Source organism: Massilia sp. IC2-278 (assembly GCF_020708045.1).
GTDB lineage: Bacteria > Pseudomonadota > Gammaproteobacteria > Burkholderiales > Burkholderiaceae_D > Telluria.
The window spans coordinates 57,672-114,150 of record NZ_JAJFES010000015.1 but is presented as its reverse complement, the minus strand read 5'-3'; the positions used below and the strand labels follow the sequence as shown (position 1 = coordinate 114,150).

General features: G+C 66.5%; 51 protein-coding genes (2 of these 51 only partly in view). 24 read left to right on the top strand and 27 right to left on the bottom strand.

What is annotated here, in order from left to right:
- Window positions 1-781, top strand: the 3' portion of a protein-coding gene (locus LK540_RS21235; RefSeq protein ID WP_229439318.1) for a hypothetical protein. Its footprint begins 182 nt before the window's first position; only the last 781 of its 963 coding nucleotides appear in the window; its start codon lies beyond the left edge, outside the window; its stop codon occupies window positions 779-781.
- A 24-nt stretch (window positions 782-805) separates the two neighbouring features.
- Here the strand turns inward: LK540_RS21235 and LK540_RS21230 are convergent, their stop codons facing one another.
- A complete protein-coding gene (locus LK540_RS21230; RefSeq protein WP_229439317.1) occupies window positions 806-1,198 on the bottom strand; it encodes a hypothetical protein in 393 nt (130 codons plus the stop codon).
- 133 nt (window positions 1,199-1,331) lie between these two features.
- Here LK540_RS21230 and LK540_RS21225 point away from each other — a divergent pair, with 133 nt between their 5' ends.
- A complete protein-coding gene (locus tag LK540_RS21225) occupies window positions 1,332-1,652 on the top strand; it encodes a Dabb family protein (RefSeq protein WP_229439316.1) in 321 nt (106 codons plus the stop codon).
- A gap of 12 nt (window positions 1,653-1,664) precedes the next feature.
- Here LK540_RS21225 and LK540_RS21220 read toward each other — a convergent pair whose 3' ends face one another.
- From LK540_RS21220 to LK540_RS21200, 5 genes are all read right to left on the bottom strand, one after another.
- Entirely contained in the window at window positions 1,665-2,039 is a 375-nt protein-coding gene (locus tag LK540_RS21220; RefSeq protein ID WP_229439315.1) for a hypothetical protein, read from the bottom strand.
- Window positions 2,040-2,200: 161 nt separating this feature from the next.
- A complete protein-coding gene (locus tag LK540_RS21215) occupies window positions 2,201-4,684 on the bottom strand; it encodes a DUF262 domain-containing protein (RefSeq protein WP_229439314.1) in 2,484 nt (827 codons plus the stop codon).
- 189 nt (window positions 4,685-4,873) lie between these two features.
- A complete protein-coding gene (locus LK540_RS21210) occupies window positions 4,874-6,166 on the bottom strand; it encodes a sorbosone dehydrogenase family protein (RefSeq protein WP_229439313.1) in 1,293 nt (430 codons plus the stop codon).
- Window positions 6,163-6,594, bottom strand: coding sequence for a DUF2231 domain-containing protein (locus LK540_RS21205; protein ID WP_229439312.1), 432 nt, complete (start codon window positions 6,592-6,594; stop codon window positions 6,163-6,165). The genes LK540_RS21210 and LK540_RS21205 overlap by 4 nt, the downstream gene beginning before the upstream one ends.
- A 127-nt stretch (window positions 6,595-6,721) precedes the next feature.
- Window positions 6,722-7,645 (bottom strand): LysR family transcriptional regulator, encoded by a 924-nt coding sequence (locus LK540_RS21200; RefSeq protein ID WP_229439311.1) that lies wholly within the window; start codon window positions 7,643-7,645, stop codon window positions 6,722-6,724.
- 131 nt (window positions 7,646-7,776) lie between these two features.
- On the opposite strand from LK540_RS21200, the gene LK540_RS21195 reads away from it, so the two are divergent.
- Window positions 7,777-8,187 (top strand): RidA family protein, encoded by a 411-nt coding sequence (locus LK540_RS21195; protein ID WP_229439310.1) that lies wholly within the window; start codon window positions 7,777-7,779, stop codon window positions 8,185-8,187.
- Here the strand turns inward: LK540_RS21195 and LK540_RS21190 are convergent.
- Window positions 8,178-9,203, bottom strand: a complete 1,026-nt coding sequence (locus LK540_RS21190; protein WP_229439309.1) for an EthD domain-containing protein — start codon at window positions 9,201-9,203, stop codon at window positions 8,178-8,180. The two genes, LK540_RS21195 and LK540_RS21190, sit on opposite strands and share 10 nt — an antisense overlap.
- A 91-nt stretch (window positions 9,204-9,294) precedes the next feature.
- On the bottom strand, window positions 9,295-10,974 hold the full coding sequence (locus tag LK540_RS21185; protein WP_229439308.1) for a hypothetical protein: 1,680 nt from the start codon (window positions 10,972-10,974) through the stop codon (window positions 9,295-9,297).
- A gap of 111 nt (window positions 10,975-11,085) precedes the next feature.
- Here LK540_RS21185 and LK540_RS21180 point away from each other — a divergent pair, with 111 nt between their 5' ends.
- Together LK540_RS21180 and LK540_RS21175 are read left to right on the top strand one after the other, a co-directional pair.
- Entirely contained in the window at window positions 11,086-12,288 is a 1,203-nt protein-coding gene (locus LK540_RS21180) for a hypothetical protein (protein ID WP_229439307.1), read from the top strand.
- A 6-nt stretch (window positions 12,289-12,294) separates the two neighbouring features.
- Entirely contained in the window at window positions 12,295-12,864 is a 570-nt protein-coding gene (locus tag LK540_RS21175) for a hypothetical protein (protein ID WP_229439306.1), read from the top strand.
- Window positions 12,865-12,909: 45 nt separating this feature from the next.
- Here the strand turns inward: LK540_RS21175 and LK540_RS21170 are convergent, their stop codons facing one another.
- Entirely contained in the window at window positions 12,910-16,086 is a 3,177-nt protein-coding gene (locus LK540_RS21170; RefSeq protein WP_229439305.1) for an error-prone DNA polymerase, read from the bottom strand.
- Between the two features lie 114 nt (window positions 16,087-16,200).
- Here LK540_RS21170 and LK540_RS21165 point away from each other — a divergent pair, with 114 nt between their 5' ends.
- Window positions 16,201-16,992, top strand: coding sequence for a PhzF family phenazine biosynthesis protein (locus LK540_RS21165; protein WP_229439304.1), 792 nt, complete (start codon window positions 16,201-16,203; stop codon window positions 16,990-16,992).
- 200 nt (window positions 16,993-17,192) lie between these two features.
- Here LK540_RS21165 and LK540_RS21160 read toward each other — a convergent pair whose 3' ends face one another.
- Window positions 17,193-18,119: a LysR family transcriptional regulator gene (locus LK540_RS21160; RefSeq protein ID WP_229439303.1), complete on the bottom strand. Its 927-nt coding sequence runs from the start codon at window positions 18,117-18,119 to the stop codon at window positions 17,193-17,195.
- Window positions 18,120-18,214: 95 nt separating this feature from the next.
- Here LK540_RS21160 and metE point away from each other — a divergent pair, with 95 nt between their 5' ends.
- The 3 genes from metE (at window position 18,215) to LK540_RS21145 (ending at window position 26,184) form a co-directional block, all read left to right on the top strand.
- Window positions 18,215-20,563: a 5-methyltetrahydropteroyltriglutamate--homocysteine S-methyltransferase gene (gene metE, locus LK540_RS21155; RefSeq protein ID WP_229439302.1), complete on the top strand. Its 2,349-nt coding sequence runs from the start codon at window positions 18,215-18,217 to the stop codon at window positions 20,561-20,563.
- A gap of 330 nt (window positions 20,564-20,893) precedes the next feature.
- A complete protein-coding gene (locus LK540_RS21150; protein ID WP_229439301.1) occupies window positions 20,894-23,290 on the top strand; it encodes a TonB-dependent receptor domain-containing protein in 2,397 nt (798 codons plus the stop codon).
- Between the two features lie 50 nt (window positions 23,291-23,340).
- Entirely contained in the window at window positions 23,341-26,184 is a 2,844-nt protein-coding gene (locus LK540_RS21145) for a PAS domain-containing protein (RefSeq protein WP_229439300.1), read from the top strand.
- Window positions 26,185-26,226: 42 nt separating this feature from the next.
- Here the strand turns inward: LK540_RS21145 and LK540_RS21140 are convergent, their stop codons facing one another.
- Window positions 26,227-27,702, bottom strand: coding sequence for a sodium:alanine symporter family protein (locus LK540_RS21140; protein ID WP_229439299.1), 1,476 nt, complete (start codon window positions 27,700-27,702; stop codon window positions 26,227-26,229).
- A gap of 197 nt (window positions 27,703-27,899) precedes the next feature.
- Here LK540_RS21140 and LK540_RS21135 point away from each other — a divergent pair, with 197 nt between their 5' ends.
- On the top strand, window positions 27,900-28,850 hold the full coding sequence (locus LK540_RS21135) for an MYG1 family protein (RefSeq protein WP_229439298.1): 951 nt from the start codon (window positions 27,900-27,902) through the stop codon (window positions 28,848-28,850).
- A 151-nt stretch (window positions 28,851-29,001) separates the two neighbouring features.
- Here the strand turns inward: LK540_RS21135 and LK540_RS21130 are convergent, their stop codons facing one another.
- Window positions 29,002-29,847 carry an oxygenase MpaB family protein gene (locus LK540_RS21130; RefSeq protein ID WP_229439297.1) on the bottom strand — a complete coding sequence of 282 codons (846 nt, stop codon included), beginning with the start codon at window positions 29,845-29,847 and terminating at the stop codon, window positions 29,002-29,004.
- Window positions 29,848-30,039: 192 nt separating this feature from the next.
- Window positions 30,040-30,447 (bottom strand): hypothetical protein, encoded by a 408-nt coding sequence (locus LK540_RS21125; RefSeq protein ID WP_229439296.1) that lies wholly within the window; start codon window positions 30,445-30,447, stop codon window positions 30,040-30,042.
- 148 nt (window positions 30,448-30,595) lie between these two features.
- Here LK540_RS21125 and LK540_RS21120 point away from each other — a divergent pair, with 148 nt between their 5' ends.
- Window positions 30,596-30,820 carry a hypothetical protein gene (locus tag LK540_RS21120; protein WP_229439295.1) on the top strand — a complete coding sequence of 75 codons (225 nt, stop codon included), beginning with the start codon at window positions 30,596-30,598 and terminating at the stop codon, window positions 30,818-30,820.
- A gap of 1 nt (window position 30,821) precedes the next feature.
- Here the strand turns inward: LK540_RS21120 and LK540_RS21115 are convergent, their stop codons facing one another.
- The 4 genes from LK540_RS21115 to LK540_RS21100 form a co-directional block, all read right to left on the bottom strand.
- Window positions 30,822-32,153: an ATP-binding protein gene (locus LK540_RS21115; RefSeq protein WP_229439294.1), complete on the bottom strand. Its 1,332-nt coding sequence runs from the start codon at window positions 32,151-32,153 to the stop codon at window positions 30,822-30,824.
- Window positions 32,150-32,812, bottom strand: coding sequence for a response regulator transcription factor (locus LK540_RS21110; protein WP_229439293.1), 663 nt, complete (start codon window positions 32,810-32,812; stop codon window positions 32,150-32,152). Before LK540_RS21110 ends, LK540_RS21115 begins: the two co-directional genes overlap by 4 nt.
- 44 nt (window positions 32,813-32,856) lie before the next feature.
- Window positions 32,857-34,377 (bottom strand): Do family serine endopeptidase, encoded by a 1,521-nt coding sequence (locus tag LK540_RS21105; RefSeq protein WP_229439292.1) that lies wholly within the window; start codon window positions 34,375-34,377, stop codon window positions 32,857-32,859.
- Window positions 34,378-34,578: 201 nt separating this feature from the next.
- A complete protein-coding gene (locus LK540_RS21100; protein WP_229439291.1) occupies window positions 34,579-35,043 on the bottom strand; it encodes an Hsp20 family protein in 465 nt (154 codons plus the stop codon).
- A gap of 227 nt (window positions 35,044-35,270) precedes the next feature.
- Here LK540_RS21100 and LK540_RS21095 point away from each other — a divergent pair, with 227 nt between their 5' ends.
- Window positions 35,271-37,184 (top strand): M61 family metallopeptidase, encoded by a 1,914-nt coding sequence (locus LK540_RS21095; RefSeq protein ID WP_229439290.1) that lies wholly within the window; start codon window positions 35,271-35,273, stop codon window positions 37,182-37,184.
- A 26-nt stretch (window positions 37,185-37,210) separates the two neighbouring features.
- Window positions 37,211-37,561, top strand: a complete 351-nt coding sequence (locus tag LK540_RS21090) for a hypothetical protein (RefSeq protein WP_229439289.1) — start codon at window positions 37,211-37,213, stop codon at window positions 37,559-37,561.
- A gap of 406 nt (window positions 37,562-37,967) precedes the next feature.
- Here the strand turns inward: LK540_RS21090 and LK540_RS21085 are convergent, their stop codons facing one another.
- Together LK540_RS21085 and LK540_RS21080 are read right to left on the bottom strand one after the other, a co-directional pair.
- Window positions 37,968-38,369, bottom strand: coding sequence for a hypothetical protein (locus LK540_RS21085; RefSeq protein WP_229439288.1), 402 nt, complete (start codon window positions 38,367-38,369; stop codon window positions 37,968-37,970).
- 155 nt (window positions 38,370-38,524) lie between these two features.
- Window positions 38,525-39,370, bottom strand: a complete 846-nt coding sequence (locus LK540_RS21080; protein ID WP_374041381.1) for an alpha/beta hydrolase family protein — start codon at window positions 39,368-39,370, stop codon at window positions 38,525-38,527.
- A 47-nt stretch (window positions 39,371-39,417) separates the two neighbouring features.
- On the opposite strand from LK540_RS21080, the gene LK540_RS21075 reads away from it, so the two are divergent.
- Genes LK540_RS21075 through arsH form a run of 4 tightly spaced genes read left to right on the top strand, consistent with a single transcriptional unit; the run spans window position 39,418 to window position 42,292 of the window.
- Window positions 39,418-39,762 carry a helix-turn-helix transcriptional regulator gene (locus LK540_RS21075; protein WP_229439287.1) on the top strand — a complete coding sequence of 115 codons (345 nt, stop codon included), beginning with the start codon at window positions 39,418-39,420 and terminating at the stop codon, window positions 39,760-39,762.
- Window positions 39,763-39,779: 17 nt separating this feature from the next.
- Window positions 39,780-40,259 (top strand): arsenate reductase ArsC, encoded by a 480-nt coding sequence (locus LK540_RS21070; protein ID WP_229439286.1) that lies wholly within the window; start codon window positions 39,780-39,782, stop codon window positions 40,257-40,259.
- 22 nt (window positions 40,260-40,281) lie between these two features.
- Window positions 40,282-41,562: an arsenic transporter gene (locus LK540_RS21065; protein WP_229439285.1), complete on the top strand. Its 1,281-nt coding sequence runs from the start codon at window positions 40,282-40,284 to the stop codon at window positions 41,560-41,562.
- 13 nt (window positions 41,563-41,575) lie between these two features.
- Window positions 41,576-42,292: an arsenical resistance protein ArsH gene (gene arsH, locus LK540_RS21060; RefSeq protein WP_229439284.1), complete on the top strand. Its 717-nt coding sequence runs from the start codon at window positions 41,576-41,578 to the stop codon at window positions 42,290-42,292.
- A 9-nt stretch (window positions 42,293-42,301) separates the two neighbouring features.
- Here arsH and LK540_RS21055 read toward each other — a convergent pair whose 3' ends face one another.
- Entirely contained in the window at window positions 42,302-43,096 is a 795-nt protein-coding gene (locus tag LK540_RS21055; protein WP_374041380.1) for a serine hydrolase, read from the bottom strand.
- A gap of 564 nt (window positions 43,097-43,660) precedes the next feature.
- On the opposite strand from LK540_RS21055, the gene LK540_RS21050 reads away from it, so the two are divergent.
- Both LK540_RS21050 and LK540_RS21045 read left to right on the top strand, forming a co-directional pair.
- Entirely contained in the window at window positions 43,661-44,323 is a 663-nt protein-coding gene (locus LK540_RS21050; RefSeq protein WP_229439282.1) for a response regulator transcription factor, read from the top strand.
- Complete coding sequence (locus LK540_RS21045) at window positions 44,299-45,645, top strand: ATP-binding protein (protein ID WP_229439281.1); 1,347 nt, start codon at window positions 44,299-44,301, stop codon at window positions 45,643-45,645. Before LK540_RS21050 ends, LK540_RS21045 begins: the two co-directional genes overlap by 25 nt.
- Before the next feature lie 56 nt (window positions 45,646-45,701).
- Here LK540_RS21045 and LK540_RS21040 read toward each other — a convergent pair whose 3' ends face one another.
- Together LK540_RS21040 and imuA are read right to left on the bottom strand one after the other, a co-directional pair.
- A complete protein-coding gene (locus tag LK540_RS21040; protein ID WP_229439280.1) occupies window positions 45,702-47,183 on the bottom strand; it encodes a DNA polymerase Y family protein in 1,482 nt (493 codons plus the stop codon).
- A complete protein-coding gene (imuA, locus tag LK540_RS21035; protein ID WP_229439279.1) occupies window positions 47,113-47,820 on the bottom strand; it encodes a translesion DNA synthesis-associated protein ImuA in 708 nt (235 codons plus the stop codon). Before imuA ends, LK540_RS21040 begins: the two co-directional genes overlap by 71 nt.
- A 248-nt stretch (window positions 47,821-48,068) precedes the next feature.
- On the opposite strand from imuA, the gene LK540_RS21030 reads away from it, so the two are divergent.
- Complete coding sequence (locus LK540_RS21030; RefSeq protein WP_229439278.1) at window positions 48,069-49,310, top strand: putative Na+/H+ antiporter; 1,242 nt, start codon at window positions 48,069-48,071, stop codon at window positions 49,308-49,310.
- A 9-nt stretch (window positions 49,311-49,319) separates the two neighbouring features.
- Entirely contained in the window at window positions 49,320-49,742 is a 423-nt protein-coding gene (locus LK540_RS21025; RefSeq protein WP_229439277.1) for a DUF86 domain-containing protein, read from the top strand.
- Between the two features lie 4 nt (window positions 49,743-49,746).
- On the opposite strand, the gene LK540_RS21020 is transcribed toward LK540_RS21025, so the two are convergent.
- From LK540_RS21020 to LK540_RS21005, 5 genes are all read right to left on the bottom strand, one after another.
- Window positions 49,747-50,085: a hypothetical protein gene (locus LK540_RS21020; protein ID WP_229439276.1), complete on the bottom strand. Its 339-nt coding sequence runs from the start codon at window positions 50,083-50,085 to the stop codon at window positions 49,747-49,749.
- Window positions 50,086-50,242: 157 nt separating this feature from the next.
- Window positions 50,243-51,715 (bottom strand): TIGR01777 family oxidoreductase, encoded by a 1,473-nt coding sequence (locus LK540_RS21015; RefSeq protein ID WP_229439275.1) that lies wholly within the window; start codon window positions 51,713-51,715, stop codon window positions 50,243-50,245.
- Window positions 51,712-52,158 (bottom strand): cell division protein, encoded by a 447-nt coding sequence (locus LK540_RS25360; RefSeq protein ID WP_307729196.1) that lies wholly within the window; start codon window positions 52,156-52,158, stop codon window positions 51,712-51,714. The genes LK540_RS21015 and LK540_RS25360 overlap by 4 nt, the downstream gene beginning before the upstream one ends.
- A 9-nt stretch (window positions 52,159-52,167) precedes the next feature.
- The gene (locus LK540_RS25355) at window positions 52,168-52,581 is read right to left on the bottom strand and encodes a DUF393 domain-containing protein (protein WP_307729195.1); all 414 of its coding nucleotides are present in this window, start codon (window positions 52,579-52,581) and stop codon (window positions 52,168-52,170) included.
- Window positions 52,578-53,120: a GbsR/MarR family transcriptional regulator gene (locus LK540_RS21005; protein ID WP_229439274.1), complete on the bottom strand. Its 543-nt coding sequence runs from the start codon at window positions 53,118-53,120 to the stop codon at window positions 52,578-52,580. Before LK540_RS21005 ends, LK540_RS25355 begins: the two co-directional genes overlap by 4 nt.
- Window positions 53,121-53,324: 204 nt before the next feature.
- Here LK540_RS21005 and LK540_RS21000 point away from each other — a divergent pair, with 204 nt between their 5' ends.
- The 3 genes in view from LK540_RS21000 to LK540_RS20990 are tightly spaced (each overlapping or abutting the next) and all read left to right on the top strand, a layout consistent with a single transcriptional unit that may run on beyond the window.
- Complete coding sequence (locus LK540_RS21000) at window positions 53,325-53,912, top strand: DUF2760 domain-containing protein (RefSeq protein ID WP_229439273.1); 588 nt, start codon at window positions 53,325-53,327, stop codon at window positions 53,910-53,912.
- The gene (locus LK540_RS20995) at window positions 53,909-55,753 is read left to right on the top strand and encodes an Hsp70 family protein (RefSeq protein ID WP_229439272.1); all 1,845 of its coding nucleotides are present in this window, start codon (window positions 53,909-53,911) and stop codon (window positions 55,751-55,753) included. Before LK540_RS21000 ends, LK540_RS20995 begins: the two co-directional genes overlap by 4 nt.
- Window positions 55,750-56,479, top strand: partial view of an Hsp70 family protein gene (locus tag LK540_RS20990; protein ID WP_229439271.1) — the start only. It continues 2,111 nt past the right edge of the window; the window shows 730 of its 2,841 coding nt (coding positions 1-730); it begins with the start codon at window positions 55,750-55,752; its stop codon lies beyond the right edge, outside the window. The genes LK540_RS20995 and LK540_RS20990 overlap by 4 nt, the downstream gene beginning before the upstream one ends.

Below are 56,479 nucleotides of genomic sequence, written 5' to 3'. Positions count from 1 at the left end.
CCTGTACGCCGACGCCTTCGGCAAGCGCAACGCGATCGCAGACCAGCCCCAGCTCTACCGGCGCCTGGTGCGGCGCCTGCATGCGTCCGGCCTGAAGGCCTACGCCCTGCTCGGCTCGGGCTACCTGAATACCGAGCGCTACGTGCTGCCCCGGCACCGCAAGGAAGCCCTGGCCATGCTGCAGCGCGTCCTCGACTACAACAAGGCGGCCGCGCCCGAGGAACGCTTCGACGGCATCAACGTCGACATCGAGCCGCACATCCTCGACGAGTGGTCGACCCGCAAGGTGGCGCTGCTGGGCGAATTCGTGGCGCTGTCGGATGCGCTGATGGAGGCCAAGCGCGCCTCCGGCCAGGCCCTGCCGATGGGGCCGGCGATCCCGTTCTGGCTCGACGGCCTGCACATCGAATGGAAGGGGCAAACCAAGCCGGTAAGCCAGCACGTGCAGGACATCTACGACTACGTGGCGCTGATGGACTACCGCGACAAGGCGGCCGGAGGCGACGGTATCGTCAGCCATGCGATGGACGAGCTGCGCTACGCCGAGCGCATCGAGAAGCGCGTGCTGATCGGCGTCGAGACGCTGCCGAACGCGATCAAGAAGGTCTCCTTCCACCACCTGAAGGAAGCCGACATGGAGCGCGAACTCGGCGCGACGGCGCGCAGCGTGGGCGCGATGCAGCCCTTCGGGGGCTTCGTGATCCACCACTACGGCTCCTACCGCAGGTGGCTGGAACGCGCCGCAATCGACGCGGCGGCGGGCGAGACAGGCAGTAAATAAGGGCGGCTGGCGCCGCGGCCAGGCTCAGATCTTGATCACGCGCGTCATCCGGATCGTGTGCTGCTGCTCCTTGCCTTCGGCCGTCCAGCGCTGGTGCGCTTCCAGGGTCGATTCGTCGACGCGGCGCCACTCGAAGCGGCTGGGTGCGTTCACCGGCTCGAAGACGGCGCTGTCGGCGCCGATGCTCGACGCGCGCCAGGTGAAGTCGCCCCAGGTCGAGGTGACTTCGCCGTCCTCGTAGGCGATGGTGCTGCCGTCGGTGCGCTCGGCGAAGCTCTCGTCGGCGTAGCGGTGCGACTGGAACACCTTGGCTTCGGGATGGTCGTACTCTTCGAAGAAGGGCTTGCCGTCGGCGCTTTCGCCGCGCCAGCGGCCGACCAGGAACTGCAACTGCGCGAAGTCTTCGATGCTGAACATGGCGTGCTCCTTTGGCTTATCGGTCCGCGCACTCTACACGCTTCGTAACGGACGCGGCACGCGCATGCATGGGGCGCGCACGGAACAGCCGGGGCGTGTAAGATTGCTTATCTTTTTATTCACCTTCCATTCCATGACCGCCAACGCTTCCGCCACCCTGCGCCACGTCGTTCTGTTCGCCTTCAAGGAAGACGCCACGCCCGAGCAAGTCGATGCCGTGGTCGCCGACTTCGCCACCCTGCCCGGCGCCATCCCGGGCATCGTTTCCTACGAATGGGGCACCAACGTCAGCCCGGAAGGCCTGAACGACGGCTTCACCCACTGCTTCACGCTGACGTTTGCCAGCGCCGAGGCGCGCGACGGCTACCTGGTGCACCCGGCGCACGCACGCTTCGTCGACACCCTGGGCGCGAGCCTGGCGCGCTCGCTGGTGCTGGATTACTGGGCGCAGTAAGCGGCGTTGTGGTCAGTCGCTGACCACGTGCCAAACATCCATCGCCTTGTCGCCCTTGCGTTCGCCAGGCTTGGCGTCCTTGGCGTACAGGTAGAGCGGCTTGCCCTTGTAGGCCAGCTGCTTCGAGCCGTCGTCGCGCGTGACGGTCGAGTACGGAGAGGCGACGCTGCCGCCCGTGACCGGCACCGGCGGCCACATTGATGCACACTGGCCGTTGCAGGCGCTCTTGCCCGAGCCGGCCGTGTCCTTGTCGAAGGTATAGACCGTCATGCCCGCGGCATCGGTCAGGATGCCGTCGGTTTTCTTGAGCGACTGGCTGAGCGCGGAGCCGCTCGCCAGCACGAGTACGGCGCCCAGGGCGCCGAGTACCGGATACATTGTCTTCATGGCTTACTCCCAATGCGAAACGGATGAATCTCCAGTATAGGCAAGGAAGCGGTCGACGCGCGATGCCGCGTCTCTAGAAGGCGACATGCTTGCCGACATATCGTATCGGTGCGCATGAATCGATGATGCCGGGCCGCTATCAGCGCGGCCTGGTGCGCGCCTCAGTTGATGGGAGAACCGCCAGCGCCGAAAGCGGCATCGATCTTCCTCGCCCATTCCTGCATCAGGTGCAGGCTCGTCGCTTCGTCCTGGACATACAGATAGGAGCCGCTGTAGTCGCTGTTGACGTGAAGCAGGTCCGGGTCGCATCCGTGTTCGGTGGCAAACACCTGCTTGTCGAACCCATGAGGGGCCTTGGCGATGGAAAACGGCGCCGTGTCCTTCCAGAAGCGGTACAGGCAGGCATACGGACGCTTCCGTCCCCAAAGACCTGCGCTCATCTGCCCAATCCGGACATTGCGCCAGCTGATATGCAAGGTCTTGCGCTGGCTGTTCGGCCCCTGGGTCGTCACGTCAACCTTGAAACCGTGGTCTTTCAGCATATGGATAACGCGCCACGCGAACGCGCTCGGCGCACTGCCGGTATAGCCTGGAAGGGCAGGTACGAACGGCGGGTCGCCGGAATCAGGACAAGCCTGCAGCCGGTCCGCTCCGGCAGCCAGGGGCACTGCCAGGTAATCGTTCTGGCTGGCCGAGGCGAGCGCAGGAGCGGCGGATGCAGGATGCCGTGGTAGCGTCTCCGCGCCAGCCTGGACCAGCCCTGGCCAGATCTGGATCACCTGCTCACTCAAATACGCCGTCCTCCGCTCGATCGCCGCTTCATTCCAGTCATCGGCCTCTGCTTCATGGAAGTAACGGGTGAGATTGAGCCTGCTGAATTTCAGCAGCTCGCGACGCTTGTCGGCCCAAGCGGCATTCGATAACGACGGATTCAGGCTACCCGTGATCAGGCTCAGATTGCCCAGCGTGTTGATCAGGCGCTCGCGGCGCTGGCGCGCTTTTTGTTCCCTGATCGGATCGGGTGCTCCGGTAACAGGGTCGAGCACATCGTCTTTCCCGAGGGGCCAGTGGGCGGCCCAGGCTTGCGGCATCACGTGTTCGATGGTCAGGTCCGGCGGCAAGGCCTGGGCTTCGCTCTTGCTGGCATACGCATGGGCATCCAACGCCTCCAGGATTGCCCTCACCTTTGCCTGTGCGAGACGGCCGTAGAGAGGCGACTCCGCCAGGGCGGTCGATACGGATTGGTCGTCCGGATAGCGGATACTGTCCGCACCGCTCTTCGCCATGTGTTCGGAGACGGCGGCCGCGCTCAATTTGCCGTTGCGGTCGATCGTCCGGATCAGGTCGACGAAGTAACGGTTGTAGTGCTTCCCGGTGAGGTGGCAGATCATACGCCGCATCAGGTAGGACTCGACCAGGACCAGGATGGCGTCGAACTCGGACGTGGCATGCGGCACCAGTTCCGCGTAGGCATACAGCAGGAACGGAAAGACCGTCGTCGTATCGACGGCTTCCAGCCTGAGCAGGAAAGTCTGCAGGCGAGCGTGATGGTTTGGTGCGAACAGGGCCTTGAAGACCTCGGCATAGCGCGACAGCTGGGCGATGTGGTCCGCAGCCGTTTTCGGCACGACCAGCAGCGAACCGTCGATCTCCTCCGGACGCATCACGAAGGCCTTGAAGGCATTGAACAAATGCGAGGCCTTGACCTCCTCGCGCATCATCATCGTCAGGTAATGGCTGATGAACACATCGACGCGCGGCCGCTTGATACGTCCCTGCTTGACTTCCTCGCGCCACCAGCTCGTCTCGAATTGATGCCAGTGGTTGTCATACAGCCTCTCGACGTCTTCGTTGTCGGCGGCAGCCCGGCGGAACAGGAAGTTCTTGATCAGGTCAGCCGGCAGCAAGTCCTCGCCGCGCGCATTCAGCGTCTCGAAAATGACCTGGGTTTCATCCTCCTTGTCGAGATCGATCACGACGACCTGCAGGCACTCTTTCACGACATGCCACAGCGAATCGAAGCGGTCGTCGACCGTTTTTTTCGATAGCAGTTCCGCATCGGCATCGTCATCCAGGCGTCCCTTGAACCAGTCCGCCAACTGGGTGTGGAAGAAGCGGTACGCACCGATGATGTTATTCGCATGCTCGTCGACGTCGCGCGAGCGCTTGAGCGCCTCGTTTATTTTTTCGGGCGAACCCGCCTCGTGCACAAGCCGGAACGCCGCGCGGTTGCTGTTCGTCGGCCAGACCTTGAATACCTCGTCATCGTGATCGATCCTGCTGCGCCGGTTTGCTACCAGGTCGGTGAATCGCTCGACGTACTTGTTCGTACGATGGAAGCCTGCCAGATCGCGCGCCGCCATCAGGAACAACTGCAAGGTCGTGAATCGCTGCTGCCCATCGATCACCTGGCGGCTCTCGATCGACCCGGTCGGGTTCGGCAATTGCTCGAGCACGACCGCGCCGAGAAAGTGCGCGTGTACTTTTGCGCCGCGCAGATGCTTGTCGAGCAGGGTCTGGATGTCTTCCCAGAGCGGCTCCCAGTTATCGTCCTTTTTCCAGACATAGGGACGCTGAAACAAGGGGATCTGGTAGGTAATCGTCTGGTCGAAAATGCGTTCCAGCTTGCGGGTATTCGCGTCCATCCTGGTGTTCTCGCTGCACAAATTGTTCAAGAAGAACGAGTCTACACCCTGGATGCATTCAAGAAATAAAAATGTGCCGACGCCGCCGGCATGCCGCACGATGCCTGGCAATGGCAATGGCAATGGAAATGGAACAAGCCGGACACCAGTTGGTGTCCGGCTTGTTCCGGCTTTTCAGGCAACCTGCGGTTAGCGGTTGCGCGTCACCCGCCACACCGTATTCGCCAGGTCGTCGGCCACGATCAGCGCGCCGCGCGGGTCGACGGTGACGCCGACCGGGCGTCCGCGCGTCTTGCCCTCTTCCGTGCGGAAGCCGGTCACGAAGTCGATCGGCTGGCCGGACGGACGTCCATTCGCGAACGGCACGAAGATCACCTTGTAGCCCACCGGCTGGTCGCGGTTCCAGCTGCCGTGCTCGCCAACGAAGGCGCCGCTGGCGAACTTGTCGCCCATCGCGGCCTGCGAGAACGACAGGCCCAGCGCGGCCACGTGCGAGCCCAGGCTGTAGTCGGGCTTGATGGCGGCGGCCACCTTCTTCGGGTCGCCCGGCTTGACGCGCGGGTCGACGTTCTGGCCCCAGTAGCTGTACGGCCAGCCGTAGAAGCCGCCTTCGCGCACCGAGGTCAGGTAGTCCGGCACCAGGTCCGGACCCAGCTCGTCGCGCTCGTTCACCACCGAGAACAACTGCCCGGTTTCCGGGTGCATGGCCAGGGCGGTCGGGTTGCGGATGCCGGTGGCGTAGGGCTTGTGGGCGCCGCTGGCGGCGTCGATCTGCCACACCTCGGCCCGGTTCAGTTCGGCCTCCATGCCGCGCTCGGTGATGTTGCTGTTCGAGCCGATGCCGACGTACAGGAAGCGGCCGTCGGCGCTGACGGTCAGCGACTTGGTCCAGTGGTGGTTGATCTCGGACGGCAGCTTGGCCACGCTAGTTGGGGCGCCGGCGGCTTTCGTCTGGCCCTCCTGGTAGTCGAAGCTGACCAGCTCGTCCTGGTTGGCCACGTACAGCTTGTTGTTCGCGAACGCCAGGCCGTACGGGGCGTTCAGGTTCTCGGCGAAGACGGTCTTCAGCTCGTAGGTGCCGTCGCCGTCGGCGTCGCGCAGCAGGGTCAGGCGGTTGCCGCTTTTCACCTTGGTGTTGCCCTTGGCCTTGATGTAGCCGGCGATCACGTCCTTCGGCTTGAGCTTGGCCGCGCTGCCGCCACGCCCTTCCGCCACCAGGATGTCGCCGTTCGGCAGCACCAGGGTCTGGCGTGGAATCTGCAAGTCGGTGGCGATGGCCGTGACGCTGTAGCCCTCGGGCACGGTCGGCTTCTGGTCGCCCCAGGGCGTCGGCTCGGCGATCTTCATGCTCGGCAGCAGGCCGCGCTGCTGTTCCGGCAGCTTGGGATCGGGGCCGCGCGCCTGGGTGTCGGCGCCTTTTTCGCCGCATGCGCCGAGCAGCAGCGCCATGCTCACGAATGCGAGTGCGTTCGAACGTTTCATTGCACACCTCCCGTGCGTGGGGTCAGGCCCACCCAGGCCGCCAGGCAGCTCAGCAGGAACACGATGGCCGACAATACCAGCCCGGCCGGCATCACGGCCCAGGCATCCTTGGCGTGCTGGAAGCAATCGATCAGGCCCAGGACGAAGGTTGCCAGCAGCAACAGGAAATAGGTCAGCGGATAGCCGCCCTTGCGTTGCGCGCGCACCAGGTTAATCAGGGCAAACAGCAGCGCCAGCCCGCAGAAGAGTTCGGCGCCAGCCAGCAGCCAGGAAGCGAAATTGCTCCACTGGATCTGGTAGCTCTGGTAGTAGGCGATATCGTTCAGCAATGCGCCGAGGAACAGGGGAACGCTCCCGGCAAGCAGGATGGTGTGAAGCCGGCCGGGCGGGCTTCGGTAGGCCGAACCGGCCGTAACGACAGAAGACATGGACTTGTCCTTGATGGTGATTTTGACAAGTCATCATAGCGGCTATGGGAATGCCCTGTCGCATAGTTGAGTCGGGGGCAGCCCTGCCTCACAATCAGGCGCGCCGCCGCTTCCGCCGCTTCCGCTATCACGCGCCGGCGCGCTGCGCCAGCGGCGCGTGCTCGGCCATCAGCTCGCCCATCCAGTCGATGAACACGCGCAGCTTCTTGCTGGGATGGCGGTTCGGCGGATACGCCACGTAGAGCGGCATCGGGTCGATGCGCCAATCCTCGAACAGGGGCAGCAGCCTGCCCGCCTCCGCATGCCCGCGCGCCATGTAGTCGGGCAGCCATAGCACGCCCAGGCCGGCCAGCCCCGCCGCCAGGTAGGCGTTGCCATCGTCGATGGACAGCACGTGGCGCCCGCCGATCTGCACCATCTCGCCGTCCTTGTGCATCGCATACGGAAAGGCGCCGTTGCGCGACCAGCGAAAGCGCACGATGCGGTGCCGCGCGTCCAGCAACTCCTGCGGATGCCCTGGCATGCCGGCCTGGGCCAGGTAGGCTGGCGCCGCGTACACGCCCAGGCGCAGGTCGCCGATGTGGCGGGCGATGAGCGCACCGTCGGTCACGGCGCCGCCGCGCACCACGCAGTCGATGTTCTCGCCCACCAGGTCGACCTTGCGGTCGCTGGCGCCGAGGTCGAAGCGGATCTCGGGATAGCGCGCGTGGAAGCGGGGCAGCGCCGGTATCAGGATCATCGTCGCAAACGGGCTCGGCACGTCGACGCGCAGCACGCCGCTGGGCGCCGCCAGCGCATTCGGCAGGCTGGTCTCCACATCCTCGAGGTCGGCCAACAGGCGCACGATGCGCTCGTAATACGCGGCGCCGTCGGCCGTGACGCCCACCTTGCGCGTGGTGCGGTTCAGCAGCTTCAGGCGCAGGCGCGCTTCGAGCTGCTGCACCAGCTGGGTCACCGTGGTGCGGTTCATGTGCAGGGTCTGCGCCGCCTTCGTAAAACTGCCTGCTTCGACCACCCTGGCGAAGACCCGCATCGCGTCGAACCTGTCCACGCCGCCTCCTGTTTGATTATTTGGATTATACAAACAGTCTTGCACAAAACTGCCCGTTTATCCGCGATCCCTGGGCAGGCAGAATGCTGTCATCGGCCGGCGCATTGCCGGCTTCACCAAAGGAGACAGCAATGACAGTACGCGACGTCGTGTTCCCGGCCGGACGCCAGGCTTTATATGAAAAGAACCATTATTCGCCGGCGGTGCGCGCGGGCGGCTTCTTGTTCGTCTCGGGCCAGGTCGGCAGCCGCGAGGATGGGTCGCCCGAGCCGGAACTGGACGCTCAGGTGCGGCGCGCCTTCCAGAACCTGAACGCCGTGCTGGCGGCGGCGGAATGCAGCTTCGACGACGTGGTCGACGTGACCATCTTCATCGTCGACCCGGAAACGCGCTTCGAACAAATCTGGGGCGTGGCCCAGGAATTCTGGGGCGGCCCGCCTCACCCCACCGTAACCGCGGTCGGCGTGACCTGGCTGTATGGCTTCCAGTTCGAGATCAAGGTGGTGGCGCGCCTGCCCGAGGGCAGGCAGGATCAGGCCTGATCCTGTGCGCCGGACGCGGGCAGCGCGGTCGCCACTTCCGGCATCAAACGGTTGATCACGCTGTAGTTGATGCCGGTCCACCACTCCGAACCCTCGCCCAGCAGCGCATCGTACGAGGCCTGGATGGCCGCGTAATCGTCGCTGACGACGTAATCCTCGACGTCGTTCAGCGACGCGAACGACAGCACCGACACCGCGTCGATCCGGCTGCCCTCGGGGTCTTTCTGGGTCGAGCCGATGTTGTGCAGCTGGGCGTAGCGGCGCACGAATTCGCGCGTGGCCGGCTGGGCCAGCACCAGCCGGGCATGCTCGCCCAGCAGGCGTTCCTGGAAAGCCTCGCGCGACAGGTGGGATGCGCGCATGTGGATCATCACCAGGCTCACCGGATCGCGGTGGCGCGCGCTCGGTATCAGGATGTATTCGCGCGTGATCTCGCGCGTGACCATGCGGAAGGCCACCTGCTCGTCGGCCACGATGCGCTTGTCGAACTTGTCCTGGCCCAGCGTGCGCTCGATGTCGTCTTCGTCGGCATAGGCGATGTAGGCAAAGCCGTCCCAGCGCGGGCGATCGTAAGGCGGGACGCGCTTTTCCGGATCGTCGGGCAGCCTGCCTTCGTCCGTCACCATCGCGCGGTAAGGCGGGGCGAAGAAGGAGGATGGGCCGGAGGCGATGCGGTGCACCTGGTCGTAGCGCAGCACGGCCGCCGACGAGCTGCCCGGCTCGTCCCAGGCGAACTTCGGGCCATGCACCTTGCGCCAGTATTCGTCCCAGTGCTCGAAGGCGAGGTTCGGCTCGCCTTCCAGCGCCAGCGCGTGCGGGCGCCAGTTCGGGAAATGCACCTCGTGGCCATGGCGGCTTTTCGAGGCGCCGCTGTCCTGCGGGCGTTCGCCGCGCGCGGTAGCGTCCACGCGGCTCACAAAGGTCGGCGTCACGATCAGGGGTTTGCCCGTGGGCGCGTGGGTGGCGCCCAGGGGTGGGCGGTGCTGGTTGTCGGTACGGTCGAAATCGGTGGCCATGGCGTGCTTTCCCGTGGATGGAACACGGACGATACGCGCGCAGCCATCCGGGCTCGGTTCGCTACTTCACCGACCGCCGCGATACGCCGCGTTAGATGCCTGCGACCGCCGGGACCAGCATGGCGCCGACCAGCGCGCACTGCGCCAGCAGCGCGGCCGTCCGCGTCCCGTAGACGACACGCTTGAACGCGAACGGCGCCGCGGCCGCCAGCAGGGCGCAGCCGATGCCGGCCATGGCGACGGCGGACGGTGGCATGGGCGCCGTGGCCATGTACAGGACCACGGCGCCCGCCACGGCAAGCAGCGACCCGATCGACGCGCAGATGCGCTGGGAGCGGACGGCCGCCGCCTGCAGCGATGCCGCCTGCGTCAAACCCGGAAAGGCTTGCAGCAGGCCGCGGGCGAGACGGCCGCACTCCCCCAGCCTGCCGTTCTCCAGGGCCGCTGCGGCGGCAGCCAGCCCCTGCCCGGCGTAGTCGGCCACCGGGCCTTCGGAAGCGAACACCGCGCTGCCTTTCCTGGCGTAGCCCTGTTCGTGGTCAGCCGTCGCCAGGCCGGGCGCGACGGTCCATAAAGTCAGCACCCCGCCGTCGAACAGGTAATCGACCTTCACCAGCGGCAGCGCATACTCGCTGTACCACTGGCGGACGATGCGTTCCACCGGCCCGCCGGACACGTCGACGCGTTCCAGGTTGGAGCGGTAGCGCACGTGGCGCTTCGACTCCTCGACCAGGCGCTGCCCGGCCTGGCCCAGCGCCGTAGCGGCCGCGCCCTGCGCCAAGCCAGGTGCGCCGTCGAACTGCTGCGCCGACAGTTCGCAGGCGGCGCCGATCTCGACATGCCGCTGCAGCCAGGCGGAGACTTCTTCCGGCACCATGGCGGCATACTCGGGCGGCATGACCCAGGCGTCCGCCAGCTTTTCGGCATGGCTGGCGGTAAGGTGCAGCGAAGTGACGAGCGTGCCGCTGCCCGCGCAGGGCGTGCAGGCGATTTTGCCTTCGCCGCTGCAGCCGCCGCACCGGACCTGTCCCGCCGCGTCGCAGGTGGCACAGCGGACGCTGCCCCGGCGCGAGCAGGCGCCGCAGGCCTTGATGCCGTCGCGGCATTCGTTGCAGCGGGTATAGCCGCGGCCATGGCACAGCGTGCAGCGCTCGCCGTTGTGGCGCGTCCCGGAGCGGCAGCCATCGCATTTGCGCTCGCCATGCCCGTTGCAGGTCCAGCACTTCTTTTCGCCAGCGCCGCTGCAGGCGCTGCAGTCGACTTCACGTCCGCCGCCGCAGGAGCGGCAGGCCGTCTGCCCTTGCCCGCCGCACTTGGCGCAGCGCGTGCTGCCGGCCGCACCGCAGGCGGCGCAATCCTTGGCCAGGTCGGAATAGCGCACCTTTTTCGTGACCGCGGGTGGTAACACGCCGGGTTGCATGTCGGCGGCGCTGGCGCCGGCGATGTGGTCCCAGATCGGAAAACCGTCGTCCCTGAAGTTCCGTTTTTCGGGAACCGCACCGCGTTGCAGGGCCTCCGTCTTGCTGGCGACGCTGCGGGTTTCGTAGCGGGTGCGCAGCTGCAGCTTCGTCACCGGAAACAGTGTGGCACGCGTGAGCAGCATGCGGTCGGACAGGCGCGCCAGCTCCACCACGCCATGGCTGTCGAGCCAGGCTTGCACGCTTGTGCGCACCGCATCGATCCCGGCGGCGTCGAGGACGCGCACACCGGTAGCAGTGGCAGTTGCAGTGGCGGGTACGGCAACGGCGGCGGGGCCGGTCAGGGTAGCCATGCTGGTCTCCGATGAGGAAGATATTGCAGTTTCTAAAAAGCAATTTATTATAGCTGAGGGAAGGCGCTTTCCAGCGCCGATGAGCCTCCACTTTTTCCAACGAACCGACCCATGAATCTTCTCGACTGGCATCGCGTCTTCGACGGCTGCACCGACCTGGATGCGATCCACGGCCGCTGGCAGGACGCGGCGCAGGCGCATTACCTGAACCCGGGCCATGCGACGCCGGAATACCAGGACGCCCTGCTCTCCTTCGTCGCCACCTCCACGCTGCCGGCGCCCCTGAAGCTGGGCGCCCTGCTGGCCTGCGTGAGCGGCTACGACTTCGACCTGCGGCTGGCGGTCGGCGTGCTCGACGACCTGGACGACGACAGCGCATATACCGATTGGCCCGCAGCCCTTGCCGATACGGCCGGCCTGCTCGGTCCCTGCCCGGCACTCATGGAACACGACCTGGCGCGCGACCCGGCGCTCGCGCATTTCGCGCTCGGCCCCCTGGCCAGCCTGCGCGAGGCGCTGCGCTGGAACGGGGAAGACCACGCGCACTGGCGCGCGGCGTTCTGGCAGGCGTATGCCGGTCTCGCCTGCCGCTGGGCCGACAGCGCCGCGCTCGACCTGGCGCTGGCGCGCGGCGTCCGGCTCACGGACCTGGTTCCCGCTGCACTCGACGTGCTGGCCGAAGGCGTCCACTCGCCGGCGCGCGATGCGCCCTGGTACACCGAGGGCCGCAGCAACGCCGGCTACCTCGCCCTCATCGACCGCCTGCGCGCAGCCGGCCTCGATCTGCATCGGGAGTCCGCCACGGTGCTCACGGCGGCAGCACGCGCCGACAATGCGCAGATGCTGGAACAGCTGGCCACGCGCGGCGCCGACCTGGCGCTGGCCGGGCCGCAAGCATTGGCGGCGGCCGCATCGAACGCCGCCCACGATGCCGTCGCCTGGCTGCTCGAGCACGGCGTGACCGACGCCGCCGCGCTCGACGACGCCCTGCTCGCGGCGGTGTCGACGCTCGACGAGACCCTGGTCGAGATGCTGCTGGATGCCGGCGCCAGCCTCGGTTCGCTGCAGGAACAGGCCCTGTGCGCAGCATGCGCGGCCAGGCCTTTCGACCTGTACAACGGCGAAACCGAATTCATCGTGCAAAGGGCCGACATGCTGGTCTCGCTGGCCCTACGCGGCGCGCCCCTGGACCACCCGCGCTTCATCGCCAGCCTGCGCTGCGCCGCCCAGGGCCCGAGGCTGCTGGCGGCCTTGCGCGGCCATCCCGGCCTGGAGGCGCGGCATCGGCAAGCGCTTGCCGCCGCCGGAGATTGAGAGCCCATGGAGGACGCCACCGCCACCGACAACCGCGTGCGCCAGGACCTGGCCAGCCTGGCCGCGGCCGGCCTGCAACTGCCCGCATTCCTCGTGCTGTCCACGAAGCCCGATGGCAGGCTGGTCTGGCTCGAGGCCGGACTCGTTCCCGTGGCCGAGCACTGGCTGGCCAACGCTTGCCGCGAGCCGCTGCTGCCGCAGGCGCCCGAACTCGTATCGCAGCTTGCCGTGGCCATGAGCGGGATACTGGAGAGCTTCCTGGCGCTGCATGCGGAGGGCGCGAGCGAGCAGCAGCGGCACTGGCTGGCCTGGGACATGCAGCGCGCGGTGGTCATTGACTGGCTCGCCGACACCGGAATACGGGAAGTGAATGCGGCGGCGCTGGCCTGGAGCCGGATGGCGCAGGCGGCGCATCCTGCCGATGAAGCCGATGCCGCCTCGCGGACCTGGGACCTGGTTCACACGCTGCCCGAGCTGTCCGGGCTGCACGACTGCCTGCTGCGCCAGATGGCGCAGCCGCCTGCCGTGGAACCGGAGGCGGCGCCGCGCATCTGCGGCATGCGGCCGATCCGGTAACACGCCATGCCGTCTGCGGGCAGGCGGCGCGGCCGCTTGTCCGCCTCAGCAAAAATCCCGGCTGTTCGTCGCCAGCCTGCCCAGCAAATGCGACATGTCCACCAGCCGCTTGGCCACCAGGTGCTTCACCTGCCCCTGGCTCTGCCAGACCCCGTACACGCCCAGCAGATGCGCCCCCAGCACCTCGCGCCGCTGCTGCTCGACCAGGTCGGGCCAGACGATCACGTTCACGTTGCCGGTCTCGTCTTCCAGCGTCACGAACAGCACGCCCTTGGCGGTGCCGGGACGCTGGCGTACGGTAACGATGCCGCAGCCGCGCGCCAGCTGGCCGTCGGCGTACTCGTTCAATACGGACGCCGGCATGAAGCGCTGCTTCAGCAGCTGCTTGCGCAAGAGCGCCAGCGGATGCCGCCCCAGCGTCAGCCCCTGGGCGCGGTAGTCGCCGACGATCTCGTCGCCCTCGCTCGGCGCCGCGAGCGCTGGCATCTCCTCATCCACCGTGGTCGGACGCAGCAAATCGCGGTCGGGCACCGCACCCACCGCCTGCCACAAGGCTTCGCGCCGGTGCCCGGCCAGCGAACGCAGGGCATTCGCGCCGGCCAGCACCTGCAGGTCGCTGCGGTCCAACCCTGCCCGGCGCGCCAGGTCGGCCACGCTGTCGAATGGCTTGATCGCGCGCGCATCCTCGATGCGCGCCACCGCTTCGCGGCTCATGCCGCGCTGCAGCGAAAGACCCAGGCGCACGGCCGGCTGGCGCGTGCGGTCGTGCAGTTCTTCCAGCGTCGAATCCCAGCCGCTGATGTTCACATCCACCGGCCGCACTTCGATGCCGTGGCGCTGCGCGTCCTGCACCAGTTGCGAGGGGCTGTAGAAGCCCATCGGCTGGCTGTTCAGGAGCGCGCAGAGGAAGGCGGCCGGCTCGTGGCACTTGACCCAGGAGCTGGCATAGGCGAGCAAGGCGAAGCTGGCCGCGTGCGACTCGGGGAAGCCGTATTCGCCGAAGCCCTGGATCTGGCTGAAGATCTGCTCGGCGAAGGCCAGGTCGTAGCCGCGCTCCAGCATGCCGCGTACGATGCGGTCGTAGTAGTGTTCCAGGCCGCCCTTGCGCTTCCAGGCCGCCATCGCGCGGCGCAGCTGGTCGGCCTCGCCCGGCGTGAAGCCGGCGCCGAGGATCGCCACCTGCATCACCTGCTCCTGGAAGATCGGCACGCCGAGCGTGCGCTCCAGCGCCACTTTCATCTGCTCGCTCGGATACACCACGGGTTCGAGTCCCTGACGCCGCCGCAGGTAAGGATGCACCATGCCGCCCTGGATCGGCCCCGGCCGCACCACCGCCACCTCGATCACCAGGTCATAGAAGACGCGCGGCTTCATGCGCGGCAGCATGCTCATTTGCGCGCGCGATTCGATCTGGAACACGCCCACCGTGTCGGCGGCGCAGATCATGTCGTAGGTCGCCTTGTCGTCGGGCGGGATGTCCTGCATCTCGAAGACGATGTCGTGGCGCAGGCTCACCAGCGCCAGCGCGCGCCGCAGCATCGACAGCATGCCCAGCGCCAGCACGTCGACCTTCATCAGGCCGAGTTCCTCGAGGTCGTTCTTGTCCCACTGGATGACGCTGCGGTCGACCATGGTGGCGTTCTCGATCGGCACCAGGCGCGAGAGCTTGCCGCGCGCGATGACGAAGCCGCCCGGGTGCTGCGACAAATGGCGCGGAAAGTTCAGCAGCTGCTGCGCCAGCGTGGCCCACTGCAGCGACAGCGGCGTATCCGGATCGAGGCCGCATTCGCCCAGGCGCATCAGCAGGTTCTCCTTGCTGTCGAACCAGTGGTGGTTCTTGCACACTTTTTCGATGATGGCGAGGTCGATGCCGAGCGCGCGGCCGCTGTCGCGCAGCGCGCTTTTCGGGCGGTAGCTGATGACCACCGCCGCCAGCGCCGCGCGCATGCGTCCGTACTTGGCGTAAATGTACTGGATGACCTCTTCGCGGCGCTGGTGTTCGAAGTCGACGTCGATGTCCGGCGGCTCGTTGCGCTCTTTCGAGATAAAGCGTTCGAACAGCAGGTTCGCCCGCGCCGGATCGACCTCGGTGATGCCGAGGCAGTAGCAGACCGCCGAATTCGCGGCCGATCCCCGCCCCTGGCACAGGATTTCCTGCGAACGGGCGAAGCGCACGATGTCGTACACGGTGAGAAAATAGTGTTCGTATTCCATCTCGGCGATCAGCGCCAGCTCGTGCTCGATCTGGGCCTGCACCCTGGCCGGGATACCCTCGCGGAAGCGCCGGTGCGCGCCGATATAGGTTTCGCTGCGCAGGAAACTGCTGGCCGTCTGCCCCGGCGGCACCACTTCGTTCGGGTACTCGTAGCGCAGTTCGTCGAGCGAAAAGGTGCAAGCCGAAGCGATACGCAGTGTCTCGTTCAGCGCTTCCTTCGAATAGATGTTCGCCAGGCGCAGGCGCGCGCGCAGGTGCTGCTCGGCGTTCTGCGCCAGGCCATAGCCGCATTCGGCCACCGGCTTGTTCAGGCGGGTGGCGGTGAGCGTGTCCTGCAGGGGCTTGCGGGAGCGCACATGCATCGTCACGTGCCCGAGCGCGACGATCGGCAGGCCGTGCTGCCAGCCCACTTCTTCCACCGTGATGCGGTGCGCTTCGTCGAGTGCGCGGTGCAGCAGCGTCAGGCCGATCCAGGCCCGGTTGCCGAACTGCTCGATCATCCACGCGGCCTGCGCGTGCAGGCGGTCGACGCCGGCCTGGTCGTGGCCGGGATAGCGCGGCAGCAGGATCGCCAGGCAGTCGGGCATGCCCTTCAGGTGCGCCAGCTCGCCTTGCGGGTCGGCGATGTCACCCGGGGTGAGGAAGTAGGTTCCCTTTTCGCTGCGCGTGCGGCCCAGCGTGATGAATTCGGACAGGTTGCCGTAGCCGTTGCGGTTACGGGCCAGCAGGATCAGCGACAGCGCCGGGCTGCCGTCCGGCTCCTGCAGGTGGAAATGGGCGCCGACGACGAAGGGCAGCCCCGCCTTCTTGGCCTCGGCATGGGCGCGCACCACGCCGGCCAGCGAGCATTCGTCGGTAAGCGCCAGCGCCGCGTAACCCAGCTTCACCGCCCGCGCCACCAGCTCCTCGGCATGCGAGGCGCCTTGCAGGAAGGAGAAGTTCGAGAGGCAGAACAGCTCGGCATAGTCGGGCAGGCCCTGCATCGATGGATCGGAAGGTAAAGGCATTCTTGACTGGGCTTGAGAAAAACGGGGGTGACAAAAATTAAACGTGCAAACCGCACAAAACTACTGTATAAAAACACAGTATAACTGACGAGGTAAATTTGGCAAGGATCAGCAATGCGTGTTCATGAGTTCGATTGTTTTGGAGAAAAGCCTGGAGCAGGCAACCCGGCGCTGGTCGTCGAGGAAGGAAACGGCAACCCGGGCTGGCGCCGGGCGCTGGCGCGCGAGCGCGGGTTGACCTGTGTGTTCGTCGACCCCGGCGATGCCCCCGATGTGGCCGCGGTGCTGGATTACGTCTATCCGCACATGCGCAGTTCGCTGTGCGTGCACGCCACCCTGGCGGCGGCGGCGCTGCTGTTCGAGCGGCACGGGGCCGCTGCGCCGCTGACGGTCAAGACCGCGATGCACGGCCAGCCGCTGGTCCTGTCGCGCCTCGGCGATACGGTGTTCGTGCGGCTGGAGCGCCAGCAAGCGCCCGCGCTCGAGCTGGATACCGCCCTGCCGCTGCGCCTGCTGGCGGCGGCCGACCTGGTGCTGGCCAGCGCGCCGCGCGTGCTGTCGGTCGGCAGCCCGAAGCTGCTGCTGGAAGTAGCCGATGTCGGCACGCTGTACGGCTTGCAACCTGACCTGGCGCTGATCCACGTCTGGAGCAGGAACGCCGGCGTGAACGGCTGCTACGTCTGGTGCCGCACCGGCGATGGCGAGGTCGAGGGCCGCAACTTCAACCACCTCGAACCGGCGCTGGAAGACAGCGCCACCGGCGTGGCGGCGGGGGCGCTCACGCTGCTGCTGGGCCAGAGTGTGAACGTGCGCCAGGGCCGCGCCACCGGCCAATCCTGCTCCATCCGTACTGCGCTGGAAGGCGATGCCGTGCTGGTGGGCGGGCTGGTGAGCCGCGGCGCATAACATCGTTTTTATGTAGGGTGGGCACTTGTGCCCACGCGGTCGTACTCCAGCATACCTTCACAACTTCCCGGGATCGGGAAGATTGCAGGCCAGCTCAAAGGCTGCCGAGCATGCCGATGGTCAGACCGCGTGGGCACAAGTGCCATTCGTGGCCCGGCCCACCCTACTAACAACGCCGCTATCGGATGGGCGTGCTCCGCTCACAGCAAGGTAATCCCCGGCAAGGCCAGCAAGGACGTCTCGCGCATCACCTGCACGAAATCGACCAGGCAGGCATTTCCCGCCAGCCGCTTCGACGTGACCGCATACAGGCGCCCCGTCAAGCCCTCCGGCCCGATGCGCGAGCGCGCCACGTAGCCGCGCTCCAGGTAGCCGTTCACCGCCCACAGCGGCAGCGCCGCCAGTCCGCGTCCGCTGGCCACCAGCTGCAGCATCCCCACCGTCAACTCGGTCGTGCGCCGCGGCGGCTCGACGCCGGCCGGGCGCAGCACCTGGCGCACCAGGTCCAGCATGTCGTCCGGCACCGGGTAGGTGATCAGGGCCTGGCCCGCAAAATCCTGCGCCACCAGATAAGGCTTGGCGAGATACGGATGGTTCAGCGGCAGGATCGCCACCATTTCGAACTCGAACAGCGGATGGAAGTCCACGTCGGTCTCGCTCTCGTCCAGCTCCGACACGATCGCCACCTCGGCGCGGTCCTGGTGCAGCAGGCCGATCGGATCGGCCTGGAAGCCCGACACGATGTCCTGCTCGACTTCCGGCCAGCGCGCACGCAACGCGTCCATCGACGGCATCAGCCAGTCGAAGCAGGTATGGCATTCGACCGCGATGCGCAGCTTCCCGGTGGCGTTGCTGGTCAGGCGCGCCAGGTCGCGCTCGGCCGCGCCGATGTGCGGCAAGACCTGCTCGGCCAGCGCCAGCAAGCGCTGGCCGGCAGCCGTAAACGCCACCGGCGACGACTTGCGTTCAAACAGCCCGGTCTCGTATTGCCGCTCCAGCGCCAGCACTTGGTGCGACAGCGCCGACTGCGTCACGTTGAGCAATTGCGCGGCGCGCGAGATGGTGCCGGCCTCTTTCAGCGCCAGCAGGGTGCGCAGGTGGCGCAGTTCAAGAATGGAAGTAGCCATGAATGATTTTCACGTTTAGTCGAAATTTTTTCGTTTGAATTATGCATGAGTTCTGACGAAAATCGTTAGCATCATTCATACGAACTGGATTTATCATGATCAAGATTCATACATTAGGCTATCCACGCATCGGCCTGCAACGCGAGCTGAAGTTCGCCCTCGAACGCCACTGGCGCGGCGAAACAAGCGAAGCGCAACTGGAAGCGACCGCCGCCGAACTGCGTGCGCGCCACTGGCAGCAGCAGGCGAACGCCGGGCTGGACTTCGTCACTGTCGGCGACTTCGCCTTCTACGATCATGTGGCGAACCACATCCAGCTGTTCGGCTGCGAGCCGGCGCGCTTCGGTTTTGACGGCAGCGAGTCGGCGCTGGCGCGTTACTTCACCCTCGCCCGCGGGGTGGCAAACGAGGTGGCAAACGAGGAAGCACACGCGCACGGCGCAGGATGCTGCGGCGGCCAGCAAGGCGGCAAGCCGGCACTGGAAATGACCAAGTGGTTCGACACCAACTACCACTACCTGGTCCCCGAGTTCGATGCCGCCACCAGCTTCGCGCTGGCGCCCGAGCGCCTGCTGGCCGAAATGGCGCAAGCCCGGGCCCTGGGCCACAAGGTCAAGGTGGCGCTGATCGGTCCCCTGACCTTCCTCTGGCTCGGCAAAGCCAGGCAGGACGGCTTCGACAAGCTCGACCTGCTCGACACCCTGCTGCCCGCCTACGTGCAGCTGCTGGTGCAGTTGAAAGCGGCCGGCGCCGAATGGGTACAGGTCGACGAACCGATCCTCGGCCTGGACCTGCCGGGCGCCTGGCTGCTCGCCTTTGAACGCGCCTACCACACGCTGGCCACGGCCGGCCTGCCGCTGCTGCTGGCCACCTACTTCTCGCCGCTCGAAGGCCAGCTGAGCATCGCCTGCAAGCTGCCGGTGGCCGGCCTGCACGTCGACGGCGTACGCGCCGCCCACGAGCTGCAATCGGTGACCGACTGGCTGCCCGATAACAAGGTGCTCTCGGTCGGCATCGTCGATGGCCGCAACATCTGGCGCACCGACCTCGATCGCGCCCTCGCCTGCCTCAAGCCGCTAGCACAGCGCCGCCGCGGCGAACTCTGGCTCGCGCCATCGTGCTCGCTGCTGCACGTGCCGCTGTCGCTGCGCGAAGACGCCGCCATCGACGTCGAACTGCGCGGCTGGCTCGCCGGCGCCGCGGAAAAGCTTGACGAACTGCGCATCCTGCGCAATGCCCTGGTCGAAGGCGACGGCAGCGTCTATCTGGAACTGTGCGCCTCGCGCGCGGCGGTGGAAGCGCGCGCCAACAGCCCGCGCGTGCGCAAGCGCGCCGTGCGGGAACGCGTCGACACGCTCGCGGCGGATGCCGACCGCCGATCGAGTCCCTTCGCCGTGCGCCAGGCCGCGCAGCAGGATCGTTTCGACCTGCCGCTGTACCCGACCACCACGATCGGCTCCTTCCCGCAAACGGCCGCCATCCGCGCCGCACGCGCCGCCTTCAAGCGCGGCGAACTGGTGCAGGACGGCTATGAAGCGGCGATGCGGCGCGAGATCGAACAGGCCGTGCGCGAACAGGAAGCCCTCGATATCGACGTGCTGGTGCATGGCGAGGCCGAGCGCAACGACATGGTTGAGTACTTCGGCGAGCAGCTCGACGGCTTCGCCTTTACGGCCAACGGCTGGGTCCAATCCTACGGCTCGCGCTGCGTGAAGCCGCCGGTGCTGTTCGGCGATGTCGCCCGTTCCACCGCGATGACGGTGGCCTGGACCGCCTACGCTCAAAGCCTCACCACGCGTCCGGTGAAGGGCATGCTGACCGGCCCGGTCACGATCCTGCAATGGTCGTTCGTGCGCGACGACCAGCCGCGTTCGACCACCGCCCTGCAGATCGCGCTGGCGATCCGCGACGAAGTGCGCGACCTGGAAGCGGCCGGCATTGGCATCATCCAGATCGACGAACCGGCAATCCGCGAAGGCCTGCCGCTGCGCCGCGCTGCCTGGCGCGACTACCTCGGCTGGGCCGCGCGCGCCTTCCGCATTTCGGCGTCCGGCATCGCGGATACGACCCAGCTGCACACCCACATGTGCTACTCCGAGTTCAACGACATCCTGCCTGGGATCGCATCGATGGATGCCGACGTCATCACCATCGAAACCAGCCGCTCGGACATGGAACTGCTGCGCGGGTTCGGCGACTTCGCCTACCCGAACGCGATCGGGCCGGGCGTGTACGACATCCACTCGCCACGGGTGCCGTCGGTGGACGACATCGCCCGGCTGATGCGCAAGGCGGCCGAGGTGATCCCGGCGGCGAATTTGTGGGTGAATCCGGATTGCGGCCTGAAGACCCGGGCCTGGCTTGAGACGCGGGCGGCGCTGCGCAACATGGTGGAGGCGGCGAAGGTGTTGCGTAGCGAGGCATTGCAAGGCAAAGCCGCGTAATCGCGTAGGGTGGGTTCTCGAACCCACCATTCACCGCATGCATGTCGAATGATCGTCCGTTGTATTGGTGGGTTCGAGAACCCACCCTACATGCTGTTGATGTTCGTAGGGTGGACTCCTGAGTCCACGCTGTACCACGGTTAAATATTCGAGATGCATGCCATGCACAGCGTGGACTCGGGAGTCCACCCTACGAAAACCTGCACCGAAACCATGCACCCGGCATTGTCATCCACGCCATTTCGGTGCATCCGTTGTGTTTCAGACACACCCAGTAGTTGAGTCTGCCAATATTGGCTAGCATGCAAGTTTGCCTAACTGGAGATGTGCGTGTTCAAACCGACTCAATTGCGCCGCGCCGTGCTGCTTGGCCTGTATGGCAGCAGCGCCCTGGCCGCCTTCGTTCCCCCGGCCTTTGCCCAGACCGCCACGCCTGAAGCGGCCGAGAACACCACGATGCAAAGCGTGCACGTGGTCGGCACCCGCCGCACCGGCGCCGCATCGAGCACCGACACGCCGGTCCCGGTCGACGTCATCCCGATGACGCGCCTGGCCGAACAGGGCAGCCAGTTCGACCTGTCGCAGACGCTGACCAACATCTCCCCTTCGTTCAACTCGACCCGCCAGAGCGGCGCCGACGGCGCCGACCTGGTCGATTCCGCCGCCCTGCGCGGCCTCGGTTCCGACCAGACCCTGGTGCTGGTGAACGGCAAGCGCCGCCACACCACCGCCCTCGTCAATTTGTTCGGCGCGCGCAACCGCGGCAACACCGGCACCGACCTGAACGCGATCCCGCTGATGGCGATCCGTAACGTGCAGGTGCTGCGCGACGGCGCCGCCGCCCAGTACGGCTCGGACGCCATCGCCGGCGTGATGAACATCGAACTCAAGAAAAGCCTGGGCTGCGAAGCGGTGGCCGGCTGGGGCCAGTACAAGGAAGGCGACGGCGACAACTACCTGGCATCGGCCTACTGCGGCATCCCGGTGGCCGGTGGCAGCTTCGGCATCACCACCGAATACCTGTACCGCGGCCGCTCGAACCGCGCCGAGGAAGGCAACCCGCGCATCATCGGCGACAGCAAGACCGAAAACCAAACGGTTTACATCAATGGCGACGTCGCACTCGGCGAGGGCAAGCTCTACCTCACCGGCGGCGTGCAGCGCCGCGACGCGTCGAGCGCCGCCTTTGCGCGCGGCGGCCTGGGCACCGACGACATCCCGACCCGCAACTCGGCCGCCATGTACCCGAACGGCTTCGTCCCCTTCATCAACGGCGACCTGAAGGACCGCTACGCCACCGCCGGCTACCGCACCAAGCTCGGCGAATGGAGCGGCGACTTCTCCCAGACCTACGGCTACAACCGCCTCGACTACACCATCGCCAACACGCTGAACGCCTCGATCGCGAACCTCGACCTGACGAACGGCGGCGCCGGCATCAGCCCGAGCTCGTTCAGCGCCGGCGGCTTCGACTTCCGCCAGCTGACCACCAACGCCGACTTCAGCCGCTACTACGGCAACGTCCTGAACGGCCTGAACGCCGCCTTCGGCTTCGAATACCGCAACGAGCAATACCGCATCTTCTCGGGCGAACAGGGTTCCTGGATCGACGCCGACGGCGTGGGCATCGGCGGCGCCGGCGGCAGCCAGGGCTTCCCGGGCTTCCAGCCGGGCGACGCCACCAAGCGCAGCCGCCACAGCACCGCCGCTTATCTGGATCTCGAAGCCGACGTCACTGAGCGCCTGAAAGTGCAGGCCGCGCTGCGCCACGAGCGCTTCTCCGACTTCGGCTCGACCACCGACGGCAAGCTGGCCGCCGCCTTCAAGCTCGGCGGCGACGTGCTGCTGCGCGCCTCGGCCAGCACCGGCTTCCGCGCGCCGTCGCTGCAGCAGGTCTACTTCTCTTCCACCTTCACCGACTTCGTCAGCGGCGTGCCGCTCGACGTGGTGCTGGCGCCGAACGGCGGCCCGGTGGCCAACGCTGCCGGCATCCCAAAACTGAAGGAAGAAAAGTCGAAGAGCTTTACCGTCGGCGCCACCTGGACGCCGTCGCAGACCACGTCCGTCACGGCCGATCTGTACCGCATCGACATCGACGACCGCATCGTGCTGTCGGGCCGCTTCGACGCCGACAACTACCCGGCCCTGGGCGCCACGCTGCAGACGCTGGGCGTGGGCCAGGCCCAGTTCTTCGTCAACTCGGTCGACACCGAAACCAAGGGCCTGGACATCACGGCCGCGCACCGCATGCCGTTGGGCGCCGGCCGCCTGAACACCTTCCTGGCCCTGAACTTCAGCAAGACCGAAGTGGCTGGCGTGCACGCGCCAAGCGCCCTGGCCGGCTTCGAGGACGTGCTGCTGTCGGAACGCGAACGCCTGTTCATCGAGCAGGGCGGCCCGCGCCGCAAGGCCACGCTCGGCTTCGAATACAGCCTCGGTAAATTCGGGTCGGACTTCCGCATCATCCACTTCGGCCCGCAGACGCTCGGCACCTTCTCGGGCCCGCCGGTGCCGAACGCCTACTACAAGGCGAAGACCTCGGCCGACCTCTCGTTCAGCTGGTCGTACAGCGAGAATACCAGGCTGACCCTGGGCGCGACCAACATCTTCAACGTCAAGCCGACCACGCAGGACGAGAACGAAACCGACAACGGCTTCAAGTACGAGAGCGTGCAGTTCGGCCTGAACGGCGCGGCCTATTTCGCGCGCCTGTGGCACAAGTTCTGATCGCGTGAAATATCCGCGGGGAGCCGGCGCGCGTCGATTTATAATCGGGCATGACCGAATCGCCGGAACCCCGCTCCGCCATCAGCAGCACCGACTCGCAGCAACTGGCTGACGAGGCGGTCGCCATCCTGGAAAGCATCTCCGACGGTTATTTTTCGGTCAACCGGCAAGGCGAAATCGCCTATGTGAACCGCCAGGCCGAACACATCCTCGACGTGCGCCGCGAGCAGATCCTCGGCAAAGCCATGGGCGACGCCTATCCCGGCCTGGCCGGCACGGCGTTCGAGGAAGCCTACGTCAGGGCGATCCGCGAAAAGACCGTCACCGACGTCACGGCCTTCTATCCCGACCACGGCAAGTGGTACGAGGTGCGGATTTCGCCCGCCGCGAATGGCCTCACCTTTTATTTCCGCGACGTGACGGCCCAGGTAGCGACCGAGCAGGCGCTGCGCGAGAGCGAACGCAGTTTCCGCCAGCTGGCTGAATCGATCCCGCAGATCGTCTGGATCGTCACCGCCTCGGGCCAGGCCATCTACTTCAACCGGGTGTGGGAAGACTATACCGGGGTGCCGGTCGACGCCGCCACGCCGGCCGAAGTGGCCAACGCCTTCATCCACCCCGAGGACGGCGCCGCCACCATGGCCGCATGGGACAAAGCCTATGCAACGGGCAGCGCCTTCCAGGCCGAGCACCGCATCCGCTCGAAGAACGGCAGCTACCGCTGGTTCCTGGTGCGCGCAGAACCCTACTGGAATGCCGGCGGTGTCATCGAGCGCTGGTTCGGCACCTCGACCGACGTCCACGAAACCAAGCTGGCCAGGGTGGCGCTCGCCGCGGGCGAGGAGCGCTACCGCTCGCTGTTCGAGACGCTGGAAACGGCGGGCCGGCGCCACGCCTTCCAGCTGGCCCTGGCCGACCGCATCCGGCCCCTGACCGACCCCGAGGAAGTGACCGCCGCCGCCAGCGAACTGCTTGGCAAGCAGCTCGGCGGCAAGCGCGTGGTGTACGGCGAGACCGACGCCGCTGGCGCCTGGATCCAGATGCTGCCCGACTGGACCGACGGCAGCATGGCCTCGATGCGCGGCGTGCGCCTGCGCCTCGACGACTTCGGCGTGGCCGCGGTCGATCTGCTGCGCGCCGGCCGCAAGCTGGTGCTCGACGACGTCACGCGCGACGCCGCCACGGCCCCGCATGCCGCGGCCTACCGCGCCGCCGGCATGGGCGCGGCCCTTGGCATTCCGCTGATGAAGAACGGCCGCCTGCACGCCGTGCTGAGCGTGCACCACGACCAGCCGCATCACTGGAGCGCCGAGCACATCGCCATGGCCGAGGACATGGTCGACCGCACCTGGTTTGCGCTGGAAAGCGCGCGCGCCCAGGCCGCGCTGCGCGCCGAACGCGACCGCAGCCAGCAGATCTTCGACAACATGGCCGAGGGCATCGGCCTGCTCGACAGCGACTGGACGATCCTGCAGGTCAACGAGCTCGGCGCGCGCCTGGCGCGGCGCGAGCACGCCGAGCTGGTCGGGCGCGACATGTGGAGCGTGCTGCCGCACCTGGTGGGCGGGCCAATCGAGGCGCTGTACCGGCGCGTGCGCGCACGGCAGACGCCCGAGACCCTGGAGTACAGCTACCTGCTCGACAGCGGCGCCACGGCCTGGCTCGAGATTCGCGCCTACCCGCTGCCCGAGGGGCGGCTGGCCGTGTTCTACCGCGACATCAGCGAACGCAAGGCGGCCGAGGCCAGGCTGCGCGAAGCCGACCGCCGCAAGGACGAGTTCCTTGCCATGCTGGCGCACGAGCTGCGCAACCCGCTGGCGCCGATCGGCGCGGCGGCCCACCTGCTGCGCATGGGCAGGCTCGATGAGGCGCGCGTGCGCCACACCAGCCAGATCATCGGGCGCCAGGTCGACCACATGACCCACCTGATCAACGACCTGCTCGACGTTTCGCGCGTCACGCGCGGCCTGGTCGAACTCGATATGGCGCCGCTCGACATCCGGCACGTGGTCACCGACGCCGTCGAGCAGGTGGCGCCGCTGATGCAGGCGCGCGGCCACCACCTGCAGTCGCACATCCCGCCGGACACCACGATCGTCCTGGGCGACAAGAAGCGCCTGGTGCAGGTGCTGGCGAATATCCTGAACAACGCCGCCAAGTACACCGACGAAGGCGGCCGCATCGCCCTCACCTCGGAAGTGCGCGCCGACCACGTGCTGATCGCGGTGGCCGACAACGGCATCGGCATGACGCCGGAACTGGCGGCGCGCGCCTTCGAGCTGTTCGCCCAGGCCGAGCGCAGCTCGGACCGCTCGGCCGGCGGCCTGGGCCTGGGCCTGGCGCTGGTGAAAAGCCTGGTCGAACTGCACGGCGGCAGCGTCACCTGCACCAGCCCGGGGCCGGGCCAGGGCAGCTGCTTCAGCGTCTGCCTGCCGCGCCTGCATGCCGGCGCCGCGCCCGACCCCGCCGCCATCAACGATGCCGCCTCGGCGCCGGGTAGCCCGGCCCTGCGCGTGCTGGTGGTCGACGACAATGCCGATGCGGCGGCCATGCTGGCCATGGTGCTGGAGACCTACGGCCACCAGGTGGCGGTCGAACACGGCTCGCTGGCCGCACTGGCGCGCGCGCAAGGCGAACGCCCTCACGTGTGCATCCTCGACATCGGCCTGCCCGACATCGACGGCTATGAACTGGCCGGGCGCCTGCGCGCGCAGCCCGAGACGGGCGACACGGTGCTGGTGGCGGTGACCGGCTACGGCCACGACAGCGACCGCCGCAAGGCCCTGGCCGCCGGCTTCGACCACCACCTGGTGAAGCCGGCCGACACCGCGCAACTGGCAGCAATCCTGGCCGGCATCGGCAAGGCCCGGCGCATGGGCGACCCGAAACGATAACGGCAGCCGAAGCTGCCGTCCTTGCTGCTCGCACCGGCCGGATCAATCGGCCAGGTGCACATCCTTCGCATTGCTACGCTTGCCGTCGGCCACGCGCTGCTCCCAGTAATGCGCATTCGCGATGCCCAGCGCCAGCGGATCGAACTGCGGGTCCTTGCCCAGCTTCTTCTGCGCCTCGTAGTCGCGCAGGCACTTGAAGGCGACGTTGCGCAGCAGGACGATGGCCACCAGGTTCAGCCAGGCCATCAGGCCGACGCCGATGTCGCCCAGCGCCCAGGCCAGGTCGGCGGTCTTGACGGTGCCGTAGACGGTGGCGGCGATGATCGCCACCTTCAGCACGAACTTCATCCACGGATGGCGCGCATGGCGGTCGATGTAGGCGATGTTCGTTTCGGCGATGTAGTAATAGGCGACGATGGTGGTGAACGCGAAGAACAGCAGCGCCACCGCGACAAAGATCGCGCCGAAGCCCGGCATCACGTTCTCCAGCGCGGTCTGCACGTAGCCCGGACCGCTGGCCACGCCGTGCACGCCGGTGTACATCGCCACGCCGTTCGGGCCTTCGACGTTGTACTGGCCGGTAATGAGCAGCATGAAGGCGGTGGCCGAGCACACGAACAGGGTGTCGACATACACCGAGAAGCCCTGCACCAGGCCCTGCTTGGCCGGGTGGCTCACTTCCGCCGCCGACGATGCGTGCGGACCGGTGCCCTGGCCGGCCTCGTTCGAGTACACGCCGCGCTTCACGCCCCACTGGATGGCCATGCCGATGATGGCGCCGAAGCCCGCGTCCAGGCCGAAGGCCGAGCTGAAGATCAGCTTCAGCACGCCGGGCAGCTGACCGATGTTCAGGAAGATGATGACGCAGGCGACGATGATGTAGCCGAGCGCCATGAAGGGCACGATGATCTCGGCAAAGGTGGCGATCCGTTTCACGCCGCCGAAGATGATGAAGCCGAGCGCGATCGCCAGCAGCGCCGCGGTGACATTGCGGTCGATGCCGACCGCGGTCTGCAGGCCTTCGGCGATGGAGTTGGCCTGCACGCCCGGCAGCAGCAGGCCGGTGGCGAGGATGGTGGCGAAGGCAAAGGTCAGCGCATACCACTTCATGCCCAGGCCCTTCTCGATGTAGAAGGCCGGGCCGCCGCGGTACTGGTTGGCGATCTGCTCCTTGTAGACCTGGCCGAGCGTGGACTCGACAAAGGCGGAACTGGCGCCGAGGAAGGCCACGGCCCACATCCAGAACACGGCGCCGGGGCCGCCGAAGGTGATGGCGGTGGCGACGCCGGCGATGTTGCCGGTGCCGACGCGGCCGGCCAGGGTCATGGTCAACGCCTGGAACGACGAGACGCCCTGCTCCGAGCTTTTACCTTCGAACATCAGGCGCGTCATCTCGCGCACGTGGCGCACTTGCAGGAAGCGTGAGCGCAGCGAAAAATACAGGCCCACGGCCAGGCAGAGCACGACCAGGGCCGGGCTCCAGACAATGCCATTGATAGTGCTGACCAACTCGTTCATCTACATCATCCTCTTCGGTTTTGGATACACGGCGGTTATCGTTGACGATCGAAATGTTGCCCGATCTTCAAGTGGAAGAAGATACCGTATGGCTGAGAGAACGCCAATTCTTTTGTGCACGGCCTCCGGATGTTCGCCGTGCTTTCCCGAAGCCGGTATCATCCGCATTCGCCTAAAAGAATTGAACTGGAGTTTCCATGGTCATCGTGACCCACAACGGCAAGTTCCATGCGGATGATGCATGGGCTTGCGCCGTCCTGCAGATTTTGTTTCCCGACGCCGAGCTGGTACGTACGCGCGACGGCGCCGTCATCGAGGCGGCCGACTTCGCCGTCGACGTCGGCGGCATCTGGGACCCGGCCAGCGGCCGCTTCGACCATCACCAGAAAGGTTTCGACGGCGCCCGCCCCACCGGCGTGCCCTATGCCAGCGCCGGCCTGGTCTGGCGCGAATACGGCGCGCGCTGCGTCGCCGCCCTCGCCCTGCAGCACATCGGCCGCGAATTAAAGGACAGCACGGCCCAGGAGATGGCCTACGCCATCGACGCCGACATCGTGCAATACCTGGATTTGTCGGACGTCGGCGCCGCCAAGAACGCGCCGGGCGGCTATGGCCTGTCGGCCATCGTTTCCGGCTTCAACCCGAACTGGCTCGACGAAGAGCGCATCGGCTACGGCGCGCCGACCGAAGCCTACCGCCTGCAGGAATTCCGCCGCGCCATGGCGCTGCTGACCGACATCATGGTCAATTCCGTGAAATACCGCGTCGGCGCGTTGCTGGCCGTAGAACAGGTGCGCGACGCCGAGACGCTCGAAAACGGACGCCTGCTGTATTTGCGCAACAGCGCCCTGCCCTGGTCCAGCATCGTGCGCAAGGAAATGCCGAAGGTGCTGTTCGTGATCAGCCACAGCATCGGCGAACAGCGCTACATGCTGCACACGGTCTCGGTCAGCACGGAAAGTTTCGAAGCCCGTGCCGATCTGCCCGCGCTCTGGGCAGGATTGCGCGATGCCGACCTGGCGGCGGTGACTGGCGTACCCGACGCCACCTTCTGCCACAACGGCCGCTTCATCGCCGCCGCCAAGTCCTACGAGGGCGTGCTGGCGATGGCAAAACAGGCCTTGCAGGCCGTCGACGCCGGCAACTGAACAGCGGGGGTCAGGTCTGACATTCGGACACGGGCTCGGCTTTAAGGCTCGATGGCCGGTCGGGGAAGGGAGATTGCGCCTGCAGGAATCCGCGCCTACAGTCGAGTTTGTGTCCGTTTGTCAGACCTGACCCCGGCTGTTCAATTCAGACCTAGCCCCGGCTTTTCAACCGGCGGGCTGCCTGTGCCGGCGGCATATCACCCAGCGGCAGCAAGGCGGCCGAACGGGCCAGGGTGCGCACCAGGGCTGCTTCGCCAAAGCGCAGGCCGTGGCCGTGCAATTGCGGCAGCGAACGCACCGGTTCCGGGGTGATGTCCACGGCGGCGCGCACCAGCAGGCGCTGCAGCGGACGCATGGGTGCAGGCAGGATCGCTGCCGTGCGCATGATTTCCAGAAACGCGGCCAGGGTGGCGGACCCTTCCAGCGCGGTAGCGGCCAGCAGCGCTTCCCATTCGGCCCATGCACGCGGCAGGCCGGTGGCGCCGTATAGCCGTGCCGAGGCCGCCGACTCGATGAAAGCCATATCCTTTTCCTGCGCCGACAAGGGCCGTGCATAACGGTGATAGGCTTCGGTGAAGCCGAACACGGCGGTTGCCTGCACCCAGTCGAGCAGGCGCGGATCGTTCGCGTGGTAGGCCAGCCCATCGGGCGTGCTGCCGCGCACGTGGCCATGCATGCGCACCACGCGTGCGATCAATTGTTCTGCGGCCGAACGAGGGCCATACACCGTCATCATCGCCGCGTAGCCGGTACGGCGCAGGCGCATGCCGGGGTCGCGCTGGAAACTGCTATGGTCCCACACGCCCGAGCGCACCGAGGGTTCGGCCAGCTCCAGCAAGACGGCCGTCACGCCGCCCACGAACAGGGAAACCGGGTTCGCGAACACGCGCCAGGTGACGCCATCCATTGGCGCCAGGGCCGGCTCGCCGGCCGGCTGGCTGAAGTCGAATTCCATGCCCGGTGGCGGGCGAAGCAGATCCTGGATGGCTTGCAGCATGAGGCAGGCGTTCTTGTCGGTGGCGCATGGCGGCGCCGTACGGTGGCGACGACGCGGCAAGCCCGCGCGAAAGCAGGCCCCGCGCCGAAGCCGGGGCTGCAAAGCGACACAGCCCCGGTTATGGCGGGGCCGGGTGTGTCAAGCACCGGTCAGGCGCTTGCCAGGCGAAGCATGGCTTCGCCAGTCAGCGTATTACTTCGATGCGTCCTGGATTTTTTCGCCAGCGCGTTCGACGGCACGGCCGGTGGCAGCGGTGGCATCGCTTGCGCCTTCCTTGATGTTCTGGCCGGCTTCGCGCGATTCCTGGCGCACTTCGGCGCCGGCTTCACGCATCTTTTCGCCGGCACGGTCGGTGGCCTGGTCGATGTTCTCGCCAGCACGCTCGGCGGCGTTTTCCATGTTGGCGGCGGCGCGGTCGGTGGCGGCGTCGACGCGCTCGGCGCCTTCGCGGGCAGCGGCGGCGGTGTTGGCGCCGGCGTTATCGATGGCGGCGCCGGCTTCCTGGGCAGGGCCCATGTTCGGATTGTCGTCGGCTTTCTTGCAGCCGGTGGCGACCATGGCGACGGCCAGCATCAGAGCGGGGATGGTGATTTTTTTCATGATGAGCTCCAAATCAAAAGTTGTAATTTAGATTACATCTTTCTGCGGAAGCACGTCACACGATTGATGTAAGGAGTGTAACGAAACGTAATGACAAGTGTGACTTGCGTGGCCCACAATGTGCTCTGCCGTATGCACAGTGCGTGCGATGCGCATGGTAGGATGGGACATGGACCGCCGCACCGACTACAAGACCGCCCTCCTCATCCACACCATCGTCAACACCCCGGCGGATGAGAGCCAACCCTCGCCTGCGCGCGAGCTGGCGAAGATGGGCGTGCCGTTCGAGGTGGCGCGGCGCGTGCTCACGCGGCCGGCCGAGCGGCGCCATCAGTTTCCGTCGCGCGACCTGCCGATGAACCTGCGTTCGTAGTTCAGGCCTTCCCCATCGGGAAGCGCACGACTGCCGCCAGCCCACCCAGCCGTTCCGACTTGTCGAGCTTCAAGCTCGCCCCATGGCGCTCGGCAATCGCCTTGATGATCGCCAGCCCCAGCCCGCTGCCGGCGGCCTCGCTGCCGGCCACCCGGTAGAAGCGGTCGAACACGCGCTCGCGTTCTTCCGGCGGGATGCCCGGCCCGCTGTCTTCGACGCTGACCACGGCGGCGCCACCTTCCAGCCGCAGCGCGATGTCGACGGTGCCGCCGCTTGGGGTGTACTTCACCGCGTTCTCGACCAGGTTGCGCAGCAGGATGTGCAGGGCGTCGGGCTGGCCGGCGACGCTGGCTTCGTCGGCATGCTGCAGGCCGAGGTCGATGTTCTTGGCCTGGGCCAGGCCGGCCAGGTCGCCCACCGTGCGCCGGGCCAGTTCGGCCAGGTCGACCGATTTGGTGGCCGCGCCGTTCGCCGCCGAGGCTTCCTGGCGCGCCAGCACCAGCAGCTGCTCGACCAGGCGCGTGGCGCGGTCGATGCCGGCGGTCAGGCGCGCCACGGCCGTCTTGCGCGCTTCCGGGTTGTCGGCGCGGTCCAGGCTTTGCGCCTGCAGGCGCAGGGCGGCGAGCGGCGTGCGCAGCTCGTGGGCGGCGTCGGCCACGAAATGCTGCTGGGCGTCGAAGGCCGTTTTCACGCGCCCGAACAGCAGGTTCAATTCATGCACCAGCGGACGCACCTCGTCCGGCAGGCCGGCTTCCGATACCGGAGACAGGTCGTCGGCCTGGCGCGCCGCCACCTGCTTGCGCACGCGCGCCACCGGCTGCAGCGAGCCGCTCACCACCCACCACACCACCAGCATCAGGATCGGCATCATGACGGCCGTGGGCCCGAGCGTGCGCAGGGCCAGGTTGCCGGCCATGTTGCGGCGCACGGCCAGGTCCTGCGCCACCTGCACGGTCTGGCCGGAAGTCTGGATCGAGAACACGCGGTAGGTGGTGCCGTTGGCCTTGACGTTGGAGAAGCCGAGCACCGCGCGCTGCGGCAGGCGCGCGCGCGAGACGCTGTGGAACACCTGCACGCCGTCCGGCGACCACATCTGCACCACCAGGTCATCGTTGCCTGGGGCTTCCTCCAGCTTTTCGCGCGCCTCGGTGTTCGACAGCGGCGTGCTCGATCGCAGCGACAGCGCCATCTGCTGCATGTGGTAGTCGAAGATCTGGTCGGCGTCCGAGAGCGCCGTGTTGTAGGCGATCGAGGCTTGCGCCAGCGCCGCCAGCGTGATGGCCGCCAGCAGGAACCATAACAGGCGCCCGCGCAGCGAGTGGGTCATTCTCATGCCTTCGGTACCATGTAGCCGACGCCGCGCACGTTCTGGATCAAGTCGCTCCCCAACTTCTTGCGCAGGCCGTGGATATAGACCTCGACCGCGTTGCTGCTGACTTCATCGCGCCAGCTGTAGAGCTTTTCCTCGAGCTGGGCGCGCGAGAGCACGGCGCCGGGGCGCGCCACCAGGGCTTCCAGCACGGCCCATTCGCGCGCCGACAGCGACACCGGCTCGCCGTCGACCAGGGTTTCGCGGGTGGCGGGGTTGATCGAGATGTTCTTGTATTCGAAGATGGGCTCGGCGCGGCCGGCGGCGCGGCGCAGCAAGGCGCGGATGCGCGCCAGCAGTTCGTCGAGGTCGTAGGGTTTCAGGACATAGTCGTCGGCGCCGGCATCGAGCCCGGCGATGCGCTGGGCAACCGAGTCGCGCGCGGTGGCGACCAGCACCGGAGTACGGTCCTTGCGGGTGCGCATGGAGCGCAGGACATCGAGGCCGTCCTTGCGCGGCAGGCCCAGGTCGAGCAGGACCAGGTCGTAGTTCTGGTTCTGCACCAGGGCCGTGTCGGCCATTTCGCCGTCTTTCACCCAATCGACGGCGTAGTGCTCGGCCCGCAGCAGGTCGAGCACCACTTCACCAATCATCGTATCGTCTTCAACTAACAACAGCCGCATCGCCTTACCTCTTGTGTGTGATCCGGCTGCGCCAAGACGGCGTCTTAGCCAATCCGCACCGGAATGAAGATTCTTTCATTTCCGCGCTGGATCAGCAAGGCTACCGACTTGCTGGACTTGCCGACCACGTCGCGCACCTGGTCGACGCTGTTGACCGGCTTGCCGTTCACCGACAGCAGCACGTCGCCCGGCGCCACGCCGGCAATCGCGGCCGCGCCGCGCGCGTCTTCGATCACCAGGCCGGAGGCGATGCCGCTCTGGCGCCGTTCGATCGGCTCCAGCGGACGCAGCGCCAGGCCCAGCTTGGCGCCCTTGTCGGCTGCCGCCACTTCTTCGCGCTCGTCGGGCGCGGCCTTGTCGTCGGCATTCGCCAGCGTCGCGTTCAGGCGCACGATCTTGCCGTCGCGCCAGACGTCGAGCGCGACCTTGTCGCCCGGCTTGGCCACCGCCAGCGTGCCCGGCAGGTCGGCCGAAGCGATGATCGTCTGGCCGTTCACCTTGCGCACCACGTCGCCGGACTTCAGGCCGGCCTTTTCGGCGGCGCTGCCGCGTTCGACATTGGCCACCAGCGCACCTTCAGGCGAAGCCAGGTTGAAGGAATCGGCGAAGCTCTGGTCCACCTCCTGGATCGACACGCCCAGCTTGGCATGCTGCACCTTGCCGGTGGCGACGATCTGGTCCTTGATGCGCGCCGCGACGTCGATCGGGATCGCGAACGACAGGCCCTGGTAGCCGCCGGTCTGGCTATAGATCTGCGAGTTGATGCCGACGACTTCGCCGCGGGTATTGAGCAGCGGGCCGCCCGAGTTGCCGGGGTTGACGGCAACGTCGGTCTGGATGAACTGCACCTGGCTGTCGTTGCCCAGGCTGCGGCCGGTGGCGCTGACCACGCCGGCGGTGACGGTCGACTCCAGGCCGAACGGCGAGCCGATGGCCAGCACCCATTCGCCGGTCTGCAGCGCACGCGCGTTCCCCAGCGGGACGGTCGGCAGGCCCTTGGCGTCGATCTTCAGCACGGCCACGTCGGTGCGCGGGTCGGAGCCCAGCACCTTGGCGCGGAACTCGCGGCGGTCGGCCAGCTTGACCGTCACCTCGCTGGCGCCCTGCACCACGTGGGCATTTGTCAGGATGACGCCGTCCGGGCTTACGATGAAGCCCGATCCGGCGCCGAAAACGGGAGCGTCGCGTTGGGAACCGCCGCGCGGGTCCTGGAACTGACGGAAGAATTCATAGAACGGGTCGCCCGGGTTCATTTGCGGCATGCCGCGCGAGCTGGTCTTGGTGGTGCCCATGACGCGGATGTTCACGACAGCCTTGCCGTTCTGCTTGGCGATGGTGGTGAAGTCCGGCAGGGAGACCGTGGACGCGGGGGCGCCTGCCACGGCGGGCGGCGCCTGCACCGGAGCGGGCGCCGGGGCCGCTGCAACGGTTGCCGGGGCCTGGGCGGTGGCGTTGTTGTGGTTGACTGCAATCGCACCGACCGCCCCGCCAATAACGCCCGCCGCGCAGAGCGCCAGCGTGAGACGTTTTGCGGTGATGGCAGTGACTGCACCTTCGTTTTGCATGGACGTACTCCTGGATGAAAGGGTTGCCGATAACGGGTTATCGCACGGTGATTAGTTTCGCCGATCTGTCTTAGAACATGCTTAAAACTCAGCGTTATGTATGAGAAGGCCGGGCCGCCGCGGCGACGGACAAACCTGTCCGCTTCCGGACGTAAAAAAGGGCGCCCAACGGGCACCCTCTTTCGTTACTGCTCTACGCCCTTAGGCTGCCTGACGCTGTTCGATTTGCTGAACGTTGTCGATGGTGCCTGCCGCATCGCCGATCGCGATCTTGCGTGGCTTGAGTGCCTCGGGCACTTCGCGCACCAGTTCGATGGTGAGCATGCCGTTGTCGAACGAAGCGGTGGTGACCTTCACGTGGTTCGCCAGCTGGAAGCGCTGTTCGAAGTCGCGGGCGGCGATGCCACGGTGCAGGTAGGTACGCTGGGTCTCGTCCTTCTGCTTGCGGCCGGTCACGTGCAGCGAATCGCGCTCGGTGACGATTTCCACTTCGTTACGGTTGAAACCAGCCAGGGCCATCACGATACGGTACTGGTCTTCCGAGACCAGTTCGATGTTGTACGGCGGGTAGCTCGGCTGCGACTCGGCGCGTTGCTCGAGCAGGCTGGCCAGGCGGTCGAAACCAATGGCGGAACGGTACAGGGGAGTCAGGTCGAAAGTACGCATGATTAAATATCCTCGTTAAGTTAAGCGATAAGTTGACGGACCTCATCGTGAGCATCCGTTGGGACCAATCTAATGCCATCCCAATCGATTTTCAAGGGATACGAAATACGGATTTTTAAGCTATTTTGCAAATTTTATTTGCAATGATGTTTCGGAGTATTTCAATGCTTTCCGGCACAGGGTGCGTGCTACACTCGTCCGGTTTTGTCACCCGCACACATCACAAGATGACCGCTCACAGCCCGTTTTCCCTTGCCGCCAAATCGGCGTCCGCCCTCGCCCTCGCGCTCGCACTGGCCTTCCCGGCCCAAGCCGCCGTGCCGGCCCCAGTCGACCAGCCCTACCCCGGCACCATCGTCCTGAAGGTCGATGCGACCAACCTGTCGCAGCAGATCTTCCGCATGCGCATGACGGTGCCGGTGAAACCGGGCCCGATGACTTTCCTGTACCCGCAATGGCTGCCGGCGAACCACGGCCCGAGCGGTCCGCTGACCCAGCTGGCCGGCCTGAAGTTCAGCGCCAACGGCAAAGCCGTCGAATGGGCGCGCGACCCGGTCGAAGTCTTCGCCTTCCACGTCACCGTGCCGGAAGGCGCCACGACGCTGGACGTCGAATACCAGTTCCTGTCGCCGCTCGACCCGGGCCAGGGCCGCATCGTCATGACCGACGACATCATCGGCCTGCAGTGGCCATCGGTGACGCTCTACCCCGCCGGCTACGTGGCGCGCCGCATCACGGTGCAGCCGTCGCTCACGCTCCCGGCAGGCTGGCAGTACGGCACCGCGCTGGAGACGGCAACGCGCCAGGGCGACGAAGTCCAGTTCCAGCCGCACGACCTGGAAACCCTGATCGATTCGCCACTGTTCGCCGGCCGCCACTTCAAGCAGTTCGACCTCGACCCGGGCGCCAAGGTGCGCGTGTCGCTGAACGTGGTTGCCGACAACGCCGAGAGCCTGGAAGCCAAGCCGGAACAGATCGCCGCCCACCGCGCGATGGTCCAGCAATCGCTCAAGCTGTTCGGCTCGCACCATTACCAGCACTACGACTTCCTGCTGGCCCTGTCGGACGAATTCGGCGGCGTCGGCCGCGAGCACCACCAGTCGAGCGAGAACGGCGTGAAGCCGGGCTACTTCACCGACTGGGCGCGCAGCGAAGCAGGCCGCGATTTGCTGCCGCACGAGTACACCCACTCGTGGAACGGCAAGTTCCGCCGCCCGGCCGGCCAGGACGTCCCGAACTTCAACACGCCGCTGCAGAACAGCCTGCTGTGGGTGTACGAAGGCCAGACCCAGTACTGGGGCGGCATCCTCGCCGCGCGCTCGGGCCTGGTCTCGAAGGAAGCCGCACGCAACACGCTGGCCGCCACCGCCGCCCGCTACGACAACACCCAGGGCCGCGCCTGGCGCGCCATGCAGGACACGGTGAACGACCCGATCATCGCCGGCCGCCGCGCGCTCGCCTGGAGTAACTGGCAGCGCAGCGAAGACTACTACTCGGAAGGCGCGCTGATCTGGCTCGACGTCGACACCAAGATCCGCGAACTGTCCGGCGACAAGCGCTCGCTCGACGACTTCGCACGCGCCTTCTACGGCATCAACAACGGCAGCATGCTGCCGGCCTTCTACACCTTCGAAGACGTGGTCGCCGCGCTCGACAAGGTGCAGAAATTCGACTGGGCGCCCTTCCTGCGCACCCGCGTCGAAGGCCACGGCCCGGGCGCCCCGCTCGACGGCTTGCAGCGCGCCGGCTGGAAGCTGGTCTACACCGACACCCCGACCGACGCCATCAAGGCGAGCGAAGAACGCAGCAAGTCGGCCGACTTCAGCTATTCGTTGGGCTTCTCGGTGCGCGCCGATGGCGGCGTGAGCAACGTGATCTGGGATGGCGTGGGCTTCCGCGCCGGCCTGGCCGGCAACACGACGGTCGTGGCGGTGAACAACCGGGCCTACAAGGCGGAGGTGCTGAAGGCGGCGGTAAAGGCGGCCAAGGGCACGAAAGCGCCGATCGAGCTGCTGGTCCGCAAGGGCAACAACCTGCGCACCATCTCGCTCGACTACCACGACGGCCTGCGCTACCCGCGCCTGGAACGCATCCCGGGCACGCCGGACCGCCTGGACGCGATCTACAAGGCGCTGAAGTAATCCCGGGTCGGTGGTATGCTTCGGGCATGACTACCGACTCTTCAGACATCGAGTTGTCCGGGCCTTTCCAGGCCGCGGACAGCACCGGCCGTACCCACGACGTCAAGGCGATCCGCATTTTCGACGAGGGTTACGGGATCATCGACGTGTACGTGGACTTTGCCAAACCGCTCGACAGCGGCTTGTACAAGGACCGCGTGCTGGTTAAGAACATCATCGACCGCCTGCGTGCGCTCGGGTACAAGGGGCCTGACTTCGGACACAGCGATCCGGGGCTGCAGGAGCGCAAGCTGATCGTGCTCGAGGCGCCGGAAGAATTCACGGCGTTTGCCAAGGCGCGCGGCTGGAAGAACCTCGCCGAAGACTTCGACGAGTAAGCATTAGCCACTGGCGTCAACCGTACGGTGGGCACGCCGTGCCCACGCGGAAGCTGGCGCCATGTTGGCCGTGTTATACCGGCTCCGTTTTCATGTCGCGGTGCTTCCTGATGAGACTCCGCGGCGCATCAGCTATTCGCGCTCAAACGAGGCTAACTTACGCTGGCTTTCGCGTGGGCACGGGGTGCCCACCGTACGATTAGCATGTCGATCCGTCACGCCGCATTGATATGGCGCGCACCCCACGCCGCCATTATCCTGGCGACCTGCGAGTAATATCTTCTTTATCAAAAAAAACAACTATAGTTGAGGCATGTTCGAATGTCGGACAAGCCTCTGCTCGTCTGCTCTCAAAGCTTTCATTCAACTTGACTTTCCGAATCCCACAATTATATTAATTCCCAAGTCAACAACGCACTTCACTATCATTGCAGGCTACAAACTCTTGAATATCATCAATTACTAATGCAACCCACATACCGTGTGATTGTTGATTAAAAAACTTGCCTCTTACTTTAACGACGACGCCGTCGGCCAAATATCCATATTTGGACTCTGCCATACGAGCATCATCTCCGATTTTGGCACGATATTTGCCAATCTCCAAAGCAACCTTTTGATTATTTAAGTCCGAACCATCAAATGAAACATAATCCTCTGCTCTTGAAACGATAAAGCTTCTTGGTAAAGAGAATATATAGATCCCGATAACCTCAATGCGTTTCCCCTCATACCGTGCTGGTCGCGCGACCAGATCTTGCAGCAGCACCCGGGTCACATTGGAATCGTCATTGTCGTCTTTCGCCATACAGGGCATTGAAAGACCAGTCATCAAACTAGCAAGAAATATATAAAAGCAAACGCGCATTTAGTCGTTTTCCATGGATATAAATTCCAAGCCATCGCTTGAGCATATCATTTCATTTTTGCACGAGCGCAACCTTGGGTAAAAGCTAAGACCGGCTACACGCCATCGATATATCGCGCACTCCACGCCGCAATCATCCTGGCCACCTGCGCCGCATCTTCCCTTCCCGTCACCAGATGATCCATCCCGTCGAGCGACACGAAGCTCTTCGGAAACGCCGCTAGTTCGAAAATCCGCTGCCCATTCGCGATATCAACCGTATCGTCCTGCGGCGCATGCATCACCATCAGCGCCCGCCCCAGCCCTGCAATCCGATCCGTCAATTGGTGCTGCGTCGCATCCTCCACGAACTGCTGGCGAATCTGGAAATCGCGCCCCGCCAGCTTGACCCGCGCCTCGCCCAGCCGGGCCAGCGTATCCAGGTGCTCGGACAGCAGCTTGTCGACCACGTAATGCGGATCGCTCGGCGACGCGATCGTCACCGCGGCCTTCGATTCTGGAATGCGCTGCGCCGCCGCCAGTACCGCCGTGCCGCCCATGCTGTGCCCCACGAGTAATCGCGGCGCCTCGAAGCGCGTGCGCAGGAAGTCGGCGGCCGCGATCAGGTCGTCCACGTTCGAGGAAAAATTGGTGTCGGCAAAGTTGCCCGCGCTAGCGCCCAGGCCGGCGAAATCGAAGCGCAGCATCGCCACGCCGCGCTCGGCCAGGCCGTGGCAGATGCGGTTCGCCGCCAGCACATCCTTGCTGCAGGTGAAGCAGTGGGCGAAAACGCCGTAAGCGCGCGGGGCGCCGTTGGGCATGTCCAGCTTGGCCGAGAGCTTGCCGTGCGGCCCCTGGAAATCGACACGTTCAGTGAGCATGGTGTCCTTCTGTTGCGATGAAGGCACTACTCTGCACGGGATCGGCGAGGCGCGCAAGGCACGCTCCGGCTTGCCCTGCACGAAATTTCGACTATACTGGAAATGTCAAACTGAAAAATGGAGCAGAGATGGACAATGCGGATGCCATGGCGGCGCTGGCCGCCCTGGCGCAGGAATCGCGCCTGGCCGCCTTCCGCCTGCTGGTGCAGGCCGGGCCGGCCGGCCTGGCTGCAAGCAGGATCGCCCAGGCGCTGGCGCTGCCGGCTTCCTCGCTTTCCTTCCACCTGAAGGAACTGACCCACGCCGGGCTCGTCGTGCCGCGCCAGGAGGGCCGCTTCATCATCTATGCCGCGCAGTTCGATACGATGAACGCCCTGCTCGGCTTCCTCACCGAAAACTGCTGCGGCGGCGATCCCTGCACGCCAGGCAGCAGGCCCGCCTGTGCACCAGGCGCCGGTGCCTGCGATACCTGAATTTTTCGGAAGTACCGATGAACATCCTCTTTCTTTGCACCGGCAACTCTTGCCGTTCGCTGATTGGCGAAGCCGTCTTCAACCATCTCGCCCCAGCCGGCTGGCACGCCATCAGCGCCGGCAGCCAACCCACCGGCAAGCTGAACGAACGGGCGCTGGCCCTACTCGCCGGCAAGGGAATCGCCACCGACGGCTACTACAGCAAATCTTGGGACGCGCTGCCGGCCACGCCCGACATCGTGGTCACCGTCTGCGCCGGCGCCGCGGGCGAAGCATGCCCGGCCTACCTCGGTCCGGTCCTGCGCACGCACTGGGGCGTGGAAGACCCAAGCCATGTCGTCGGCAGCGAGGAGGACATCGCTGCCGCCTTCGAGCAGGCCTATGCAATCCTGCGCGCGCGCATCGAAGCTTTCCTTGCCCTCCCGCTGGACGAACTGGCGCAGGACCGCACCAGATTCAAAGCCGCGCTCGACCGCATCGGCGGCGTCGCGCCATGACCCGCATGCTTGAGAGCCTGCCGTGCTGATTGCCTCCCTCATCTTCCTGGTGACGCTCGTCCTCGTCATCTGGCAGCCGCGCGGGCTGGGCATTGGCTGGAGCGCCAGCGCGGGCGCCCTCGCCGCCCTGCTCAGCGGCGTCGTCCAGGCCGCCGACATCCCCGTGGTCTGGCACATCGTCTGGAACGCGACCGGCGCCTTTGTCGCCGTGATCGTCATCAGCCTGCTGCTCGACAAGGCCGGCTTCTTCGAGTGGGCGGCGCTGCACGTGGCGCGCTGGGGCGGCGGCAATGGCCGGCGCCTGTTCACGATGCTGGTGCTGCTCGGCGCCGCGGTCGCCGCGCTGTTCGCCAACGACGGCGCCGCACTGATCCTCACGCCCATCGTCATCGCCATGCTGGCCGCGCTGCGCTTCACGCCACGGGCGACGCTGGCTTTCGTGATGGCCGCCGGGTTCATCGCCGACACCGCCAGCCTGCCGCTGGTCGTGTCGAACCTGGTGAACATCGTCTCGGCCGACTACTTCGGCATTGGCTTCGCGCGCTATGCCGCGGTGATGGCGCCGGTCAACTTGGTATCGGTGGCCGCGACCCTGGCAGCGCTGCTCTGGTTCTTCGGCAAGGACATCCCGGCCGACTACGACCTGGCCCAGCTGAAACGCCCTGATCAGGCCATCCACGACCGCGCCACCTTCGTCGCCGGCTGGTGGGTCCTGGCGCTGCTGTTGATCGGTTTTTTCTGGCTCGACGAAGCCGGCGTCCCGATCAGCGCCGTGGCGGCGGGCGGCGCCGCGGTCCTGCTGGCGGTGGCGGCGCGCGGGCACCGCATCTCGACCTGGGCAGTGCTGCGCGGCGCGCCCTGGCAGGTGGTGGTGTTCTCGCTGGGGATGTACCTGGTGGTTTACGGCCTGCGCAACGCCGGGCTGACCGCCTGGCTCACCGCCCTGTTCGAGCGCTGCGCCGAACATGGCGTATGGGGCGCGGCGCTCGGTACCGGCTTCATCGTGGCCGTCCTGTCCTCGGTCATGAACAACATGCCGACCGTGCTGGTGGGTGCGCTGGCGATCGACGCCACATCGGCCCAAGGCGTGGTGCGCGAAGCCATGGTCTACGCCAACGTCATCGGCGCCGACCTGGGCCCGAAGCTGACGCCGATCGGCAGCCTGGCCACCCTGCTCTGGCTGCATGTACTGGCCAGCAAGGACATCCGCATCTCCTGGGGCTATTACTTCCGCGTCGGCATCGTGCTGACGCTGCCGATTCTCCTCCTGACCCTGGCCGCGCTGGCGCTGCGCCTGGGCTGAACGAAAGGAACACATGGACAAGCTTGCCGACCTCCCGAACATCCGGCCCGCACTGCTGGACCTGCCGACGCTGGACAAGCTGGCGCCCGTGGGCGACATGAACCACCCGCCGCGCATCCTGCTGCTGTACGGCTCGCTGCGCGAACGCTCGTTCAGCCGCTTCCTGACCGAGGAGGCGGCGCGCATTTTGACGCACTTCGGGGCCGAGGCAAGGATCTTCGACCCAATGGAATTGCCGATGGCGGGCAGCGTGCCGGAAACGCACCCGAAAGTGGCCGAGCTGCGCGAACTGTGCCTGTGGTCGGAAGGCCAGGTCTGGTGCAGCCCGGAGCGGCATGGCGCGGTGACGGCGGTGATGAAGAACCAGATCGACTGGATTCCGCTGGAAATGGGCGCGATCCGCCCGAGCCAGGGACGCACGCTGGCGGTGATGCAGGTGTGCGGTGGCTCGCAGTCGTTCAACGTGGTGAACACCCTGCGCCTGCTGGGTCGCTGGATGCGCATGTTCACGATCCCGAACCAGTCCTCGGTGCCGATGGCCTACAAGGAATTCGACGAGGCCGGGCGCATGCGGCCCTCGGCCTATTACGACCGCGTGGTGGACGTGATGGAAGAGCTGTTCAAGATGACGCTGCTGCTGCGCGGCCGCACGGACTACCTGACGGACCGCTACAGCGAGCGCAACGAGCGGGCGCAGAAGGCGATCGACCGGCAGATCGGCAGGCTGTAAAGCGCCGCGTCAGCGCCGCCAGGGATTGAAGGTGGTCAGCCAGGCACGCACCCGGTTGGCATCGGCCGCACGCGATAATTTTCCTTGGGAATTCAGGAAGACCATCACCGTCGCCCTGCCCTTGACCACCGCATGCAGCACCATGCAGCGGCCGGCCTCGGAGATATACCCCGTCTTTTGCAGGCGGATCTTCCAGCTGCGGCTTGCGGTGAGCCGGTTCGAGTTGCGGTAGACGGTCTGCTCGCGCGCCTGCCGGATCGTGAAGTGGCGGTCGGTCGAGTAGCGCCGGATCAATGGGTTCTTCTCGACGGCGACCACCAGCCTGGCCAGGTCCTCCGGGCTCGATACGTTGGCGCTCGACAGCCCGGTCGGTTCCACGTAGCGGGTGCTGCGCATGCCCAGCGCCCTGGCCTTGGCATTCATCGCCTCGACAAATTTCCCGGTCCCGCCAGGGTAGTTGCGCCCGAGCGCAGAGGCGGCGCGGTTTTCCGAACTCATCAGGGCAAGGTGCAACATGGACGAGCGCGACAGGCGGGTGCCCACGCGCAGGCGCGACGAGGAATACTTGAGGCGGTCGACGTCGGCCTGGGTGACGGTCAGCATTTCCTTCATGTCCTGCTTGGCTTCCAGCACGACCAGGGCCGTCATCAGCTTGGTCAGCGACGCGATCGGCATGACCGCGTGTGCGTTCTTCTGGTACAGGACCCGCTGCGTCTTCGGATCGAGCACCAGGACGGCGCTCGAGCGCAGGGCCGCCAGCTGGGCGTTGGCACGGTTGACCGTGGCCGCCTTCGGGTGACGCACCCGCTTCGCGGCTCTTGCCCTGGTTTTTGCTTTTGTTCTTGCTCTTGCCTTTGTTCTTGCTTTTGCTTTTGTCTTTGCCTTCGCTTTTGTTTTTGCCTGCGCCGTGGCGGAGGCATGGTTGCCGTTGGCGTGCACGGACGATGCGGAACCCAGCAGGAATGCCAGGGACAGGAAAACGAGGACCAGTATTTTCATCTTCGAAAGAGGCAGGCAAAGCCTCCGCCGCCCTCGATCGGACAGCGGAGCATACGAATCCGGCCATCGTAATGGCCGAGAATTAGCAAACACTTAGCGATGAGCAGGATCATCCGGTGCGCCGGCGCGGTGCCCAGCATCCTGCTGGATCATCAAGTACGCTAAGGCTTCGCTAAGTGTTTCCTCCTAACATGACGCGCTCGCACGAAGTCCGGCCGGGCAGGCGCCAGCGAACGCGGCCCCGTGCCGCCCGCTGGTAAGCTTGGCGGCGTAACACAGGAGAAAGCAAGACATGAAAGTAGCGACGACGGGCCTGGCCCCGGCAGGGCGCACGGCATGCGGTTGCCCGCCGCCCCGGGGAGCCGGCCGATGAGGGTGCTGCTGGTGGAGGACGACCCGATGATCGGCAGCGTGGTCCAGCATGCGCTGCGCGACGCCAGCTATGCGGCCGACTGGGTGATCGACGGCGAGGCCGCGCTGACGGCGCTGCGTACCCTGGAGTACGGACTGGTCCTGCTCGACCTGAACCTGCCCCGCATCGACGGCATGGCCGTGCTGCGCTCATTGCGCCAGGCGCGCAACGACGTGCCGGTGCTGGTGCTGACGGCGCGCGAGGCTACCAAAGACCGCGTGGCCGGCCTCGATGGCGGGGCCGACGACTACCTGGTCAAGCCGTTCGCGATGAGCGAGCTGCTGGCGCGCATGCGCGCCCTGACCCGCCGCAAGGAGGGCAGCGCCAGTCCAGTGCTCGGGAACGGCATCGTCGCCCTCGACCCTGCAACCCACGAGGCGCGCACCGCGACGGCGGCGGTGCGCCTGACCGCGCGCGAATTTCCCCTGCTGCAGGCGCTGCTGGTGCGCCCGGGTGCCATCCTGTCGCGTGCGGAGCTGGAGCACCGCGTCTACGGCTGGGACGAGGAAGTCGAGAGCAATGCGATCGAATTCCTGATCCACTCGCTGCGCAAGAAACTGGGCAGCGAGATCATCAAGAATGTACGGGGCGTCGGATGGATGGTCGCGAAGGGCCGGTAGCGGCATCGCTGCGTTTCAGGCTGTCGCTGTGGATCTCGACGGCGATCCTGCTCGGCGCCGCCGTGGCCGGCCTGTATTCGTACGTCGACGCCACCAGCGATGCCCACCATGACCAGGACACGCAACTGCGCCAGGTCGGCTACCTGATCAGCAGGCTCGATGCCGTACCGACCTCGCCGATGGCGCGCGAACGGGTCGGCGACGTCGACTTCGATGCGCGCCTGGTCGTGCGCTTCATCGACGCACCCGGCGTGCCCGTGCCGAAACCGGAACGGCCGCCGCATTTTTCGCCTGCCCTGCCCGACGGCCTGCAGACCGTGACCAGCGGCAGCGAGACCTGGCGCGTCTTCATCCGCACCAACGCCAGGGGCGTGCGCGTGGCGGTGGCGCAGCAGACCGCCGTGCGCGACGCGGCGGCGCGCGCCAACGCCCTGCGCGCGGTGACGCCGGTTTTGTTCCTCGGGCCGCTGCTGGTGCTGATGGTGACGCTGCTGGTGCGCACCATGTTCCAGCCGCTGCAAAAGCTTGCCGCGCAATTGCGCGAACGTCCGGAACACGACCTCGGGGAACTCGACCGGGCCGCACTGCCGTCGGAGGTCTGGCCTTTCGTGGCCGAGATCAACAAGCTGATCGGCCGCACGGTGCGCGCGCTGTCGCTGCAGCGGCGCTTCATCGCCGACGCCGCGCACGAGCTGCGCTCGCCCATGACCGCCCTGTCGCTGCAGGCGGAACGGCTGGCGGCCAGCGACATGCAGGGCGAAGCGCGGGAACGGCTGGGCGCCCTGTCGGCGGGCCTGGCGCGCACCCGTATCCTGCTCGACCAATTGCTGACGCTGGCGCGCACCCAGGAGTCGGGCAATGGCCGGCTGGCGCAGGTGCCCTTGAAAAAGACCATCCAGGAATGCCTCGAGGACTTGGTGCCGCTGGCCGAAGCCAGGGCGATCGACCTGGGCGTGGTGGGCGATGCCGACCCGACTGTCGCCGGGTACGCCGTGGATATCGCCATCCTCGTGAAAAACCTGGTCGACAACGCCATCCGGTATACGCCCGAAGGCGGGCGCATCGACATCAGCGTGACCGAGGCCGGCGGCTGCGTCGTGCTCGACATCGACGACACGGGCATCGGCATTCCCGAAGAAGAACGGGAGCGCGTGTTCGATCCCTTCTACCGCGTGCTCGGCAACGGCGCGATCGGCTCCGGCCTTGGCCTGGCCATCACGGCCTCGATCGCGCACCAGGCCGGCGCCGCCATTGCGCTGCTGGACAGGCCCGACGGCATGCGCGGCCTGCGTGCGCGCGTGACGTTTCCGGCGGCGCGCTGAGCATGTCCTGCCTCGCGGCTGCGACGGCAAGGCCATGGCGCCGCCCGGGCTGCCGGTCAGCCGAACAACCCATGCAAGTACCACCTCGGCGCCTCATCCTCACCTGACCCGACAATCCGCTCGCGGTACACCCAGTACAGCGTGTGATCCTGCCCCTCCGCGACAAAATAATCCCGCGTCTGCGTCTGGCTCCACCACCCCGCCTCGATCCGTTCCGCCACCGACGCCATCTTCAGAGGCGATCCATAGAACGGCCGGTGATTGCGCATCAAGAGCGCAATCGGCTTGGCCAGGATCCAGGTCGGCCGCGCCAGGCTTTCGACGTCCGGCGGCATCTGCGCCGAGCGCACCGTTTCGCGCACCTTTTCCTGCACCGGCACCCAGCTGTTGGCCACCTCGGGCCGGTAATCGGCCTGCGGTAGCGCTTGCAGCACATTGTCTGGCCCCAGGCGTGCGATCAGGAGTTCGAACATGCGCAGGCGGTCTTCCTCGCTGCCGCCCGGCTCGGGAAACAGTGACTCGTTCGGCGGCGCCATCGGCTGCACCTGGCTGGCGTCGAGCACCAGGGCAATCACCGGTGCTTCCAGGGTCAGCTTGGCCAGGCGCTCGCGCAGCAGGCGCACCAGGTGTTCGTCGTGCCAGGTGGGTTCGGCCAGCGCGATCTCGACCGGCGTGGGTGGGCGCGCCACCCGGCCCCGTTCATGCTCCAGCAGCAGCGTGATGCGCTCGACGGCCAGCTGGTGCGCGCACAGCCATCCCGTCAATTGCTGCACCAGGCGTTCGGCGCCCATCAAGCATTCCTCGGCATTTTCTAGGCGGTCGAAGAGTTCGATCTTCGCGTGGAAACTGGTGGGCGCCTCGACCCACTCGAACAATTCGGGCGCCATGCCGTAGGCGGCGTCGAGCATGTCGAGCAGCGCGCGGCCGCAGCGCCGCTGCAAACCCGGACGTGGCAAACGCCGCATGGCGCCCAGGCTGAAGCAGCCGATGCCTTCGAACCAGGTGGCGTAGGCACGCGCCGGCGGCGGCAGGCTGGCCGGCAGGTTATCCAACCGGCGCGTGAGCGACTCGATGCGCATGGCGCGGCCGGCGCGGCGCCGCGCCAGCATCCAGGCGCCGCGTGCGGTGGGTGCGCAGCTGAGCACGCCGGAATAGCCGAGCGCACGCAAACTGGCGCGCACGCGCCGGCACAGCGCGCGGATGCCGCCGAACAGGCGCAGGCTGGCGCCGATGTCGATCAGCAGGGTCGATTCCTCGGCCACCGCCACCAGCGGCGTGTACTGCAGCAGCGCCAGCGCCGCCGTGTTCAGCGCCTCGGCCTCGCGCTCGGGCGAGCGTACATGCAGGCGCGCTTCCGGCATCAGCATCAGCACTCCGCCGCGGCGCATGCCGGGTGCTACCCCGGCAGCGCGTGCCACCGGGGAAGCTGCCAGCACGCGCTCCTGCTCGAGCACGACGCTGCCGGCGTCATTGCACCAGTTCGGGCTGAAGACCTCGAGCGGTAACTGGTGCAGGTGCAGGCCGATCCACAAACGCATGTCGTTGAAGCAAAGTTGGGGTGAGTGGCAGGAACAGCGGCGCTTCGCGCTGCGGCCCCCGGCGTTTGACGAAGCCGACGTCGAGCCCGCCGGCGGCGGGCCGCAGCGACAGGCGCAATGGCGCCGGCGAGGAATCTTGCGCAGCGGCGAGCGGGCGCATCATGAAGAACAGGGTTTCGCCGCATTGCGCCGCCAGGTGCAGGCGGCGCAGGCTTTCGCCGCGCACGTGGTTGGCCCAGAACAGCAGCGCGCCGCAACTGCCGCTGCGCAGCACCTGCTCGGCGGCCCACAGCGCGTCGTTGCTGCGCGTGCTGCGCAGCCAGACCAGTTGCGAGGGCGGCAGGCCGAGCGCGGCCAGGGCCAGCGCCTGCGGCGGGTGCGGCGGCTGCAGCAGCACGATGCGGCGCGACGCAGCCGCGACCAGGGCCGGGCGCAGCAGGCGCATTTCGCCGATGCCGGGCTGCTGCAGGAGCAAGTCGACCAGGGTGCCGGTGGGCCAGCCGCCGCCCGGCAACTGCTTCGATAGCACCGGGTGCCCGGTGTCGACGCAGCGCGTATTCGCGCGGGCCAGCTGCGAGGCCAACCATAGCGAAGGATGCAATTCTTCCGGTGAAGTATTGTTTTGTAAGGAAGACATGATTACGGGTAATGCAAAAATACTGGATGGATATACAGTACTAGCTCGTTCAGCTTTTGGCAAGATGTGTATAGTCTGTCTATGTAGGATTTCACCTTGTTCCTGTGTACGCTCAAGCGGGCCACCTCTTTGCGGCCTAGCCAGGCAAGTTATCCGAGCCGCATCAAAAGATGAAATAATGGCGGTTTACCTATTAATCGCCTGACAATGACTACAGATCTCTTCCATTTACAACAGCAAGGGCAGCCATGACCACCATGCAGCTGGTCGGCGCCATCCTGTTCGCCTGCGCCCTCGTCCATACCTTTGCCGCCAAGGGCTTCGAGGTGCTGGCCCACCGCCACCCGCGCCATGCCGGGCTGTTCCATCTGCTGGGCGAAGTCGAGGTGGTGTTCGGTTTCTGGGCCATGGTCCTGATCGTGGCCATGGCCCTGATCGGCGGGCCGGGTGCGGCGGTGGACTATGCCGAGTCGCGCCAGTTCACCGAGCCGCTGTTCGTGTTCGTGGTGATGGTGATCGCCGCCTCGCGCCCCATCCTCGACGCCGTGCGCGCCTTGCTGCACACGCTGGCCCGGCTGGCGCCCGGCCGCAGCGAGGTCGCGCTGGCCTGGCTCGGCCTGGCCCTGGTGCCGCTGGCCGGTTCCCTGATCACCGAACCGGCCGCGATGACGCTGGCAGCGCTGATGCTCGCGCCCCAGGTGTTCCGCCCTGGCATACCGGAAGCGCTGAAGTACGGCGCGCTGGGCGTGCTGTTCGTGAACGTGTCGATCGGCGGCACCCTGACCTCGTATGCCGCGCCGCCGGTGCTGATGGTGGCGTCCACCTGGGGCTGGGACAGCGCCTACATGTTCCTGCACTTCGGCTGGCGCGCGGCCCTGGCCGTGCTGATCAACGCCACCGTCATCACCCTGCTGCTGCGCAAATACCTGGCGCCCGCCGCCGCGACGGGCGACGAGAAAACCGTGCCCCTGAAGGTGTCGGTCATCCACCTGGCCTTCCTGGCCGCGGTGGTGCTGCTGGCCCACCATCCGGTACTCTTCCTCGGCCTGTTCATGCTGTTCCTCGGCTTTACCCAGGCTTACCAGCGCCACCAGGACCCGTTGATCCTGAAGGAAGGCCTGCTGGTCGGCTTCTTCCTGGCCGGTCTGGTGGTGCTGGGCGGGATGCAGCAATGGTGGCTGCAGCCGGTCGTCTCCAGCCTGGGGCCGACCGCCCTGTTCTTCGGCGCGCTGGGCCTGACGGCGATTACCGACAATGCCGCCCTCACCTATCTCGGCTCGCTGATCGCGGGTCTGTCGGAACAGTCGCAATACATGCTGGTGGCGGGCGCGGTGGCCGGCGGCGGCCTGACCGTCATCGCCAACGCCCCGAACCCGGCCGGCGCGGCCCTGCTCAAGCATGGCTTTGCCGACGAATCCATCAACGCCCTCGGTTTGCTGGGTGGCGCGCTCGGGCCGACCGCTGTGGCAGCATTGCTTTTCCTGATCTAAGGAGCACCCATGGACGACACCGTATTGATCGGCAAGACCGGCACCATCGAACGCTGCTGCCGGCGCGCCCGCGAAGAGTACGAAAAGGACCCGACCACCTTTGTCGGCGACATCACGCGCCAGGACGCGGCCACGCTGAACGTGATCCGCGCCTGGGAAGCGGCGGTCGAGATGGGAGACTACGTGATCGGCGTGGCCGGCCTGGGCGACCCGCACGACGAGCGCGAGGTGATAACCCTGCTGGCCGAGCATGGCTGGATCGAGGCGGCGCTGGCCGAAGACCTGAAGCGTACCGGCGAATTCTGCCGCGCCGAGTGGGACCACCAGGCCGCGCCGCTGCCGGCGCTGGTCACCATCATCAAGCGCGGACTCGACGATTTCGGTGCCTACAGCCAGGCGCTGGTGGCGCGCGCCGGGGCGGCATCGGCTTAGGTTCTTAATCCGCGCTCGATGCCAGTGCCGCGTACCAGTCGGCATACGGCGTATTCGCGACCATGCGGCGGTTGAAGTCCGGCGCACCGTCGGTCCACCATACCGGCCCGCGTTCGCCCAGGGCGCGCTTGGCGGCATCGACTGCCGAGCGGGCCACGCGCTCCGCCTCGGTATCGCCCGCCTTCTTGGCGACGCCTACCTGGCGCCGTGCGCGCATCAATTGGTCGACCAGTTCCTGCCGTACCTCCGGCGCGAGGCCGGGATTGCTGGTGCGCCAGAGGCGGCCCGAGACCACGAAGTAGCGGCCGTCGGGCGTATGCGGGTAAGTTTGATGGGTTGGCATGGTTTGACTATACCGAATCCAAGCCGGGGTCAGGTCTGACATTCGGACACGAACTCTGCCTTGGCCTCGTTACCGGCACGTTTTGACATGTAATACCAGGCCAGGCATCCATGTACAGTCGAGCTTGTGTCCGAATGTCAGACCTGACCCCGGCTGTTCACTTCACGCTCTGCAAGGCTGCCGCGATGCCCGGATAACGGAAGACGAAACCTTCCCGCTGCAGGCGCTTCGGCGCCACGCGTTGCCCTTCCAGCAGCAAATCGGCCTGTTCGCCGAGCGCCAATCGCATCGGCCAGCCCGGCGTCGGCATCACGCAGGGACGATGCCAGATGCGCGCCGCCGCCTGGCTGAAGCCGAGTTGCGTCACGCACTCGGGGGCCGTGAAATTGCTCACGCCCATGCCAGGGGCCGCTCCGGCCTGCCCCACCGCCAGCCGCCAGCGGTGCGCCATGCCGCGCACCACGTCGTCGACGTGGATCCACGACAGCCATTGCTTACCGCTGGCCAGCCTGCCGCCCAATCCCAGCAGGATAGGCAGCAGCATCATCGGCAGCGCGCCGGCCATGCCGAGCACCAGGCCGAAGCGCATGCATTCCACCTGCGTGCCGTATTGCGCGGCGGCGCCTGCGGCCTGTTCCCATTCGCGGCACAAGTCCGACATGAACATCGCTTGCGGCGGTGCGCGCTCATCGAGTTCCGTGGCGTCGCCGGTGCGCTGGATGCCGTAGTAGCCGATGGCGGACGCCGACAGCATCAGAAAGGGCTTGTGTTCGGCGAGCGCGATCCAGTCGACCACCTGCCCGGTCAGGCCGATGCGACTGCGGCGCAAGGCTGCCTGGCGCTTCGCCGTCCAGCGCGGCCCCAGGATGCGGGCGCCGGCCAGGTTGATGACGACATCGACGCGGCATGCCGGTGACACCTCCTGCATCGAGGCGATGCAGCGCACCTTGCCGTCGAAAGTCCATGCAGCCTGCCTGGGCTGGCGGGTCAGGGCAATCACCTCGTGGCCGTCCTGCAGCAAGGCGCGCACCAGCTGGCGGCCGATGAAGCCGGTGGCGCCGGTCACCAGCACGGTGCGCTTCTTTTCATCGAAAGCGATCGGCGCCTCGGCCACGCCCTGCCCGCCAACGCGCCCAAGCCGCAACGCGGCCATGCCGTCGCGCAGGCCGGAGACGCCCACACCCACGCCGCACAGCGCCAGGAACACGCTGAGCCAGCCCTGCGGACTCCATACCAACGCCGTCGGCTCCGCATACCAGCCCGGAAAATTCATCGCCAGCAGCGTGATGAAGGCGCCGCCGTTGATCGCCAATACCGTGTGCGTCACGCGCTCGGTGGGCGGCAGCAGGCGGGTGCGGTCCTCGACCACGAAGTCCCACAGCGTGAGCACGATCTCCACCGCGAAGATGGCCAATAAGGCGACCGCAAACACGCCATGCCATTCCCAGTACGCGAGCCCGATGAACAGCAGCGCATAGATCAGGGCGCGTGTCGCATGGATGCCCAGCTCCAGCCGCGCGCCCGGCTTTTGCGGCAGGGCTTCGGTGAGCTCGTGGTGGTACAGCGTGTCGAAGGCGCCGAGGCAGCCTTGCGCCGCCATCAGCTGCAGCGCCAGCAAGTGGGTGTTCATGACGCCACCGCCGCCCGGTCGTGGCGCCACAGCCAGAACAGCGGCGGCAGCATCGCGACGAGCGCCGCGACATCGACCCAGACGTGCGCCCAGCAGGCGGCGCGCAGCGACACGATGATGTCCTGCGGCGCCCAGATCACGAGGCCGACCATCAGCCATAGCCACACCTGCGGCTGGCGCAGGCGGTCGGCCAGGTGGATCAGGGCGATCATCCACAAGGCCATCAATTGCACCGTCGGCCCGAACAGCGCGATCCACCAGGTTTGCAGGTCGCGCGCGCCGGCCGGCGCACCACCAGGCCAGAAGGCGGCTTCGATACTGCCGTGGTAGGCGTCGAATACCGGCGCCGCCGCCATCCACGGCAGCACGGCGCCCACCAGCACATGGGCAATCGACACCAGCAGCAGCCAGCGGATCAGCCATCCGCGTAAAGTCATGTTCATGCCGTGCTCCTAGTTGAGGAAGGGACTGCCGATGCCGCAGGTGTCGCCGTCGCAGCCCTGCGGAAGGCGGATGCCGAGGCGACGCGAAATCGCGTAGCGGTGCCGCGCGAACCAGCGGTACAGATTGGCCAGTAGCGGACGCAGGAAAGGAATGCGCAGGGGCCAAACCATCCAGCCGCGCCCCACCAGGGTATAGGCCGCCAGCATGCTGTCGATGCCCACCAGCACCCGGCCATCAAGCGTGCGCGCATGCAGTTCGCGGTTCAGCGCCGCCATGTCCGCACCGAGGAAGGCCGGGTCGAAGCCGGGCTGGGTGATGTCGACGAACGCCAGGTGCCCGGCCGTGTTCCACTTCCTCAGCTTCAGCATGGACTTCACGCAGAACGGGCAGCGGCCGTCGAAATACAGGGTGAGAGTGTTCATGCCGGCTCCTTATCGTTCGGCCCGAGGAAGCGCGCCACCTTGCCGCCCATCTTGATGAAGCGCTGCAGGGTCTGCGGCGACAGGTGCTGGTAGTCCTGGAAGGTGGTGCTCAGCATCTCCAGGAATTCGAGCACGGTCTGCATGCGCGCCAGCGTGGCGGCGTCGAGCTGCTCGTCCTGGGTGCCTTCGATGGCGCACTCGCGCAGCACGCTCAGGGTGGGGTCGATCTCGCGCCGCTTGCGCTCTTCCAGGATCACGCGGAAGATTTCCCACACATCCTGCAAGGCCACGAAGTGGTCGCGCCGGTCGCCCAGCACATGGGTCACGCGCACCAGCTTCCAGCTCTGCAGCTCCTTCAGGCTGTTGCTGACGTTCGAACGCGCCACGCCCAGCACCTCGACGATGTCGTCGGCCGGCAGCGGACGCTCGGCCAGGTAGAGCAGCGCATGGATCTGCGCCACGGTGCGGTTCACGCCCCAGCGGGTTCCCATCTCGCCCCAATGCAGGATGAACTTCTGTTCGGTCGGGCTGATATCCATGATTTTCTCTCTTTTCTGTTATGACAGAAATTAAAGAACAAACAGAAGATAAAGTCAACGCATTTTGGCAAGCGTGTAGGCCGCAGCCCCGGCAGGACTGAGGTGCACGCGTGCGCCACTCATGGTCGAACTGGTATCATTCGCGTTTTCCGGACCCCGGTGCTGTCCAACAGCGTCCCGTCCCTCACCTACAGAACACCAAGAATGAATACACCGACCCAACTGCCAGGCTTCTGGAGCCGGCTGTCGCTTGCCTTCGGCGCCTTCTTCAAGGCCGCCGGCGACGCCGAATTTGCCGCGCGCGTGCGCGATGACCAGCTTGGCCCCGTGGCCGCGCCCGCTCCTGCTCCAACCCCGGTCCCGACGCCTGCACCGGCGCCCGTCGCTCCGGCTCCAACGCCGCTGCGCGTGAACACGCCCGAATCGGCCCTGCAGCTCCTGACCCTGCTGCAGCGCGAAGCGCGCCTGATCGACTTCGCCAACGAAAACCTGGCCAGCTATGCCGACGCCGACATCGGCGCCGCCGCCCGCGTGGTGCACGAAGGCTGCGCCCGCGTACTGAAGGAACACTTCACCATCGCCCCGGTGCGCAGCGAAGCCGAAGGCGCACGCATCACGCTGGAAGAAGGCTTCGATGCCGCCAGCGTGCGCCTGACCGGCAACGTGGTCGGCAAGGCGCCGTTCAAGGGCACGCTGAGCCACCGCGGCTGGCGCGCCACGGATGTGCGCCTGCCGCAGCTGGCCAAGGAACACGACGCCAGCGTCATCGCCCCGGCCGAGGTGGAACTGTGAGCGCCCGTTACGCCATCGGTATCGACCTGGGCACGACGCACAGCGCCCTGTCCTACGTCGACCTGGAAGCGAGCGACGGCGAGCAGACCGCGCACGGCGTGCTGCCGATTCCGCAGCTGAGCGCACCGGGCACCGTGGAAGCGCTGCCGCTGCTGCCGTCCTTCCTCTACCTGCCGCATCCGGACGAACTGGCGCCGGGCGAACTGGCCCTGCCCTGGTCGACCGAAGGTGAAACGGCGGTCGCCGGCGAAATGGCGCGCAGCCGTGGCGCCACCACGCCGATCCGCCTGGTGTCGTCGGCCAAGAGCTGGCTGTGCCACCCTGGCGTGGACCGCCGCGCCGCCATCCTGCCGTCGGACGCGCCGGAAGAAGTCACGCGCGTCTCGCCTCTGGAAGCCTCGACCCGCTACCTGCAGCACCTGCGCCGCGCCTGGGACCACGCGCATCCGGAAGTGCCGTTCGACCAGCAGCAAGTTACGGTCACCATTCCCGCGTCGTTCGACCCGGGCGCGCGCGAACTGACGGCGGAAGCAGCACGCAACGCCGGCTACAGCTCGGCCACCCTGCTCGAAGAGCCGCAAGCGGCCCTGTACAGCTGGATCCAGGGCAGCAACGGCGCCTGGCGCAAGCAAGTCAAGGCCGGCGACATCGTGCTGGTGGTGGACGTCGGCGGCGGCACCAGCGACTTTTCGCTGATCGCCATCCTCGAACGCGACGGCAAGCTGGAGCCGCACCGCGTGGCCGTGGGCGACCACATCCTGCTCGGCGGCGACAACATGGACCTGGCGCTGGCGCACCTGGTGGCGCGTAAACTCGCCGCCAACGGCACGCAACTTGACGCCTGGCAGATGCGCGCCCTCACCTACGGCTGCCGCGGCGCCAAGGAACACCTGCTGGCCGACCCGAACGCCACCACCTGGCCGATCGTGGTGCCGAGCCGCGGCTCGAAACTCATCGGCGGCTCGATCCGCACCGAACTCACGCGCGAGGAAGTCACCGCCTTCATCACCGACGGTTTCTTCCCGCGCGTGGAAGCGTCTGCCCGCCCGGCCACGCGCACCCGCGCCGGCCTGACGCAGCTTGGCCTGCCCTACGCGCAGGATGCGGCGATCACCAAACACCTCAGCGCCTTCCTGGCGCGCCAGGCCGGCGCCACCGCCGAGCTGGAAGGCTTTGCAGGCCGCGTGTCGGCCGAACATTCCTTCCTGCATCCGAGCGCGGTGCTGTTCAACGGCGGCGTGTTCAAGTCAGGCATCCTGTCCCAGCGCGTGATGGACACCATCAACGACTGGCTCTACATGGAAGGCGCGGAACCGGCGCGCATGCTCGAAGGCGCCGACCTCGACCTGGCCGTCGCGCGTGGCGCGGCCTACTACAGCTACGCCCGCCGTGGCGGCGGCGTGCGTATCCGCGGCGGCACGGCGCGCTCGTACTACGTGGGCGTGGAGTCCTCGATGCCGGCGATTCCCGGCATGGAGCCGCCGATCCAGGCCCTGTGCGTGGCGCCTTTCGGCATGGAAGAAGGCGGCGAACTCGAACTGCCGGGCCAGGAATTCGGCCTGGTGGTGGGCGAGCCGGTGCACTTCCGCTTCTTCGGCTCGACCACGCGCCGGCAAGACCAGATCGGCGACGTGCTCGATTTCTGGGGTCCGGACGAGCTGCAGGAAATGAACGAGATCCAGGCCACCCTGCCGGCCGAGGGCCGTACGCCGGGCGACGTGGTGCAGGTGAAGCTGCACGCGCTGGCCACCGAGGCGGGCACGCTGGAACTGGCGGCACTGTCGCCGGAAGGCCAGCGCTGGAAAGTCGAGTTCGACGTTCGTAACACTGACAACCAGTGAAACCCTGGCTGGTCAGCATCGACCTCGGCACCACGAATACGGTGCTGGCTTATGCGGCGCCCGGTGCTGCAGAGGTCGAGCTTTTCCTGATTGACCAATTGGTGGCGCCGGGCGAAGTGACCGGCGCGCCGCTGCTGCCCTCGAACCGCTACCACCCGGCCGAAGGCGAACTGGCCGCCGGCGAACTACAACTGCCCTGGCTGCAGGACGACGTGGCCGGCGTGGCGCAAGTCGCCGTCGGACGCCTGGCGCGCCATCTCGGCGCCGCGACGCCGGGCCGGCTGGTGGCCAGCGCCAAGAGCTGGCTCTCGCATCCCGGCGTCGACCGCATGGCGGCCATCCTGCCCTGGGGCGCCGAGCCCGATGTACCCAAGGTCTCGCCGGTGGCCGCCAGCGCCAGCTACCTGGCCCACCTGCGCGCCAACTGGAATACCCGTTTCCCCTCCCAGCCGCTCGAACGGCAGGAACTGGTCCTCACCGTACCGGCCTCGTTCGACGAAGGCGCGCGTGCCCTCACGCTGGAAGCGGCCAGGCTGGCCGGCCTGCCGCAACTGCGCCTGCTGGAAGAACCGCAGGCGGCGCTGTACGACTGGCTGTACCGCCACCGTGCCACGCTGACGCAAGACCTGGCGCAGACGCGCCTGGTGCTGGTCGCCGACGTCGGCGGCGGCACCACCGACTTCAGCCTGGTCAAGGTCGAACTGGTCGAGGGCGAACCGGTCTTGA

What these genes read in the sequence shown, in the direction of transcription:
- LK540_RS21230 (WP_229439317.1), bottom strand. Translation starts at nt 1,198, where the DNA reads ATGTTCAGCATCGAAGACTTCGCGCAGTTGCAGTTCCTGGTCGGCCGC.
- LK540_RS21225 (WP_229439316.1), top strand. Translation starts at nt 1,332, where the DNA reads ATGACCGCCAACGCTTCCGCCACCCTGCGCCACGTCGTTCTGTTCGCC.
- LK540_RS21220 (WP_229439315.1), bottom strand. Translation starts at nt 2,039, where the DNA reads ATGAAGACAATGTATCCGGTACTCGGCGCCCTGGGCGCCGTACTCGTG.
- LK540_RS21215 (WP_229439314.1), bottom strand. Translation starts at nt 4,684, where the DNA reads ATGGACGCGAATACCCGCAAGCTGGAACGCATTTTCGACCAGACGATT.
- LK540_RS21210 (WP_229439313.1), bottom strand. Translation starts at nt 6,166, where the DNA reads ATGAAACGTTCGAACGCACTCGCATTCGTGAGCATGGCGCTGCTGCTC.
- LK540_RS21205 (WP_229439312.1), bottom strand. Translation starts at nt 6,594, where the DNA reads ATGTCTTCTGTCGTTACGGCCGGTTCGGCCTACCGAAGCCCGCCCGGC.
- LK540_RS21195 (WP_229439310.1), top strand. Translation starts at nt 7,777, where the DNA reads ATGACAGTACGCGACGTCGTGTTCCCGGCCGGACGCCAGGCTTTATAT.
- LK540_RS21190 (WP_229439309.1), bottom strand. Translation starts at nt 9,203, where the DNA reads ATGGCCACCGATTTCGACCGTACCGACAACCAGCACCGCCCACCCCTG.
- LK540_RS21185 (WP_229439308.1), bottom strand. Translation starts at nt 10,974, where the DNA reads ATGGCTACCCTGACCGGCCCCGCCGCCGTTGCCGTACCCGCCACTGCA.
- LK540_RS21180 (WP_229439307.1), top strand. Translation starts at nt 11,086, where the DNA reads ATGAATCTTCTCGACTGGCATCGCGTCTTCGACGGCTGCACCGACCTG.
- LK540_RS21175 (WP_229439306.1), top strand. Translation starts at nt 12,295, where the DNA reads ATGGAGGACGCCACCGCCACCGACAACCGCGTGCGCCAGGACCTGGCC.
- LK540_RS21170 (WP_229439305.1), bottom strand. Translation starts at nt 16,086, where the DNA reads ATGCCTTTACCTTCCGATCCATCGATGCAGGGCCTGCCCGACTATGCC.
- LK540_RS21165 (WP_229439304.1), top strand. Translation starts at nt 16,201, where the DNA reads ATGCGTGTTCATGAGTTCGATTGTTTTGGAGAAAAGCCTGGAGCAGGC.
- LK540_RS21160 (WP_229439303.1), bottom strand. Translation starts at nt 18,119, where the DNA reads ATGGCTACTTCCATTCTTGAACTGCGCCACCTGCGCACCCTGCTGGCG.
- metE (WP_229439302.1), top strand. Translation starts at nt 18,215, where the DNA reads ATGATCAAGATTCATACATTAGGCTATCCACGCATCGGCCTGCAACGC.
- LK540_RS21145 (WP_229439300.1), top strand. Translation starts at nt 23,341, where the DNA reads ATGACCGAATCGCCGGAACCCCGCTCCGCCATCAGCAGCACCGACTCG.
- LK540_RS21140 (WP_229439299.1), bottom strand. Translation starts at nt 27,702, where the DNA reads ATGAACGAGTTGGTCAGCACTATCAATGGCATTGTCTGGAGCCCGGCC.
- LK540_RS21135 (WP_229439298.1), top strand. Translation starts at nt 27,900, where the DNA reads ATGGTCATCGTGACCCACAACGGCAAGTTCCATGCGGATGATGCATGG.
- LK540_RS21130 (WP_229439297.1), bottom strand. Translation starts at nt 29,847, where the DNA reads ATGCTGCAAGCCATCCAGGATCTGCTTCGCCCGCCACCGGGCATGGAA.
- LK540_RS21125 (WP_229439296.1), bottom strand. Translation starts at nt 30,447, where the DNA reads ATGAAAAAAATCACCATCCCCGCTCTGATGCTGGCCGTCGCCATGGTC.
- LK540_RS21120 (WP_229439295.1), top strand. Translation starts at nt 30,596, where the DNA reads ATGCGCATGGTAGGATGGGACATGGACCGCCGCACCGACTACAAGACC.
- LK540_RS21115 (WP_229439294.1), bottom strand. Translation starts at nt 32,153, where the DNA reads ATGAGAATGACCCACTCGCTGCGCGGGCGCCTGTTATGGTTCCTGCTG.
- LK540_RS21110 (WP_229439293.1), bottom strand. Translation starts at nt 32,812, where the DNA reads ATGCGGCTGTTGTTAGTTGAAGACGATACGATGATTGGTGAAGTGGTG.
- LK540_RS21105 (WP_229439292.1), bottom strand. Translation starts at nt 34,377, where the DNA reads ATGCAAAACGAAGGTGCAGTCACTGCCATCACCGCAAAACGTCTCACG.
- LK540_RS21100 (WP_229439291.1), bottom strand. Translation starts at nt 35,043, where the DNA reads ATGCGTACTTTCGACCTGACTCCCCTGTACCGTTCCGCCATTGGTTTC.
- LK540_RS21095 (WP_229439290.1), top strand. Translation starts at nt 35,271, where the DNA reads ATGACCGCTCACAGCCCGTTTTCCCTTGCCGCCAAATCGGCGTCCGCC.
- LK540_RS21090 (WP_229439289.1), top strand. Translation starts at nt 37,211, where the DNA reads ATGACTACCGACTCTTCAGACATCGAGTTGTCCGGGCCTTTCCAGGCC.
- LK540_RS21085 (WP_229439288.1), bottom strand. Translation starts at nt 38,369, where the DNA reads ATGGCGAAAGACGACAATGACGATTCCAATGTGACCCGGGTGCTGCTG.
- LK540_RS21075 (WP_229439287.1), top strand. Translation starts at nt 39,418, where the DNA reads ATGGACAATGCGGATGCCATGGCGGCGCTGGCCGCCCTGGCGCAGGAA.
- LK540_RS21070 (WP_229439286.1), top strand. Translation starts at nt 39,780, where the DNA reads ATGAACATCCTCTTTCTTTGCACCGGCAACTCTTGCCGTTCGCTGATT.
- arsH (WP_229439284.1), top strand. Translation starts at nt 41,576, where the DNA reads ATGGACAAGCTTGCCGACCTCCCGAACATCCGGCCCGCACTGCTGGAC.
- LK540_RS21050 (WP_229439282.1), top strand. Translation starts at nt 43,661, where the DNA reads ATGAGGGTGCTGCTGGTGGAGGACGACCCGATGATCGGCAGCGTGGTC.
- LK540_RS21045 (WP_229439281.1), top strand. Translation starts at nt 44,299, where the DNA reads ATGGATGGTCGCGAAGGGCCGGTAGCGGCATCGCTGCGTTTCAGGCTG.
- LK540_RS21040 (WP_229439280.1), bottom strand. Translation starts at nt 47,183, where the DNA reads ATGCGTTTGTGGATCGGCCTGCACCTGCACCAGTTACCGCTCGAGGTC.
- imuA (WP_229439279.1), bottom strand. Translation starts at nt 47,820, where the DNA reads ATGTCTTCCTTACAAAACAATACTTCACCGGAAGAATTGCATCCTTCG.
- LK540_RS21030 (WP_229439278.1), top strand. Translation starts at nt 48,069, where the DNA reads ATGACCACCATGCAGCTGGTCGGCGCCATCCTGTTCGCCTGCGCCCTC.
- LK540_RS21025 (WP_229439277.1), top strand. Translation starts at nt 49,320, where the DNA reads ATGGACGACACCGTATTGATCGGCAAGACCGGCACCATCGAACGCTGC.
- LK540_RS21020 (WP_229439276.1), bottom strand. Translation starts at nt 50,085, where the DNA reads ATGCCAACCCATCAAACTTACCCGCATACGCCCGACGGCCGCTACTTC.
- LK540_RS21015 (WP_229439275.1), bottom strand. Translation starts at nt 51,715, where the DNA reads ATGAACACCCACTTGCTGGCGCTGCAGCTGATGGCGGCGCAAGGCTGC.
- LK540_RS25360 (WP_307729196.1), bottom strand. Translation starts at nt 52,158, where the DNA reads ATGAACATGACTTTACGCGGATGGCTGATCCGCTGGCTGCTGCTGGTG.
- LK540_RS25355 (WP_307729195.1), bottom strand. Translation starts at nt 52,581, where the DNA reads ATGAACACTCTCACCCTGTATTTCGACGGCCGCTGCCCGTTCTGCGTG.
- LK540_RS21005 (WP_229439274.1), bottom strand. Translation starts at nt 53,120, where the DNA reads ATGGATATCAGCCCGACCGAACAGAAGTTCATCCTGCATTGGGGCGAG.
- LK540_RS21000 (WP_229439273.1), top strand. Translation starts at nt 53,325, where the DNA reads ATGAATACACCGACCCAACTGCCAGGCTTCTGGAGCCGGCTGTCGCTT.